This is a genomic window from Streptomyces sp. SID14436, assembly GCF_010548465.1.
Classification (GTDB): Bacteria; Actinomycetota; Actinomycetes; order Streptomycetales; family Streptomycetaceae; genus Streptomyces.
Window position 1 is genome coordinate 1 of the sequence record NZ_JAAGMD010000791.1, and the last position, 57671, is coordinate 57671.

A 57671-nucleotide genomic window follows, 5' to 3' on the forward strand; every position below is an offset into this window, starting at 1 on the left:
GGCGGGCAGCGACGGGATGTGGCCCAGCCCCGCGCCTCCGTCGGCCGGCAGTGTCTCCCCGACCAGGTACGAGCATCCCTCGGAGACCAGGAAGGCCACGCCGGCGGCCACGTCGGCGGCCGTGGTGGTCCGGCGCTGCACGAGATAGCGCAGCAGGCCGGCCTCGGCGGCGGGGGAGAGGCGGTGGCCCAGGCCGGGGGAGTAGCCGGTGACCACGGTGTTGCCGACGACGCCGCGCCCGGCGACCTCGGTGACCAGGTGCTGCCACCAGGCCCGGTCGGCGGCCAGCCGGGCGTGCCGGCCGGGGTCGGTCCCGGCGTGCGGCTCGCCCGTCGCGTCGGTCACCAGGACCAGGCGGCCCCGGCCTGCCGACGCCATCGCCAGGGCGGCCGACCGGATGCGTGCCCGGTCCAGTCCCGGCGAGTGCTCCGCGCCGTACGCCTCCTCGCCGAGCAGCAACGCGCAGTAGGCGGCCGGAGCGGGTTCCGCGGTGCGGGTCCGGCCGGTGCCGGGGGCATCGGGGGCTTCGGGGGAGAGCCCCAGCGCGCCGAGCGCGTCGGTGAGCGCGTCGACCGGAGTGCCCGGCGCCCCGGTGGCGTCGACGACCAGACGGGCGTCGACCGGCGCCCGCAGCGGGTCCCCCGCCACGGCCGTCCCGGGCCGCGCCGCCGTGCTGTGTACGTGGGTCATGGCAAGTCGCCGCCTTCGTATTCGATGAGCATGCTGGTGGCGTCACCGCCCGCCCCGGAGGCGAGCACCAGCGCGCTGTCGCCCCCGGTCGCCAGGCCGCCCGCGAGCACCGGATCGCCCGGCAGCGCCGCGTACGGCGTCAGGGTGTTGGCGCTGGGCGCGATCCGGCCGTGACGCAGCATCAGGAGGCTGCCGAGGAGTTTGACCAGGCCGCCGGTCCCGGCGACGTGTCCGAAGACCGCCTCCTGGTTGGTCAGCCGCAGCCCGCCCTCGTACCCCGTCGCCTTCCGTATGCCGGCCAGCGCCTGGCACAGGTGGTCCTCGACGAACCGGTTGCCGTCCGCGTAGTCGTTGACGAACGCCAGATCACCCGGCCCGCGCGCGGCCGACGCGAGCGTGGCCAGCACGTCGCCCACCACGTTGTCGGGCGGGCCGGTGGCGACGGTGGAGGGGCCGTTGGAGCGCGAGGTGCGCAGATGCGCGCGGTACCGCAGCCCCGGCCGGTCCCCGGTCGCCGCCGGGTCCTCCAGGACGACGGCGAGGGCGCCCTCCCCGGTGGCGTTGCCGGTCTGGATCTCGTCGTGCGGCCGGACGTCGGAGGGGTCGTCGGACAGCGAGGAGGCGCGGTAGCCGCTGCGCCCGGTGTGGCTGGTGCCGGCCACGAACACCGGGTCCACGGTGGTGTCCACACCGACGACGACGGCCCGGTCGATGTCCCCGCAGCGGAACATCTGCTGGACCAGGTGGAGCGTACGCAGCGCCACGTTGCAGGAGCCCGCCACGCTGAGCGTCTGGCAGGGGAGCCGCAGTCCGGAGGCGACGGTGCCGATCACGCTGGGCGGGGTCCCGTTGAGCCAGTACTCCATGCCGAGGGCGGCGACGCCCTTCTCCCGGGCCAGCTCGTAGTAGCGCTCGGTCTCGGGGAAGGCGAACTGGAGCGAGCAGGCGACCAGCGCGGTGCGCTCGGCGTCGAGGTCCGCGGCGGTCAGCCCGGCCTGCTCCAGGGCCCGGGCGACCGCGCCCGTGGCCATCAGCCCGGCACGCGACGAACGGCGTATCTGCCGCTGGGAAAGCGGTAGTTCCTTCTCCGGGTCCCACTGGCCGACCGTTCCGGCGATCCGGAGGGGGAGGCCGGGACGGTCGTACGGGGAGAGGCAGCTCGTCCCGTCGCGCACCACCCGCCAGAAGGTGTCCAGGTCGGTGCAGGCACCGCCGTCCGGCCCCGGCAGCACGAACCCGGCGCCGGAGAGCCGCAGCAGGGGTGTCTCAGCAGGCATCGCCACCTCCCAGCAGCAGCGCGCTGTTGACCCCGCCCACCTGGTAGTTGAAGCTCAGCGCCCGGTCGAACCGCAGGGCACGCGTCGTGGTTCCCGGCACCGGGTCGAACGAGCAGACCGGTGACGGGTCCGTGCAGTTGGCGGTGGGGCAGACCGCCCCCTCCCTCATCATCATCAGCGTCAGCGCCGTGCCCAGCACGCCGAGCGGTGCACCGCTGTGCCCGAAGCACGCCTCCTGTGAGCTCACCAGCACCTGTGAGGACCTGTCACCCCACAGGGACCGGACGGCGTTGGACTCGATCCGGGTGAACAGCGCGTCGCCCTCGCCGCCCCCGTTGACGTACGGGATCCGCGCCAGCGAGGTGTGGTCGCCCAGGGCGCGGCGGGCCGCCTCGGCCAGCGCGGTGCCGCCGGTGTCGATGGCCACCGCGCTGTTGAGCCCGGAGCGTGTCGTGGCCTGGCCGAGGACCGCCCCGTGCGCGCGGGCGCCGCGTGCGGCGGCGTGTTCCCGGCTCTCCAGGATCAGGGTGACCGAGCCGTCGCCGTAGTTCATGCAGTCGCCCGCCGCGTCGTAGGGGCGCATCGGCCGGTCGTGGCGCGGCGCGGCCGGCGGATCGTCGTTGTGCCGCACGGTGACGGCCTCGCGCTCGACGACCTCCCGCAACCGGTGTCCGTGCAGCACCCGTTCGGTGTCGAAGCGGTCCACCCCGGTGACGACGACGAGGTCGCTCTGCCCGGCGGCGATCATCGTGCGGGCGATGCCGAGCAGCACCGAGGAGGAGGCGCAGCCGCAGCTCACCGTGTAGTTGGCGCCGGTGGAACCGAGCAACGCGGCCTGGACCGGACCGACGTCGCTGGAGGTGCCCGCCACCAGGAGCCGTACGAAAAGGGACTTGGCCTCCCTCGGGCCGACCGTCGCCGGATCGGCGTCGTGCCAGGCGCGGTAGCTGTCGTAGTTGCTGTCCACCCCCGCCCGCGCGGTCAGCACGTCCGCACCGCGCAGCTCGCCCGCCGTGTGGTCGAGGCCGGCGTCCCGGCAGGCTTCGACCAACGAGACCATCCCGTAGAGGTGGACGTCGGCGTAGCTGCGCAGATAGCGGGAGGGGACGTCCGGCAGCAGTTCCTCGAACGCCTCCCGGGCCCCGCGTACGGTGCCGTGGTGGAAGCCGTCGCGCTCGACATGACTGGCCCCGGTGGCGGCCGTCGCCCAGACCTGCCCGGCCGTGCGCACCGGCTCGTCCGCCGCGCCGGGCAGACAGAAGCCCATGCCGGTGACCAGCGCGTCCCGGGGGCCGGGGACCCAGGGGCGCGCCGCCGGGGCGAACGGGTCCTCGGGCGGTGCCGGTTCGCCCCGCGCCCGGCCGTACTCCTCGCTCACAGAGCCCCCGCGTCCACGTTGACGGCCTGCCCGGTCATCCCGCCGGACAGGTCGGAGAGCAGGAACAGCACCTGCGCCGCGATCTCCTCCGGGCGCACCAGACGGCGCAGGATGGTGCTGTTGACCGCCCGCTTCAGATACCGCTCCCAGGTCAGGTCCGCCGGACCGTGGTGCTTGGCGATGGCTGCCATGAACGGGTCGCCGTACCGTTCGCCGTCCGTGGCGGCCGGGCTGTCGGTGAGCCCGGGGCAGACCGCGTTGACCCGCACGCCGAAGGCGCCCAGCTCGGCGGCGAGCGCCTGCGTCAGGCCGTTCAGTCCGAACTTCGACGCGCAGTACGAGGTGTTGGCGGGCAGCCCGCGCTTCCCGGCGATGGAGGAGACCATCACGATGTTGCCCTCGCGCCGCTCCATCATCCCCGGCACGATCGCACGGGCGACCCGGAAGGCCCCCAGCAGATTGATGTCGAGGGTGGCCATCCACTGGTCCTCGTCCTGGTCGCACAGGAACGCCTGGTTGCGGGCCTCGCCCGCGCAGTGCACCAGCCGGTCGACCGGGCCGAGCCGCTCCTCGGCCTCGCGGACGCAGGCGCGCACGCTGTCGGGGTCGGTGAGGTCGCCGGGGACCGCCACCGCCCGTCCGCCGTCCGCCTCGATCCGCTCGGCCAGCAGCCGCAGCTCCTTCTCGCTGCGTGCCATGAGCGCCACCCGGGAGCCGTGGGCGGCGAGCATCGTCGCCAGGACGGCGCCGATGCCGCTGCTGGCGCCGGTCAGGAAGGTGGTCCTGCCCTGGAGCAGGGTGGGTGCGAAGCCGCTGGTCATGCTGTGTTCTCCGCTTTCTCGGGGAGGTCCGCCGTCGCGGCTGCCGTGCTGGTTACGGGGATCCGGTCGGCCGGGGGCAGGACGCGGGCCGGCAGCCCGCCCGCGTCGACCTCCAGCACCGTGCCGGTCACCGAGGGGTTGTCGGCGGCGAAGACGACCGCCTCCGCCACGTCCTTCTCGTCGCACCAGCGGCGCAGCGGCACATGGCGCCGCAGATCGGCCATGTAGGCCGCGTGCCGCTCGTTCGCCGCCGACCGGCGGCGCAGTGCCTCACCGTCGACGACTCCGGGCGCCACCGCGCTGACCCGGATGCCGTACTCGCCCAGCTCGGTCGCCCAGGTGCGGGTCAGCGCCTCCACCCCGGACTTGGCGGCGCAGTACGCCGACTGCCCGTACGCGCCCCTGCGCACGGTGGAGGAGATGTTGACGATGGCTCCGGGCGTGCCGGCGGCCAGCATCGTCTGCGCCGCGTGCCGGCCGACCAGGAAGGTGCCGGTGAGCAGGGAGGTCACCACCCGTTCGAAGTCCTCCAGCGGGTGCGGGGAGAGCAGGGGAGGCCCGTCGGGCCGTTCCCTGACGCTCACCAGGCGGCGGGAGAAGTTGCTGCCCGCGTTGTTGACGCAGAGCCCGAGCGGCGGGGCGTCCTCGGCCAGCCGCTCGAACAGGTCGGCCACGGAGCGCTCGTCGGTGACGTCCGCCCGCACGGCGTGCAGGGCGAGCCCGTCGTCGGCCGCCGCCTTCACGGCCGCGTCCAGGCTCTCGGGGTCGCGCCCGCAGATCACGGTGTGCCGGCCCGCCGCGGCCAGACGCCGGGCGATGGCCGCGCCCAGGCCCCGGCTGCCGCCGGTGACCAGGGCGGTCCCGCGGACGGCGTCGTGCCGCCCGGAAAGTGATGGCTGATCAGACACGGAAGAGCAGCCCCCCGTAGTACCAGCCGGAGCCCACCGTGGGCGTGTAGCAGAGGTCACCGGGTGTCAGCCGGCCGTCGCGCGCCATCTCGGACAGCACGATCGGCACCGAGGCGCTGCCGGTGTTCGCCCGGATCTCGTAGTTGGTGACGAAGCGCTCCTGCGGGATGGAGAGCCGCTCGCGCACCGCGGCGTGCAGCTGACCCGTGCCGGGATGCGGTACGACCCAGTCGATCTCGTCCATTTTGACGCCCGAGCGGGCCAGCATCCGGGCGGCCAGGTCGGCGTGCGAGGCGGCGGCGATGGAGACCAGCTCGCGGCTGCTCTTGATCCACCCGTTGGGCGGGTGGGCGGTGACCGTCTCCCGGCCGGAGCCGTCGCTGATCAGCAGCGAGTCCCACAGCCCCGCGTCCGGCTCCGCGCCGCGCGAGAGCACGGCCGCGCCGGCCGCGTCGCCCACGATCAGCTCGCCCTTGCTGCCGGGGCGCACCCGGCGCGAGAACCGCTCGCTGGAGACGACCAGCGCGTGCCGCCAGGCGCTGTGCGTGCCGAAGTACGCCGCCGCCGTCTGCACGCCGTGCACGAACCCCGTGCAGGCACCGCACACGTCGAAGGCCAGCGCCCGGCCGGCGCCCAGCAGATGGGCGGTGTGCGGGGCCCACTCGGGGACGAACTGGCGGTCCGTCCAGTTGCTGACGATCACCAGGTCCAGCTCGTCGGGCGTGACGCCGGCCTGCTCCAGCGCCGAGTGGGCGGCGCGCACCGCCATGTACGCGGGGGTCTCGTCCTCGTCCGCCACATGGCGGCTGCGGACGTCGAGCCGGCCGATGACGGCCTCGTCCACCGCGTTGCCCGCGGGGTCCTCGGCGCTGCCGTTCTCGAGAAGGAGGCGTGGGTAGTAGTGCCCGAACCCGGACAGGCGCAGTCCGCTCTCGCGCCACAGGGAGGTCTCGTCGTCCATCTCTCGTCTTCCCGTACTGTGCGGTGGTGCCGGCCACGGCCCGGCGGAGGGGGATGAGGCCGGGCTCACGGGATGCGCAGGAGCATCGCGCCCCAGCTGAAGCCGCGGCCGATGCCGATGGCCGCGACGAGATCGCCGGAGCGGATCCTCCCGGCGCTCAGGTTCTCCGAGAGGCAGCTCGGGATGGAGACGCTGGAGGTGTTGCCCCGCTCCTGGATGTTCGTCAGGAGCTTGTCTCCCGGGATCTCCAGCGCCCGGCTCACCTGGTTGATCATGTTGAGGTTGCCCTGGTGCGGCACGAACCAGTCGATGTCGTCCACCGCCAGGCCGTTGCGCTCCAGGATCTCCCGGCCCACGTGGGTGAGCAGCTTCGGGCCGACCGCGCCGACCTCACGGCCGCGCATCAGCATCTTGTCGTTCTCGTCGATGTCGAAGGCGTCGAAGTACGAGCCGTCCGCGTGCAGCGCCACGTCCAGCAGTCCGCGTTCCGCGGTGTCCGCCGACCAGACCGCGGCGGCGGCGCCCGCCCCGAACAGCGCCGAGTAGCGGTAGTCGAAGTTCAGGATCGGGCGGGGGTTCTCCGCGCAGACGACCAGCGCGTTGCGCATGCCGAGCGCCGGGAGCATCGCGGCGGCGGTCGCGGTGCCGTACATGAAGCCGGCGCAGGCCACCGAGGTGACGTCGAAGCAGGTGGCGTGCCGCAGCCCGGCCTGCTTCTGCAGCGGCAGCGAGATGTCCATGTAGTTGTTGGTGGCGCTGGAGGGGTTGGTGCGCGGGCGGGTCGTCGAGGTCGTGCCGATGACGAGGTCGATGTCGTCGGGTCCCAGACCGGCGGCGCTCAGCGCGTCGTCCACCGCCCTGGCCGCCATCTCCACCGCGCGCTCCTTGTCGTCGGCCGGCCAGTGCCGGCTGACGATCCCGGTGTTCTCGCGGATCCAGGCGTCGTCGATGCCCAGCGCGTCGAGCTGCTCGAAGTGGGCGTTGGTGATCGGCTCGCCGGGGAAGTAGTGGCCGATCCCGGCGAGCCGCACGGGGGCGATCGCGGTGGGCGGCAGGGGGCGCAGATGGGCTGTCGCCGGGTCGGGGACGGTCTCGGCGGTGGTGGTCATCGGTAGCAGCCTTCCGGGTCCATGGTGCGCAGGAGCGCGAGTTCTTCGGTGGTGACGGCCTTCTCGTCGTGCAGGAACGCGCTGACTCCCGTGGATCCGTCGGGGAAGTCCCACCCGGTCAGGTCGCGGACCGCCGCCTCGGGACCGTCGGGCAGGTCCGCCTCGGTGCGGCCCCGGCCGGGCACCGGCGCCAGCCAGCTCGTCAGCTCGAACGCGTCGCCGGCTCCGGTGCGGGTGAAGCGCCCGAACTGGCTGACCACGTCCCGGACCCGCCGGCCCGGACTGGTGAGGTGGGCCAGCCGCGGCACGTAGCGGCGGGCCGAGGCGGCCGCGACCACCACGCAGTCCACGGTCGAGGCGATGTCGTTGGCCCCGCCGGAGCCGGTGATCCAGCGGCCGTTCGGCAGCAGCGTCGTGTTGATGTTGGCGTCCGGGTCGATCTCCGCCGCCGACAGCACGCCCAGGCAGCGGGGGTTGGCGGCGACCGCGCCGCCGAGCGTCTCCGCGACGCCTGCGAGCATCTGCGAACGCTCGGCGTGACGCTGGCTGAAGAGGAAGACGTCGCCGGGCTCGGGGTCCATCGACTGCAGGCCCAGTTCGGCGGCGACCCGCACCTGGATGCCGTCGTCCGCCAGCAGCCGGGCCGCCAGCCACGCCGCCATGTGCGAGGTGCCGATCCCGGCGAGCAGCGTGTCGTAGCCGCGCTCCCGGACCAGGTCGGCGACGGCGCGGGCACCGAGCACGATGAGCTGCTCCTGCTCGGTGGGCGCGGCGGACGCGTCCACCGGCGGGGCGGCCTGCTCCGCGACGGCGCTGCCGCCCGGGGGAGCCGGGAAGAGCAGTCCGGAGCGGCGCCGCTCGCCCAGCTTCTCCAGGTACTCGGCGTGGCCCGACACCCCGCCGACCCACTCCTCGTACCAGGCGGCGGCGGTCTCCGGGGTCGTGCAGGCGCCGACGATGCCGGTGAGGAAGTCGTAGTCGTCCAGGTAGCCGTCGACCCCGGCGAGACGGCCGGTACGCAGCGACTGCGGGTGGGCGCCGAGCGGAGCCTCGCACAGGCCGAGGACACGGGCGGCGGGGATCACCACCCGGTCCGGCATCGCCGCGACGACCTCGTCGTCGACGATCGCCTCCACGGAGGCGAGGACGCCGTCGGTGGCGGCGTACGCGGCCCAGGGGCCCTCACCCAGCGGGGGGCAGGCCACGATGTTGCCCCGGCTGTCCGCGACGACGCCGTGGAACAGGGCGAAGCGGGGGCGCAGCGGGCTGAGCAGGGCGACGGTGCGCTCCGGGTCCTCCGGGTGCGGCACCAGGTGGAGGCTGCCCTCCTTGCCGTGCCGGAGGTCGGTCTCGGCGAGCCTCGAGCCGGTGGTGGCGAACGGCTGGCCGAGTGCCGCGGCGATCAGCCGCTGGGTGTAGGTCAGCAGCGACCACATCTCGATCTCGAACGGCCGGCCCTCGGCCAGTTCGCGGTAGAGGCGGTTGGGGCGCGGCGAGGGGTAGGTGTCCCCGACGAAGCCGGTGATCACCTTGCGCACGGCGCCGGAGAGGGCGAGCGCGTGGGCGCTGGAGTGCACGGCGGTGGTGCTCACGGTCAGGCTGCGGCTGCCGGCGAAGGTCCGGCAGACCGCGTTGAGCAGGGCGTTGGGCCGCGACATCGTCGCCGCCGCGTGCAGGTGGTCGCCCTCGCGGACGAAGCGGCGTATCAGGTCGTCGGGGTCGGCGGCCAGGTAGGGGCCGGTCCGGTGGCCCGTGGCGGCAGGGTGTTCGGGCGTTGTGGTCATGCGTGCTCCAGGGCCATGACGGAGGTCTGCGAGCCGAAGGCGAAGGACAGCGAGACCGCCAGGTCGAACTCGGTGTCGCGGGGCCCCTCGGCGACGTGGTCGTGGTCGCACTCGGGGTCCGGCGTGCGGTGGTTGGCGGTCGGGGCCAGCCGCTGGTGGTGGAGCATCAGCGAGGTGGCGGCGACGTTGATGATTCCGGCCATGCCGAAGGTGTGGCCGTAGATGGGCTTGTTGGAGCCGTGCGGCGGCAGGTCGGCGTCGTCGCGGTGCGGCAGCAGCCGGCGCAGGGCCCGGCTCTCGGCGAGGTCGTTGTACCGGGTGGCGGTGCCGTGGCCGCAGACGTACCCCACCTCCTCGGGCTTGCGCCCGGCGTCGTCGAGCACGGCCGCGACGACCGAGGCGGTGACGTCTCCGGTCAGATCCATGCTGGTGGCGTGGTCGGCCTCGTTGAGCGCGCGGTGGCCCAGGATCCGCGCGTAGATCCGGGCGCCGCGCTCGCGGGCGGAGGACTCGCGCTCCAGGCAGAGCGTCATCGCGCCCTCGCCCAGGGCGAATCCGCGCCGGTCGCGGTCGTAGGGGCGGACGGCGGAGGCGGGGTCCTCCTTCTCCGGGGAGAGCACCCCGTCCCCGAGGCCCAGGTAGCAGCGGGCGACCTCCGGGGTGATCGGGAACTCGTGGCCCCCGGCCAGCACCATGTCGGCGCTGCCCGAGCGCAGCTCGCGCAGCGCGAGGCCGATCGCGTGGTGGCCGCCGACGCAGGCGCTGCTGACCGTGGTGACCAGGCCCTTGGCCCCGACGGCGATGGCGGCCAGCGTGGCCGGGCAGCCGGCGAGACCGCGGAACATGGCCGTCGCCTTGCCGGCGTACGGGTCCTGGTCGGGGCCCGCCGTCATGGTCTCGGCCCACCAGGACAGCGGGCCGCGGGAGGAGGACTGGACGATGCCCATCCGCTCCGGGGCGACCTGGCCCCGGGCGATCCCGGCGTCCGCGAGCGCGTCGCCGACGGCCGCCATGGTGGCCAGGATGTCGCGGTTGTACTTGGCGGCGTGCGCCGGATCGAGGTCCGGCAGCCGGACCGCGGTGTCGAACGCACCCAGCTGCGCGGCCGCGTGGACCGGCAGCCCGGCAGCGGCGAATGCCGGCTTCTCCAGCCGGCTCACCTGGGGGGTTCCGGTGGAGACATGCCTCCAGAAGGCGTGGACATCGGGGGTGCCGGGCAGCACGCACCCGATGCCGGTCAGCACGACGGGATCGGAGAGGTCCGGGGAGAGGGCTCGGCTGCTGTCCATGGAGCGAAGCTAACCGCTCCTACACGAGCCTCGATATGGCCGTCAAGTACTCATACTCGGCCGGTTCGATGACTCCCGGTACTCGATTTTCCGCCGGATCCGTCAACCCCGTGCGGTAGACGCGCCTACGCACGAAAGCGGCCCGGGCACCTCCGCGAGGGGAGGGACCGGGCCGCTTCGGGCGCGGAAGGGCGCGTTGTTCAGGCGTTCTTGACGTCCCGTCGGCCGACCGCGTGTGTACCGGCGGCGACGACCAGGACCGAGAGGACCAGCAGCAGCGCGACCCCGCCCCACGGAACGCCGTTGACCAGCGGGTCGTTGCCCAGCGCCCACTCCCACGGAGAGATGTTCGACAGCGGCTCCAGAGCGTCGGACATCGGCGCGATGGCGTGCAGCAGATAGCCGACGACGAGCACACCGGCCGCCACGCCCAGCGCGGGACCGCGTCCGAAACCGAATCCGACGACGGCGTAGGCGACCCCGGCGTGCAGGACGGCCAGCAGGCCGACCGTCAGCGTCACGGCGGCGACCCCGCCCCCGGAGACGTCCATGTCGAAGGCGACGACCGAGCCGTAGACCGACAGCCAGACCAGGAGACTGGTGACGGCCAGACCGAAGGCCACGCAGAGGAAGCGCACCAGGAAGACCGTGCGGCGGGCCACCGGCAGCGCCAGCAGCAGTTCGAGCCGCCCGGCCTCCTCGTCGCCGCCGGTCAGGGCGGCGGTCGCGGTCACGGCCATCAGGCCGAGGAGCAGCGGCAGCAGGACCGCGTACAGGTTGCCCTTGAGGTAGCCGCTGGCGCTGCTGATCTGGTCGATCCCGAAGGCCGTGGCCACCTCCGGCGAGACGCCGGAGGCGAAGTCCTCCAGCGCGCCGGACTTCTCCATCGAGGGCCAGGCCCCGGCGACGGAGAGCGCGAGCAGGACCAGCGCGGCCGACCAGGCGATCAGGGTGCGTTTCTGGATCTGTACTCCGCGCCGGAAGATCTCCGAGCTGGGCGACGACATGTGTTTCCCTTCCGGCCGGCCCGGGGGAGCGGCCTTGGTGACTGAAGACCCGTGGCGGTGACTGCGGCGGTCACCGCACGGGGGCGGAGCCCGGGGACGGCTCGTCGGCCGTGGTGCCCCGGCTGCCCGGGACGTCGCTCTGGTAGTACTCCAGGAACGCCTCCTCCAGGTCCGGTTCGGGCGCCGTGAGCGTGGTGATCCGGTGCCCGGACAGGAGCTTCAGGAGCGGGTCGGGCGATCCGGTCCAGGCCAGGCTGACCTCCTGGCCCCCGGGCCTGCGCCGTTCCACGTCCGACGCCCCGTCCAGGGAGGTCAGCGCGGCGAGCGGGATGTCCTCGTCGTCCGCGAAGGTGATGTGGAAGCGCTGCGCGGCCCGGCGGCGCAGCTCGTGCGTCGGGCCGGAGGCGGCGAGTCTGCCGCCCTGGAGCACCGCGACCTGGTCCGCGACCCGCTCGACCTCGGAGAGGATGTGCGAGGAGAGCAGCACGCTCTGCCCGTTGTCCCGGGCCTCCTCGACCGTGCCGAGGAACACCTGCTGCATCAACGGGTCGAGCCCGTTGGTCGGTTCGTCCAGGACCAGCAGTTCCGGCTTGGCCATGAAGGCGCCGACCAGGCCCACCTTGCGGCGATTGCCCGTGGACAGTCCCCGGACCTTGCGTGACGGGTCGATGCCGAACCGCTGGACCAGCTCGTCCCGGTAGGCGGTGTCGGTCATCCCCCGAAGCCGTCCCCAGGACGCCAGGGTCTGCCCGATGGTCAGCCGCTCGTCCAGCCGCAGTTCGCCGGGCAGGTAGCCGATACGCCCCCGCACCTCGGGCCGGTCCGGGTCCTGGCCGAGGACCCGGACCACGCCGGACGTGGGCCGGGACAGGCCCATGAGCATGCGGATCGTGGTGCTCTTGCCCGCTCCGTTGGGGCCCAGGTATCCGTAGACCACGCCCTGGGGGACCGTCAGGTTCAGCCGGCTCAGCGCGGTGAAGTCACCGAACTTCTTGGTGACGTCCGTACATTCGATGAGAGGGGTCACGTCTCTTCTGCTCTCCTCTTGCGCCCACGGCTCGTGCGTCCACGGCCGGCCGGTGTGGCGGGCGACGGGGGTGGAGGGTGGGGGGTCGGTGTCCGCCGTACGGCACGGCACGTACAGCACATTCAGTGTTTACTGAATCTGATCAACAGGCTATCGGGGTGGCTCACAGGCCGCAACGAAACGCCTGGCCCCGTGGCGCGAAACGTTCAGGCCGCGGCGGCGTCAGGAGCGGCGGTCCGAGGGCGGGGAGGGCTCCCGGTTCGCGGCGGAGGCCGCCTGCCACCAGTAGCCGTTCTCCACCCCGAGCGCCGCCGTGCGGTCCAGGTGCCCGGAGTCCCGCAACAACCGGACTCCCGCAGCCAGGAGGGCCGGATCACCGGCGGCCACCGACGCCGCCAGCGCCTGCGCCTCGGCGAGCGCGTCGCCGTCGGGAACGGTGCGCTCCACCGCGCCCAGCCGGGCGAGTTCGTCCGCCCGCAGGCGCTCACCGGGGATCAGCAGCATCCGGGCGGCCACTCCGCGTCCGGCCCGGCGCAGCAGCGAGTGGACCGCGCCGCCGCCGGGCACCGCGCCCACCCCCAGCTCCGGCAGGCCGAACAGCGCACCCTCGCCGGCCACCACCAGGTCGCAGGCCAGGGCGAGTTCGAGGCCGCCCCCGAGGGCGTACCCCTCGACGGCGGCGACAAGGGGGAAGGGCGCCTCGTGCAACGCCGCGAACACCGTGCGGAAGTGGGCCCGCCGCACCGCGCGGCGCGACAGGTCGTGCCAGTCGGGTTCACCGGTGTCGGCGCCGCTGGAGAAGGTCCCGCCGGCCCCCGTGAGCACCAGTGCACCGGGCGCCGCCGTACCTTGTCGGCCTGTCAAATCGCTCAATCGCTTCGCCAGTTGCTCCAGCATCGCGGTGGACATCGCATTGCGGCGGTGCGGCCGATGGAGCGTCAGCGTGACCACCCGCCCGCTCCGCTCGACGAGCAGGGGGCCCTGCTCCGCTGCGGGTGCCGTCTCGGAGGGGTTCATCCGCAGGGCCTCAGCATCCTGAACAGCTCCTTGCGCCCGGACACGCCCACCTTGTGGAAGACCCGGCTCGCGTAGTTCTTGACGGTCTGCTGCGTGAGGCACAGCTCCTGGGCGATCTCCTCGTTGGAGCGGCGGCGCAGTAAGAGGCCGAGGATCTCCTCCTCGCGTCCGCTCAGCTTCCACGTGCCGCACACGCCGATGTCCCGGGCCGGCTGCGGGGGCTCGTCGGTGCCCAGATGCCAGAAGCTGCGCCCGCTCAGCACGTCGTGCAGTCCCTTGACGATGGACTCGGGCGGGCACGACTCGTGCACGAACCCCGCGGCCCCGCCCCTGATGCACTCCACCACGCTGCGGGGCGCGTTGTCCCTGCTGTAGAGGATGACCCGGGTTCCGCTCCAGTAGGACCGGTTGCCACGGACCTCCGGCCACTGCTCGTACTCCACGAGCGCCACGTCGGGCCGGCCGCCGGGGAGGGTGTCGACAGCGGTCGGGTGGGGACAGCCGCCCAGAACGGTGACGTTCGGATCGCCCCGGAACAGGTCGAGGATCGCTTTGCGTATCAAAGGTGACGAGTGCAGGACGATCAGCCCGCGTCCGCCCGTCTCGGCCATACCAGAACCCCTCGTACTCCAACGGCGCCGGTCGGGCGCCCTGTCGTTCGGCATATTGCGAATGTGTTGAACCGTACTGGCGAGATACTGCCCACCCCGCCGATGGCAAGACCGCACCGGTGCGGTGTCGGAGCGGCGTGGAAGTGGAGCCGCTGAGGCTCGCGGGCGCGCGACGTCTTGTTTCGGGGGATACTGCCCGGGTGATCAGGCGGGAAGAAATTCCGGCCCGGCAGTTATTGCTGGCGCGTAGACAGTCTGCGTACGAATAAAAATCCCTATGGGAGACGCTTCCGTGCCGTGCTCGGTTCCACTTTCAAGGACTTTCGATTCCAGTTTTCGGTGGGGACGTTAAGGCTCTGTGACATCCTCGGGAACAGTGGACCGGCGTGTGTGCGTGGCGGTGCGGCAGGCGCAACCTGCCCGGATGGCGGTGGTCCGGCGTGACGACCCGCCTCGTCACGCGGATAAAGCCTGACCGCGAAGGGTCATGTGGCTGAAGCACGACTTCCCCCTGATGGCGCATTGCGACCCGGTGGTCGCTGAAGGCCGCACGGGGCGAACCGCTGCGAGAGTTCGGGCCCCGAATCCGGCTCGATAGTAACCTCCGGATCCTCCACTGTCACGCAGCGGACTATTGCCCGGCAGTCAAGAATGCCCGCCGGGAATTGACGTATCCTTTGATCGACTTCGCACTTTCCGCATGTTTTCGGTTGCCGAGAGATATTTCTGGCATGTCCGCTTTTGCTGGTGAGGCGTGGTCGGCCGTCCGTGGCCCTCGGCGGTCGAGGCTTGCCCGAGGCCCTGTGATTCGGCCAGCCCGAGCAGGCGCCTGCGGGCCGCACCGGCCGCGGGGCCGGCCGTTGTCCGTGGTCGTGCCGGGCCGAAGGGAAGCCGAGCAGCACCTGGGCAACGGCCAGGCACAGCAGTTCGGCGTCCGTGAGTTTCGGGGGTCGCCCGATCCGGCGACGAGGGGCCACATGGTCGTCGATGAACACGTACAGTGCCGCCAGAAGGGCGTCCAGGCTGGTAGTCACACACGAGCCAACGGGCGCCCTTCGCCATGGCTGCGACCAGCACAAACTTCGGACTCACTCATCTAGTCGTAGGGGCGGTGCTCGATGCTGAGGTCGACGTAGTGGAAGCGCTCGGGTTCCGGCACCCGGCCCTTGGCCTCGATCTCCCACGGGTAGCGCAGGTCGATCACAGTGCAGATGCCGAGCCCCAGGAACCTCTCCCAGTCGGCGCCCTGGAGCTTGCCGAGCGAGTCGGAGCGGTAGAGGGCCTGCCACGGCACGGTGCGACTGTCGGAAGCGCGGTAGCCGCCCAGGTCGCGGAAGTTGTGCAGACGTTGGAACTCGACATGCCGCTTCATCGGCTCTCTCCCTCATGCCTCGGCATCGTTCGTGACAGGCCGCCAGTTCCCGGTTGCTCCGTGCGGTGCTCCCGGTGATCTCCTCGCCGAACCAGTCCGGTGGTACGAATTCCCGGGCCGTCCCGATGTCGGCGAACTCCACTTCGACCACGACGACTTCTTCGCCCTCGGCGGTCATTCGCTGCTGGCCACACGCCTGGTCAGCCGGGTGCGTACGGTGATGGGCGCGGAACTGCCGATCCGTACCGTCTTCACCTCGCCCACGCCGGCCGCACTCGCGGGCTGGCTCGCCGACCAGGGCGACCGGCGGCCGAAGGCCAGGCCCGCGCTGCGGCGCATGCGCAGGCCCGACGGCGTGTGAGCCGCCGTACGGCCGCCCGGTGACGGCCGGGCCCCCGCGGACGAGCGGAGGCCCGGCCCACCGAAATCGCCCATGACGGTCTCTCCGCGGGAGCCCTGGGCACCGGAGAAGTGAGGAGGTGCAGGGCGCTCGGTGGGGTGCCTCGCACGGGCCGCAGCGGACGGCTGGTCAGGCGACGTGCGGCAGGAACGGGCTCGGAACTCCGCTCCACGTGACGCTCAGGGCTTCGCGAGCGCGGGTGCAGGCGACGAAGAGTAGGCAACGCTCCCGCAGCAGGTCGGCTTCGTGCTGCAGAGCATCCGCCTCGCGCTGCGTGATCTCCCGGGCGAACGGGACGGCGCCCTCGCCGACGCCGAGGACGGACACCGCCCGGAACTCCAGCCCTTTCATCGCGTGCATGGTCGCCAGCCGCACCCCCTCGGTGCCCTGCGCGGTCTGCCCCTTGACGCGGAGCACCGGTATGCCGGCGGCCTTCAGCTTCTCCTCCGCGGCGTCCAGGGAGAGGTTGAAGCGTGCGCACACGCCGATCTCGTGCGGGGCCAGACCCTCGTCCAGCAGGCCCCGAACCCGGTCCACCAGGGCCTCGGTCTCCTCCTGACGGGTGGCGTAGCCCTGCGCCTGGGGGCGGCGCCCGTGCAGCAGCGAACGGTACCCGGCGAGTGAGTCCGTGCCGTCGCCCTCGAGCGCGTCGACCGTGACGGGCGCCAGGAGCCGCGCCGACCAGGCGAGGATCTCCTCGGTCGACCGGTAGTTGACGCGCAGGCGGAAGCTGCGGCCGGCCGTGGCGATGCCCAGCGACCCGAGGGACACCCGGGAATCGTAGATCCGCTGGTGGGGGTCGCCGGTGATGAACAGGTCATCGGGCCCCGGGGACACGGCGGCACGCAGCACTCGCCACTGCGCGGGGTGCAGATCCTGTGCCTCGTCGATCACGACATGGGCGTAGGGGGCGGGTCCCCCGGCGAGGAGATCAGCGGCGCGTGCGCAGATCCCCAGGTGCGTGGTCTCACCGCGGTCCCGCAGCAGCCGTTCGAAACGCTCGACGCCGCTCCACACCTCCCTGCGGCGCGCAGGCCCGAGACCTGTGCCGCGTCCCCGGCGGCTCGCGCCGAGGTAGGCGCCGAGGTCGCGGAGGTCCTGGCCGAGGACGACGTGACGGTACTCCTGCGCCAGGAAACGGGCGGTGAACGGCAGGTCGAGCTGCTTGACGACCTTCTCCCACAGCTGCCGCTGCTCCCGGTCCCCGATCGGTTTCGGCGTGGTCGCCGCCGCCCCTCGCAGCACGCCGTGGGCGAAGGCGTCCACGGTGGTCACGTCGACCCGCGCCAGCAGTTCCTCGTCCTCGTCGAGCAGCAGGCCGAGCATGTCGCGCAGGCCGGCGGCGAGCGCGTTCGTGTACGTGGTGAGCAGCACACGGCTGTCGTCGGAGCGGCCCAGCAGGTGCTTGACGCGGTGCAGGGCGGCCACCGTCTTGCCCGTTCCGGGACCGCCGGTGACCTGGACAGGGCCCCCGAAGGAGGTCCGGTAGGCGACCCGTCGCTGCGAAGGGTGGAGGAAGACCCGCCAGGCGGCGAACGGCTTGACCAGGGCCTCCTCCAGTTCCTGCGGGCCCGTCACCAGACGGATGCGCGCAGGGGTGTTGGCGATCACCGTGGCCAGGTCCTCGACCGGCTCGGCGGGCGCGTCGGCGGGCCGGCGGACGGCCACGACGTCCCGGTACACCTCCTCCGGGCTGAAGCCTTCGGCGAGGTACTGCAGCACCTCCAGCTGATCCTCCGGGAGGAGCGTGGAGAACGCCTCCAGCTGGGCCTTGCTCGCCAGGGAGCGCGCGGCGCGCAGCACCTGGTCGTCGATGCCGAGCTCACGCAGCGTGCCGTCCGAGACGTGCTCGAAGAGCAGCCGGGAAGCGGAGCGGGACGCGGTCTCGTACACCGGGGTCAGCTCGTCGAGGGCGACCGCGTTGCGCACCTCCAGGGCCCGGGTCGCGGAGTTCGCGCTGTAGAGGCGCTTCGCGGCCCAGGTGTAGGCGTCGTCGTGCGGCAGCACGTTCACGAGGAGGAAGACGTCGCTGCCGTCGTCGGGCGCCAGGACGACACCGCGCCAGAAGTCCGTGATGCGGATGGTGCGCATGCGTTTGTCACGGGCGTTCTCGACGGACTCCAGATGGAGTCCCTTGTCGGCGTTGAGTTCGGCGGTGCTCATGGTCTGGAACTTCGCCATGGCCTTGCGCACTCCGGCCCGGACCGGTTTCTCGAGGGTGTCGTAGCCGTCCCAGAAACTCTGGGCGAAGGCGAGCCGGGGCATACGGTGGCTTCCTTTCCGTCCAAGTGATGGTCACGGTCACGCGCGGGAGAGGGCACAGGCCAGCTGTTCGGCGAGGTCACGCAGGGCCGACATGAGCTGCCGCGGTTCACAGGAGAGGTCGATGCTGTGCTGGTACAACCGCACTCCGCGCCCGTCCGGCCCCACTGCGGTCCTGCGCACCTCGTGGAAGCGCGTGGGCAGCTGTCCGGCCGCGTACACCAGGTGGGCCTCGGGCAGACCGAGCACGGTGGCGTATGCGAGAGCCTGGTAGAGGTCGGCGTTGAGGCGGCCGTCGCCCTTTTCCACCTTGTACTTGGCGTCGACGACGGCAACGGGTGTCCGGCCGTCCCCGGTGCGCACCACGAGGTCGGGGCGGATCCGTACGAGGCCGGCGGTGTCCAGGTGGTGGCGGTCCTGGAGACGAGGGACCAGCCCCTGCTCCTTCAACGCTGTGCTCAGCGCGACGGTGACGAAGTCCTCGAACAACTGGTTCATGTCGAACAGGAAACCGTCCACGGTGAGCGGATCCGCCCCCGGCGTTCGGTGCTCCGGCGAGGAGCCGCGCAGAACGGCTTCGCAGAGCCGCAGGGCCGGCTGGTAGCGCACGTTGAGGCGGGAGGGCTGCCAGCGCGGCAGCTCCTGTCCCCGGACCAGTGGGAGCGCGTCGGCGAGACGGACCCGCTGGTGCGCCAGTCGCCGCCGCACGGGGCCGGGAACGCCCGGGAGCCGCAGCAGTCGCTCGACGGCGGCCCGCAGGATGCGGTTCTCGGCGGTGTCCGCGGTGTAGGTGTCGTACGCGATCTCCACGGGAGGCGTGCGGCCGAAGTGCCGTCGGATCTGCTCGGCCTCACGGATCCGACCGCGCACCACCAGCGACGTCTCCTCCACCTCCCGGTAGCCCTGGAGAACCCCCCGGCGCAGCGCCGCGTCGATCCGCCGCTCCACAGCATGGGCGAGAGCGGGCACCACGTCGTCGTACGCACCGGTGTCGACGACGCCCTCCCGTTCGTCGCGCCACGCCCGTTCCGGTTCGAGACTGAACCCGAGCAGGAAGAAGATCCGGCTCACCGGGGTCTTCGGCATGATCCGTAGGACCGGACCGTCGCGCATACGGAGCGCGCCGACCCGGTTCCCCGCCCGCAGCAGCCAGTGACCGTCCCGGGCCGGGTCCGGCGTGGCGCTCTGGAGTATCCCGGAGGAGGCGAGGGCCCGGCCGGCCTCGGCGCCGAGCGGCACGGAGACGGCGGGCCCGTACTCGTGCAGCACCACGTCCGGCACGGGTGCCGTCATGCCGGCCGCTCGCGCAGCGAGTCGAGCCCGTAACGGGCGGCGACGTCGATGCCTTCGCCGTAATGATGCTCTTCGAGAAGCGGCAGGATCTTCGTGCGCCAGGTCCGCTCGAGGCCACCGTCGCGGTACACGCCCGGCTTCATCAGGTACGAGGGACCGATGGCGAAGTCCGCTTCGTCGATACGGGAGTTGAGAGCGTCGAGGAGACGGGCCGGCTCCCCATCGCGGCCTTGTCGTTCGAGCCAGCGTCCGAGCAGCCCGGAGGTCGGCTCGGTGCGCGGGGACAGCTCGACGAACGCGAATCGGCGCCGCATGGCCGCGTCGACCAGCGCGATCGACCGGTCGGCGGTGTTCATCGTGCCGATCACGAAGAGGTTGGGCGGCAGCGGGAAGTCGTCCCCGGAGTAGGTGAGCCGCACCGACCGGTCCCGGTACTCCAGCAGGAAGTACAACTCCCCGAACACCTTGGCCAGGTTGGCGCGGTTGATCTCGTCGATGATCAGGAAATGCGGGACATGCCGGTTGCCCTCGCGTGAGGCGAGGTCGGCGAGCTCCCGCAGCGGGCCGGCGGTCAGCCGGAACGCCACCTCCCGTGTCTCGGGGTCCTCCACCGGCCGGAACCCCTCGAAGAAGTCCTCGTAGGCGTACGACGGATGGAACTGCACGATCTTGACCTGCTCCGGGCCGCCGCCGAAGTGCTCGGCCAGCTTCATCGCCAGGTACGTCTTGCCGGTGCCCGGCGGACCGTAGAAGACCAGCTGCTTCTCGTCGAGCAGGAGCTCGCGCAGCTCCTCCAGCCACGCCCGGTCGTGGACCAGGAGATCGTCGGCGAGCGTGTCGCTGATCTCGGGCAGGGTCAGTTCCTTCGGCACCGGCCGCTCAAGGGTCTGCACGACCTCGGGCTCGTCCGTACCGCCCGCCTCACCGGCCAGCCCGTCCAGAGCGTCCAGGACGCCGGTCAGATCGACCACGTCGTGCTGAACGGACAACTTCTGCCGCAGTTCACCGGGCAGTTCGTCGTACGCGTGACTGTCCGCCTGCCAGGTGACCGGCCGTCGCAGGTTGGACAGCCCGCCCGGCGACGAGGCCTGCACGGCGTCCCCGGTGATCCGGCCGAGGTACAGCCGGTCGTCGTCATAGGTGGCCACGGTGTCCCCGACCCGCATCTGTGTCAGGAACGCGTGCAACTCGTCCACCAGGCCCTGCTTCTGGTGGTACGAGGCCGCCCCCTCGTAGCCCTCCTCGACGAAGCGGCGCAGCGCGCTCTTGGTCGGGTCGGACTCCTCCAGCGGCGGCAGGTGCGCGCCGGACAGCGACACGAACCCTTCCTTCAGCCACTGCTGCCGCACCAGATTGTGACCCGAGACGTTCGAGCCGCGCACCAGCCACGCCTTGTGCGGGGGGCGCCAGCCGGTGGACTGGTAGTCGGAGAGCGGGTGGCCCTCGTCGGTGCGCCAGGACTCCGGGCCGGAGGCGTCGTAGCCGTACACCAGCGCGGCGGCGGCCGACGAGGAGTTGCACTCGATGTCCCGCGTCACCACCCAGCGCGCGGGCGCGTCCGGTGGTCGACCCGGGGCGGCCGGGGCGTCCACGAGTGCGCCGTCCGCGCGGAGTTCCGCCCGGAACCGGCGCGCGTGGCGGCCGAGCCCCGGCCACTCCTCTGCGGTCACGAGAGATCCCTCGCGCAGCAGGAACTTGTTCGTCCCGTTGCCGCCGAACCGCGTCAGCAGGTACCCGCGCGCCTCGGCACCGTCCTGCGGCAGCTTGATGCGGAAGTCGGGCGTGCCGGGGAGGCGGTCGGGCTGCGGCATGGTGACCTTCCGAAAGGGCGAGGCCTGTGTCGGACACCGCAGAGACTACACGTTGACGCCGTCAACGTGCATGAGTGAGATGTTTCAGGCTTCCTCGGACCTGTGCCGCTGGGTGGCCGATGTGGATCGAGTGACACACGGTGCGGTGATTCGGCTATACCGTTCTGCCGGGACGTCAGACGCGGGCTGACGTGGGATGAGTTGGGGGGGCGATGATCGACTACCGCAAGGTGCCGAATGTTCCGGTCTGGACGCTGGCGACACGCGATGTCCAGGTGCCGGCCGTCATCGGGGACGGGCCGATGACGCCCGAGCGGCTGACCGAACTGCGCGGGGTGCTGGCCGCGTTGGCCGACCAGCCGATCGCCACGCTGGAGGCGCACCCGCTGCCCGAGAAGCTCGACCGCAGCCGTGGCATCCCCCTCGATGCCGCCAGCCCGCTGGCGCAGCATCTGTCGCAGCTCATCACCGACTCGGCGAAGGTGTCCGCCACGGCCGCCAAGGCGACGGCCTCCGGCGGGATCCTGTGCCGCGTGGTGGTCCCGGCGAAGGTTGCCGAGGAGTTCGGGCAGGGGCTGGTCCGCTGGATGGTGCCGAAGGGGTCGAAGGGCGGGTTCTACGGCGACCTCGTGAATTCGGCGACGGGGCAGATCGTCGCGAAGCCGACGTTCGTGCCGGTCAGTGGAGCGGCAGCGGCCGGCACGGTCGGCGGCGCGGGCGCGACCGCCGGCGCCGCGGCTGCGGGGGGAACGGTGCTCACGGTGGCCGCTCCGCTCGTGCTCATGGCGGTGGCCGTGGGGGTGAGCGCCCACGCCGACCGCAAGCGGCAGCAGGCCATCGAGCACATCACGGACCTTCTGGAGCAGCTTCAGGCCGACAAGCTCGACGACGAGCACAGCGCACTCAACGGCTGCCGCCCCGCCATCGACAAGGCCACGGCCATCCTGCTCGACCAGGGCAGGCTCGGTGTCTCGCTGGGCCTCGACTCGGCGGTGCACGCCATCGACACGGCACTGAGCAAGGCCGATATCCGTCTCGCCCGTTGGCGGAGCACGCTCGACAAGCTGCCCGCCGGCGAGCCCGTCGAGATGGGCACGCTGACCGAGGCGTTTCCCGGCGTCGACGAACAGGGCGGAGCGTTCCGCGCCCACCTCGAACTGGCCTCGCTGGCCATCGCGTTGAAGCGGCGCGTCAACGTCCTCCAGGCGGTCGAGCGGGCCCAGAGCGAGCCCGACAACCTGTTCGAGAGCTTCGCCCGCGCCCTCAAGGACGACGAGCGGCGTCTCGACGAGCTGGAGAGGGGCATCGCCGCCGTGCTGCTGCGTCTGTCGACGCTGCAGCTGGCCCGCCCGAGCAGCAAGCGCCCCGTCTTCACGACCGGTGAGGTCGACCGGCTCCTGCGTTCGGCGTACCAGCTCCGCAGCCTGGGCGACGGCGTCGCACTCAACGGCCGCCCGGCGGACGTGGCGATCGAGATCGCCCGCGACCGGGACGGCTCGGTGGTGGTGTTCCCCGCGCTGCCCGCGGAGGCATAGCGCTGCGGAGGGGAGGGCGAGGGCGCGCGGCTCCGGCGCGATGGTGTGGCTGGGCGGGGAAGCCTGCCCGACGCGCGCCGCATTACGCCAGCGGAAGGCCCAGAACACCGTCCAGCGACTTGGACCTCCTGTACTGATCCCGAGGGTGGTCGGCTTGGTGTGATCGATGGCCGTGCTGCCGAGGCCGGTGGGAAACCCGGCGCGGTCGGCGGGCGAAGTGATCAGGGGCCGGGGTCGAGCAGGTCCGCCCGGACGGTCTTGCCGCTGGGTGGGTAGGGGACGCAGTCCCAGTGGTCGGCGAGGGCGGTGACGAGGGTCAGGCCGCGTCCGATGGTGCCGAGCGGGTCGGTGTCCGCGAGGCGGGGGAGTGGACGGAGGTCTCCGCGGGCGTCGCTGACCTCGATACGGAGGCGGCCGGCTACCGGGTCGAGGGCGAGCGTGAGCCGGAAGCAGCGGCCCGGCACGCGCCCGTGCAGTACGGCGTTGGCGGTCAGCTCCGCGACGACGAGTTCGGCACGCTCCGCGAGGTCCTGCGAGACGCCCCAGGAACGCAGTTCGGTCACTGCGAGGAGCCGCGCGAGACGGGCGCCGCGCCGTGTGGAGGACAGGAGCTGGGTGAAGGCGCCGACGGGGGCACCGATGTGGGGTGTTGCCTGGTTCATGGTGTCAGCGTGGCGGGAGGGAACAGGCGGAGGCGAGTACCGAGCCCCGTACGCTGAGTGAGCGTACGGAGCCGGAGCGTCCGGTCTATTCGAGCGCACGCACAGGGCCGTTGAGGAAGCGCGCGGTCGGGGAGCGCATCGCCCCGGCGAGGGTGTACGCGGGGCGTACGAGGGAGCAGCCGTACGAGATGTCGGCGCCCAACGCGCAGGCGTTCGGCGGGGGCGTCCATCAGCCGGCCCCGGTACGCGGAGTGACGGCAGACGTCCGTGCGCTTCCGGAAGAGGTGTTCACGAGGCGGTGGCGATCGGCCCCCGAGCGGGCCGCACCCCGGAGTGGGGCGCGGCCGGGAGCGCGCCCATGGTGTCAGTTGGCCGTGCGCCTCGGGCTCCTCAGCTCCTGGTGGGGCTTGCGGTGTGCTCCGAGCTCTGGGCGGGAGCGGGGACGCGGTCGGTGGTGGAGGGGGCGGCGAAGACCTCGTCGAGGGTGGTGGCGTCGATGGCGCGGTCGAACCAGAGATCCAGGAGCGGCGCGTCCGCGCAGGTGGTGACACGCTGTCGCGTCTCTTCCGTCAGTGAGAGGCCGCGGCGATCCATCAGGTGCAGCAGTCGCTCGGCCTTCTCTTTCACGCGTCCTTCCTCCCGTCCTTCCTCGCGTCCTGCGAGGCGAGCGTCGCCCACGATGGTGCCTCGCCTGGGGGTGAAGAGGGTCTCCATCACGTTCCTCCAAAATTTCCGGGCGTGTTCACTGCCCAAGCCGTCCTCGATCAGTCCCGCCAGGTCGTCCCGTGCTTCGCGGTCCGAGTCCTGGGCCAGGGCCTCGCCCATGACCGTCAGTATGCCCTCGATGTCCGGGTCGTTGCTGTGGATCCACAGACAGAACGCGGCGAAGGCGAGGTCCGTCAGGGCGTCTTCGATCCGGCTCACCCGCAGGACGTTGGCCGGCCCCAGTACGTGTGGCACGGTCACCTGGGTGGGGTGTCCCAAGCCGGTGCGCAGAGGTGTGGCCGCCCACGCCGCTGTCGCCGTGTCCACGCACAGGACCAGCAGGACGACCTCGAGTTTGTACCGGTCACGCAAGTACGCGACGTAGTACGGCTGGAACTTGCTGGGGTCACACCGAGGAGCGCGACCAGAAGGGCGGGTGTCGGGTCTGCTCTACGCGCAGGGGCAGGTCAGTGCGGGGGCCGCGCGGTTGGGGGAGCAGGTGACCACGGCGAGGGCGAGGTACGACGGGCGCTCGAGGTAGCGGCCGTACGACACGTCGCCGCCCGCGTGCAGCCGTTCGGCGGCGGCGTCCACCAGCCGGGCCAGGCGCGCGGTGTCCCGGTCGTGCTCCGCGGCGAACCGCGGGGCGTACTCGGCCAGGCGCTCACCCAGCCAGGCCGCCGCCTCCTTCGCCTCCTCCCAGGTCCCCCGCACCAGCGAGCGGGGCTTGACGAGCCAGTAGGCCGTCTCCAGGGGCGGGAGGTCCGACGTGCGGAACTCCGCGGCGACTTGGCGGTAGCGCTCGATGAGTTCCGGCCTGCTCCCGGCCGGGGGCGGATCGGGGTGCGGGGGCCGTCGTAGGGCCTCGTCGTCGAAGCGCGTCTTGGGGCCGGTCCAGAGGTAGGCGTGGTGGTGCACGTGTTGCTCCCGGAGGGCGGAGCGCCGGCCGGACGCGGGGTGGGACCCGGTCCGGCCGGCGACAGGGGAGGAGAGGGAGGAGGGTCAGGCGCCGAGGCCGAAGCGGACCGGGTCGATACCGGCGGCGTCCAGTTCCTCCGTGGTGAACCGCAGGGGCGCTGCGTCCGGCCGCTTGCTGTCGCCCAGCGCCCAGGCGTCCTCGCCGATACGGGCGAGGGTCACGCACCCTTCGGTGCAGGGACCGCCGCACGCCTTGGTGAACGAGGCCGCGCTGATGTCGAGGGCGTAGAGGTTGGTTCCGTTCTGCATGACTGCACCTTCCAGCTCGTCCGACGCGGCCGGGTCCGGCCGCCGCCGCCCATGGCGGGCGGGATTGCGCGGAGGGGGCGGGCCGCCTGGTGTTTCCGCAGGTGAGCGGCGGATACGGACGGCTCGTCCCGGATCTCCGTGACCTCAGAGTGGCGGTCGGACGGGGGCGGGGACGAGTGTGGCACCCCGTACGCTGAGTCAGCGTACGGACACGAAGAGTGGACGGTACGTCTGATGATCCGCCAGTCTTGGGGTGGACGCGGGCGGCGGAAGAGACGGCCGTCGCGGTGCGGTGCGGAGGCAAGGAAAGGGGCGGCGGATGGACGTGGTCGGGGTCGAGGGGGAGGCGGCGGCCGGGAGCGCCGGCGGTGTGCGGGCGGTTCCGGCGGGGCCGGTGGGGGAGTGCGAGCGGGAGCCGCATCCGTCGGACAGCCTGCGGACGTTCGGGGCCGTCGTCCAGGCGCTGCGCGAGCACGCGGGGCTGAGCCGGGCCGACCTGGGCGTGAGGGTCCAGTACTCGAAACACACGGTCGAGTCGGTGGAGTTGGGACGCCGGATGCCGGACGAGGCGTTCGTGGAGCGCGCGGAGGAGGCGCTGGGCAACACGGGTGCGCTGCGGAAGGCCGCGCGGCATCTGACGCGGGGGGAGGCGGGGCTGGCGGCGTGGTTCCGGCGGTGGGCTCGGCTGGAGCGGGAGGCGGTGAGTCTGTGCACGTATGAGTGCCGGTTGGTGCCGGGGTTGTTGCAGTCGGAGGGGTATGCGCGGGCGGTGTTCGACAACAGCATCCCGTTGCTGCCCGACGAGCAGACGGAGGCGCAGGTCACGGCCCGAATGGAACGACAGGCGATGATGAGGGAGCGGCCGACCGTGCCGTTCGGCTTCATCGTGGAGGAGTCGGTGTTCCGGCGCGGGCTGGGTGGGGCGGAGGCGCAGGTGAGCATGCTGGAACATGTGCTTGAGCTGACTGCGCCGCGCAACGTGACGCTGCAAGTGGTGCCGGTGGAGCTGGAGTTCCACGGATGCCTGGACGGGCCCATGCGGATCCTGGAAACCCCGGAGGGGCGGCGGCTCGGGTACTCCGAAGGACAGCAGAACGGACGGCTGATCTCCGACGCGAAAGAGATGAGTCTGCTCTGCCGACGCTATGACACACTGCGCTCGCAGGCCCTCAACCCTAAAGATTCCCGGGACCTGCTGGAGCGACTTCGAGGAGAGCTATGAGCAGCGGTACGTCGGAACTCGCCTGGTTCAAGTCCAGCTACAGCGGCACCCAGGGCGACGACTGCGTGGAGGTCGCGGTCGCCGAACAGGCCGTGCACGTACGGGACTCCAAGGACGTGACCCGCTCGGCCTTCGCCGTCGGCCGTGAAGGCTGGGGGCGGTTCGTACGGTTCGCGTCGGAGCGATGAACGACTTGGGGCGTGCCGTCCGCTGGAGTAGCGGGCGGCACGCCCTCACCGCGTCTCGTTCGTGGGGCCGTACCCGAGGGCCGCGCGGTTGATGAAACGGTCACCGAGGTCGCGCACGGGCGCGGGCTTCGGTTGCTTGGCAGCGCTCTTCGCCGTGGGCTTCTTCGGGGCTGGCTTCTTGCCGCCCGCACGCTTGGTCGCTGTTGCCTTTGCCTGCTTGGCTTTCTTCGCGGCCGGCGTGTTGCGCGCGGCGAACCTCTTGCGGGCCGCTGAGAGCCTCTCGCGTTCTGCAACGGCTACGTTGGTGGGAAGAGCCTCGGCGAGAACGCGGGCCCGGCTGAGCGCGTAGCGCGCCGCACTCCAGTTCTTTCTGTTGATGGCCATGTTCGCCAGGCTGATGGCCTGCTGCAAGGCTCTGATCTTCGCGGGCTGCTTCCGAGGTATCTCGGACTCGGCACCGCTGCTGCGCTTCTGCCCGGCGGCTCGGGTACGCCAATCCGTACCTGAGCTCAGAACGACGACCGACCGAGGGTTGCTGCTCTGGTTCACGCGTACCACGTGCGTTGTTCCTTGGGTGAGCGGTGGGGCAGGCCCTGGGGTGGCCACCAGGCGGGGCCACCCCAGGGGCAGGTCAGTCGTGACGAGGACCCTGACCGGGAGGCGGGGTGAGGGTGGAACGGTAGGTACCGGACTCGCCCTCGGTAAGCGGGTTCTCCAGGGTCAGGCCGGCGGCGGCCATGCGGTCGTACTCGGCGAGGATCAGGTTCTTGGTGCGGTACTCGCCGTGGGCCTTCATGTCGTTGTCACGGACGACGTTGAAGGTGTCCAGAATGTAGGCGGTGTCGTCGCGGTCGATGCCGTAGAGGTGGAAGAAGAGAGCGTCCAGTTCGGCGCGGATCACGGCACGGCGGTCCTCGTCCCAGCGGAAGGGGGCGCCCGTGTCGCCAAGGTCGCGTGCGAAGGGTGCCATGTCGTGGGCGGTGTAGATCAATTCGAGGAGGCGAGGAGTGATTGCGTGCGAGTGCGGAGTCAGCTGCTCAGGGTGCAGGAATGGGAGCTGTTCGAATTGGAAGAAGTTGAGGTTGGTTCCACCGAGCTTCTGCCGAAGCACGTAGTCCAGAGCGAGTGCAGTGCTGTTGCCGTAGAAGAGCCAAGGTTGCTCGGTCCTGCTAGGCATTAGAATATTACCGGAGTCGCCAAGTCCGCGCTTCGGAAACGCGAAGGTGATGGCGGTCCGTTCATTTGTACCGTGACAGATTTTACGGAATCCCATCAGCCAGTCGTGGTGCCAATCCTTGGCAGCCAGGAGACTGTCTACACCTGGAATTTTAACTTCTTCGCCGTTCTTGTCGAACTTACCTGTCGCTGTGTCATCCGCTGGGACCCAATACCGAGGCATCGGGGCGGCTGAGGGGTCTTGATGTTGTTCGACAGTGAAGCGAGGCAGAGTGCCCAAAGCGAGCTGCTTCTCCGTCGCGCCTTCGTAGGTGGAGAAGCGGTGATCGTAATAATGGAGCATCTTCGCCTCGTAAAGCGGTAGGAGGCGCGCCTCTCCCCGCACCAGGACGTTGCCCTCCAGGTGCCAGCCGTCTCTGAGAAGGTCGTCGAAGGTTTCGCCTTGCTCGGCGGAAGGGCGAAATAGGTGAGAGTCGCTGGTCATGTTGAATAGACCTTGGATGAAGCTGATGCCCCACGGATTCCCGGCGCTCTTTTTAGTCTCGTCTACAAGGACGGGGATGCGGCGGTAGATGTCAAGGGTGACTTCTGCATCTCGGCGGGAGCGGAAAATAGGGCATGTGCCGGTATTAGGGTTCAGGAGTTGAATTTCGCGACCGGTCAAGGTGTAGGAGCGTTCAGCGATCTGAGAGACTTGACGGACGCGAAAAGCGATTGTGATCGGAGTTTCAGGAGATCCGGACCCAATCATGCAGAATAGGGCGAAGTTCACAGCATGGTGAACGCCAGGGAAAAGCTTCTCCTCGTTTTCGAAGCCGTAAAGTGCTGCCAACTGGCCCTTCGTTACCAGATCCTTGAAGAAAAACTGAGTTGTTGCATCCGTCGCGATCCCGGTCGGAACGATGACTCCGACGCGGCCACGTGGCGAACCGAGGCGACGGTCTTGTTCTGTGAAGATGGTGTCAGTTTTGATGCGCCCTCGACCGCACAGAGGGTAGAGCCCGGACGCGCTAGCGAAGTGCCGGGTGCCATCGATCTCTCGCTTGGCTTCCTGGTACATGCTGTAGAGGTCCGGGTCGTTGGCTACGAGTCGTTGGATAAGGCTCTTGCGCCGGGCACCCGCAGATTTGGCGATCTCCGGAGACCGAGCGGCGAAGAACTCTTGCTCCTTCAGTTCTAGATGTTCCCACGGCGGATTCCCCACCACCGCGTCGAACCCTCCAGTCCACCCCGTCCCCGGCTGGACGCCCGCCCCCGACTCCGGAACCGCGAACACCTCCGGAAATTCCAGGTGCCAGTGGAAGAACCGATACTGATCCCGCAGGTTCATGATCTCGGCATGCGTGGCGTCCGGCACGGCCGACTGGTCGCGCCCCCGCAGCGCGCGGAATACCTGGTCTGTCGGCGCCTCCGGAGCCCCGTCCCACTTGGGCCACACGAACGCGGCGCACCACGCATCCGCAGCATGCAGATCCTGGACGTACGTCGTGGACTCGACGTAGGCCCGATACGCCGACTCCTGCGCCCGCACCTGCTCCAGAGAGTCTGCCGGTGCCGTAGTGATCCGGGCCAACTCGGCAGCGTACTGGTCGTTGCCGGGCAAGACGTCCGTGTCGAAGGTCAGCTCGTCCTGGCCTGCGCGCTGGGTCCTGTTCCGCTTGACCAGCCAAGCCGCGTATTTCTTGCCGTCCCCCTCGATCGGCTTGAACGCGTCGTCCGGAACACCTTCCGCCAGCAGCTTCGGCGTAGCCCCGATCAGCCCGTTGCCGTGCTTGACGTGGGCGTCGAGGAATCCAAGCGGCTTACCCGGCTCCAGCGCCTCCAGCCACAGCGAGACCTTCGCCAGCTCCACGGCCATAGGGTTGAGGTCCACGCCGTAGATGCAGCGCGCGACGACCTCGTGCAGCGCATGCCGCACCGCGTCGACCGTCGGCTCCGGGTTGCGCTCCCGCACCGACGCAACCCGCTTGGCGATACGCCGAGCTGAAGCGACGAGGAAGTGCCCAGACCCACAAGCCGGGTCGCAGACCGTCAGGGACAGCAGCTCGTCGACGATGTCGTCGGCCGGGTCAGGACGGCCGGCCTCCGCGGCCCGCTGCTCGCCCCGCTTCACGGCGTCGTCTATGACCGGATCCAGCGTCGTGTCCAACAGGCACTCGATCAGCGACGACGGCGTGTAGTAACTGCCCGTCGTCTTCCGGCTGTTGCCCGCGACCTCGATCAACTCGAAGGACCGGTCCGTAGCCGAGTGCTTCGGCTCGAGCTCCAGCAGCGACTCGTAGACCGAGCCCAACTCCTCCGCGTCCAAATGCCGGTAGTCCACCGAACGCCACCGCCGCGCACCCGAGTCCCGCACCTGCGCCAGATGCCGCACGGCAGCCAGCAGCGACTCGTTGGACAGCTTCAGCCCGTCCAGCGGCGCGTCGGCCTCCGTGTGCGTGAACAGACCGCCGAGACCGGGCAGCCCCAGCTCCGGACGGCCCCCTTCCTTCCCCAGCGCGTCAAGAACGATCCGCAGCGCCTCGTACTGGTCACCGTGCGCCGTTCCCTGCCGCCGCCGGGCCCGCTCCCGCAGCCGCGCCGACGAGAAGTACCGCTCGTACGCCTCCCGTTGCCGCTCACTGGCGTTCGGGTCGAGCAGGGCGTCCCGGTCCTCGGCCACAAACACGAACAGCAGCCGGTACACCAGCCGCAGCAACGCATCCCGCAGCGCCTTCGGGTCCACGTCCTCCCGCAACCGCACGTTCTCCGGATGCCGCAGGAACCCGGTCCCGAGCACGGTCAGCGCGTTCTGCACGCCCAGCCGCAGCTGGTCCAGGGCACGCGCCCCCGACGTGACGGCCTCCGTACGCCACTTCTCCAGCCAGCACCCGGCCGGCGCCGCCCCCTCCTGCACCGCGAACCGCGAAGCATGCAGCACGCAGTACAGCAGCACGAACTCGCTGAACAGCTCCCCGTCGAAGATCGCCTCAAGGTCGAACTCGACGTAGGCCGCCGTCGCGAAGGACGACGAGTCGCGCAGCAGCCGCAGCCGGCGCCCGTTCGTGAGCACCGCCCACAGGTGGGCCTCGGTGCGGTTCAGGCAGTCCTGGAGCATCGACTGCGCCGGGACCTGACCGGCCGCCGGACGCTTGTCCAACTCCTGGTTCCACGGCACCAGATGCACCAGCGCCGGACCATGCCGGTGCGACACCGGGAACCGCTTCTCGGCATCCGAGTCGGCCGGGATGCCCCCCGCCCCGACCTCCGTCAGCGCACCGAAGTCCAGCTTGCGGAACAACTGGGCGAGCCAGTCGGAGCCCGCCCGGCCCGTCGGGTCGGCGGACGGCGCGCCCGTGACCGGGTCCGAGGGCAGCGCGGCGCGCAGCTCGCGCCACAGCGGCTTGAGGTATTCCCAGGCGCGCTCGGCCTCGTCCCGGACGGGGACGGAGGCGGGCAGGCCGTAGTCGGCGGGCTTGGTGCCCGGCAGGTTCCGCGCCTCGGCGATGCGCAGCAGCATGTCGGCGGGGAGCAGACCGCCGACCGTGGTGACGGCGGTGAAGGCCAGGGCGGTGCGGGTGGCGGCGGACATCAGGCTTCGGCTCCGGACACGGTAGAGGCGGCGGGGGCGGCGGGCGGCACGTAGACGTACACGCCGAGGACGTCGGCGGGCTCCTGCGGGATCACCTTCAGGCCGCGGACGATCTCTTCGTTGGCCTTGCGCACCCGGCGGTGCGAGGCGTCGAGTTCGGCGGCCAGGCGGGTGCCGTACTCGGTGAGGTGGTCGGCGAGGCCGGGCAGGCCCTCCAGCGCGCGGGTGATGGACCTGCGGGCGGCCAGCTCGTGGGTGTTGGCGGTGGCGCGCGCGCCGAGCAGCGCGGCGGCCGCGTCGTCGTCCAGCCAGCGGGCGCGCTGCGGCAGACCCTCGTAGGCCAGCAGCCGCGCGTCCTCGGCGACCACCTGCCGCTCACCCGAACGGGACGGCAGGGTGAGGTGGAAGCGGTAGCGGACCAGCAGCAGCGTCGTGCGGACGCTCACCGCGTCCGTCGTCACCACACCGCAGCGGCGGGCCGGACGCGGACCCAGCGCCTTCGCGTCCAGCGCCGAGTCCAGGACGTACGAGGCGACGGCCCCGATCGCCGGGTCGGTGCGGACGAGGGCGGCCTCGCCGCGGCCGATCGCCGGCGTGGTGCGGAACGGGATCTCGCGGTCCTCCTCGACCAGCCGGTTGCCCAGCGTGGCCGCGAGCGCGTCCCGCAGCCCGGCCGGGGTGCCGCCGACCTGCGCGGTGAAGTCACCGCTGCCGTCCCGCGGATCGCGCACGAGCGCGTCCAGGTCGCGCAGCGCCTCCAGCGTGAACTCGCGCACCTCCTCCGCGCCGCCGAGCGCGGCCCGTACGGCGGCGACCTCGCGGGCCACCTCCTCCGGGTGGATGGCCCGCTGCGCGTACTTGGAACGGGAGGTCTTCTCCCGGTCGGCCGCCGACGTCCACTCCCGCTCGATGCGGTCGAAGGACTCCTGGTGGGCGTCCATCTCGAACAGGCTCTCCTGGCTGCCCTGCCGCCCGTGCAGCAGCAGCCACTCCACCACGGCGTCCGTGACGCCGCTCGCGGTTTCGTCCGGGACGGAGACGGAGATGCCGAGGTCCTTCTTGATCTGGCGGTGCTTCTTGAACAGCACCTCCAGGACCTTGCCGTCGATGCCGTTGTCCTCGCCGTACATCGTGATGACGCGGACCTGGTCGCGCTTCTGCCCGTACCGGTCGACGCGGCCCTCGCGCTGGTCGTGACGGGTCGGGTTCCACGCCAGGTCGTAGTGGACGACGGCGTCGAAGTGGTGCTGGAGGTTGACGCCCTCGGAGAGGCAGTCGGTGGCGATCAGCACGCGCCGCACGGACGGGTCGCCGCCCTCCTCGGCGGCGAGCTGCTCGATCCGCTCCAGGCGCTGCTGCGGGGAGAGCGTGCCGGTCACGGCGGCGATCCTCGTCCTCTTGCCGAGCTTGCCGTCCAGCTGCTGGGCGAGGTAGTCGGCCGTGGGGATGTAGCGGCAGAAGACGATCGGGTTGTAGCCCTGCCCGATCAGGTCCTTCAGGTGCTTGGTCAGCGCCTTCAGCTTGGCGTCCCCCGCCGGGCCCATCAACTCCTCGGCGCGTCCGGCGAGTTCGAGAAGGCGGGCGCCCGCGTCCTCCGACTCGGCGGCGCCGGGCGCGACGTCCATGCCCTCGTGCCGGTCGTTCTCGGCGGAGTCGGCGGCCACCGGGGCGCCCAGCACGTCCGCCTCGTGCGCGGTGCGGGCGGTGGCCGACTCGGAGCGGGTCTTCAGGGTCTGGGCGGCGGCGGCCGGGGACGACACCATGGAACGCAACAGGGCGATCACCGACCACCAGGCGATGCGGGCCTCCCGCTTGCCCTGCTCGCCGGCCGCCGAGACGCGGTCCGCGGCGTAGGCGATCGCGTCGTCGAGGAGCGCCCGGTAGGCGGGCGTCAGCTTGTACGGCTCGTCCTTCGTCCAGCGGTCGGACGGGAACGCGGTCCGCTCCGCCAGGGAGTCGTCGGCGAGGCCGTCCTCCTTGGTGAGGTAGTCGCGGACGTCGGCGCGCTTGCGGGCCACGAAGTGCTCGGCGAGCTTCGCCCGTCCCGCCGGCGTCTCCAGGTCCAGCGTCGCCAGCTCGGGCCGCACCAGGCCGAGCAGGTTGCGGAACGCGGACTCCTTGCCGGAGTGCGGGGTCGCCGTCAGCAGCAGCAGATGGCGGTCGGCGTCGGCGGACACCTTCCGCAGCAGCTCGTGGCGGAGCTGGTTCGTCGCGGAGGACGCGCCGCCCTGCGCGGGGTCGTCGGCGGCCACACAGGTGTGCGCCTCGTCGACGATCACCAGGTCGGGGCAGTGCTTGACGAAGTCCTCACGGTGACGGGTCGACTTGATGAAGTCCGTCGAGATGATCGTGAACGGATGCCGGTCGAACAGCGACTGGCCCAGCTCCAGGTTCCGCTCCAGACGCGACACCGTGGACGCCAGCACCAGCTCCGCGTCGATGCCGAACTTCTCCCGCAGCTCGCCCTGCCACTGCTCGGCCAGCGCGGGGGAGCACAGCACCGCCAGCCGGGTCGCCTCGCCCTGCGCCAGCAGCTCCTTGGCGATCAGCCCCGCCTCGACGGTCTTGCCGATACCGACGTCGTCCGAGATCAGCAGCCGTACCGTGCGCTGCCGCAGCGCCATCAGCAGCGGCACCAGCTGGTAGGCGCGGGGCTCGACGGCGATCGACGCCAGCGAGCGGAACGGGCCCGCGCCCGACCGGAAGCCGATGCGCAGCGCCGTGCGCAGCAGACCGGCGGCACGCTGGTCGCCCAGGTCGTCCGGGCTCGGCGCGGCGAACTCGGCGGGGCGCACCTCCTCGAACGAGGGGAAGACGGCCGCGATGTCGTCCTCGCTCCCGCCCAGCGGGCGCAGCACCAGCATGTCGGGGGCGCTCTCGGGCAGCACCACCCATTCCCGGCCACGGGCCGCGACCAGCGAGCCGGCTGTGTACGTGAGGCTCATGGGATGTCTCAGTTCCTCGGGTCGATACGTCGGGAGGTCGTCAGGGGCGCGGGACGGTCAGCGCAGATGGAAGTAGGCGGCATGGTGCTCGACGACGGCGTCCCAGTCCGCGTCCGCAGGGAAGCGCAGCACGTCCCAGCCCGCCTCCTCCAGGCGGTAACCGGCCTCCACGTCACGGGAGGAGTCGGCCGGCCGGTCCGGAGTGTCGACGAACACGGCGAGATGGACGTCGTCCAGGTAGAACACCAGGTCGGGCCGGGCCGCCGCTCCGTCGACGAACACGTCGGCCGCGTCCGGCAGCCGGTAGCCCTTCGCCTTCAGCCAGCCGACCAGATCGCCCTGCGCGACGAGCGCCGCCAGGTCCGTCTCCAGCGGCGTCGGCACGGACACGGGGGAGGCCCCGGCAGTGGCGGGAGCGTCCGCGTCCGCCGCCGTGCTGCCGCCCGTGCCGGCAGCCGCCGCCGGCACGAGCCTGCGGAACACCTCGCTGCGCGACTCGCCCCGGTCCTCCCGCTCGGTGCGGGCGCCCGCCAGGCGCAGCAGCAGCGGACGGGCGGTGTGCCGGCTCAACTGCCGGTGGTGGCCCTGGTTGGCGTACGTCAGTAGGCAGGTGTAGCAGCCGCGCGCGCACTTCTCGTGCTCGGAAGGACCGCCCAGGTCCTCGCCCGTGTCCGGGTCGAAGTGGCAGATCTCCAGTGCCGTCCGGGCGGCCTGCGCGAGCGCGTCCTTCTCGTGCTGGATACGGCGCAGCACGCCCGCGCCGCCCTCCGCGGCCTCCGTGAACAGCATGCGGCGGCGCGGCCCGTCGTCCGGCGGCAGCAGCTCCGCCGTCAGCTCGGAGTCCTCCAGCTCGAACGCCGCCTCGATGCCCCGCTCCAGCGCGTACAGGAACGACAGCGCCACCGGCTCCGGCTGCGGCTCGTCCAGCGTCACCACCAGGATGTTCCGGCGGTCCTGCACGTACGGCAGCACCCGCTTCTTGCGGCGCTTCTCGTTGCCGTCCTCGTCGACCACCGGCATGCCGGTGCCCTCGATGGCGTCCGCGGCGGCCCGGTCGTTCAGCCAGCGGCCGTCGCCCAGGTCCAGCCAGTAGCCGTCCGGCTCGCCCTCCTTGTCGCGGACCCGGCCCAGGTTGGTGATGCGGACGGTCGCCGAGTCGCCGTAGTCCAGATCGAGGACCGGCGAGCCGTCCCCGTCGCTCACGTGCGAGGAGAGACGGCCCTTGCGGGCGCCGTGGTCCTGGAACGCGTACGACGTCTCCAGACGGAAACCGGCCCTGCGCCGCTCCTCCTCGTCCGAGGAGATCCGCTCGCGCGGGGTGGTGTACACGGTGTGCAGCTGGAGCAGGCCCGTGCGCTTGCCGCGCAGCGGCTCCCCGCACATCGCGCACAGGTCGGAACCGGCCCTGACATCGTGGTGGTAGCCGCAGCCGTCACAGCGGCGGGCTTCTGCCGTCGCCAGGTCGCCCGAGGCGTCCGGCGGCAGCTGCACCCGGGTCACCTGGTAGCGGGCGCCCTCGTGGTAGATGAGCGCGCCGGGGCCGAACTCGCGGATCGCGAGGAAGCGGGGCCGCTGCAGGTAGTCGCCGTCGGCGTTGCGGCGGTTGCCGGACCGCGGGATGTACGCGGCCAGCGGCAGCCTCGGGAAGCTGTAGCCGGGCAGGAACCCCTCGGACGCCAGGTAACGGTACGGGTTGAAGTCGCTCATCACCGACTTGCTGTCGGTGGAGCGGTTCAGCAGCAGGTTCGTCTGCGTCTCCGCCTCCCGGCGGCGGGTGCGCGCCCGGCTCTGCTCACCGGGGGAGAGGGTGTGGTCGACGACCCGCTTGTTCTGCTCGTACTGGTCGATGACGGCCGCCCGGAACAGGTCCCGCCACCGGTCGAACGCCGCGTCGAACTTCGCCGGGGCGCGCTCGATCCGGTCCTCGATCCACTCGTCGTACCACCAGGTCGTCGCCTCGAAGTCGGCGATCAGCGGGGCGAGGACCGTACGGGCCGCGACGACCGCACGGCGGCGGGCGCCCTCGTCCAGGGACAGGTCGCGGATCCTGTCGACCAGCGGCAGCGGCATCTGCGGGTCGGGGCGGTCGTCGCCGTCCGGGTCGTAGGCGACGTCGATGACGTGCGGGATCGCGGCGCCCAGCTCCATCCCCGTCTCCGCCAGCCAGATGCCCTGGAGGTGCGAGCGGACCAGGTCCTCGTTGGCGAGATCCAGGCGCGGCGGGGCCACCTGCCCCGACACCATGTCCCGGGAAAAGCGGAAGTAGTACTGGTCGTGGCTGTTGCCCGTCGCGCAGTACGTGGTCACCAGCGCGGGCTGGCCGGAGCGGCCCGCGCGTCCCGAGCGCTGCGCGTAGTTCGCCGGAGTCGGCGGCACGTTGCGCATCATCACCGCGTTGAGCGAGGCGATGTCCACGCCCAGCTCCATCGTCGGCGAGCAGTACAGCAACGGCAGTTCGGCGTCACGGAACTGCCGCTCGCGCTCCAGCCGGTCCTCCGGCGTGACCTGCGCGGTGTGCTCCCGCGCGAACAGGCCGGCCAGCTCGGACGCCGCCGTGCGGTACAGGTCGCGGAAGAACGGGTTGACGCGCGGTCCCTCGCCGCTGCTGTAGGTGCGCGCCAACGGGTCGACGGCGCCCCGCTCACCGTCACCGGCCCGCCAGATCAGCGCGGCGGCCGCCACCCGGTAGCCGAGGCGCTTCTCCGACGCGCGGCGGCGGAAGGCCGGCCCCGAACGCTCGGGAACCGCCTCCACCTCACGCACGAGCTCGGCGTCCCGCAGCACCTTCAACAGGTCCTCGATGACGCACTGCACGTCCTCCAGCGAGGCGGACGCCTCACGGAGCGCGGGCAGGTTCCGCCGCAGGTACTTGCCGAACTTGCCGCGCGCCGACAGGAACAGCGCCGACCGCTCCATGCCGGGCCGCGAACCGTACGGGTAGGCGGTGCCGACGGTCGGCTGGTCCGAGTCGCTCAACACCCACGGGCCGGTCAGGCGTTCCTCGCTCGCCCGCTGCAAGGTGTCGAAGTCGTCGCGGAAGTACTGCACGTCGATGGCGAGTTCACGCCGCATGTAGTCGAGCAGCGTGCGGCCGATCTCCTCGCGCAGCGCCGGGTCCGCGTCGCGCAGCACCGCGTGCGCGGACTGCCATCGGTCCGGCTGGGCGGCCACCCACTCCAGGTCCTCGTAGTCGATCCGCAGCAGACCCGTCTGCTCCAGGTTCGGCATCGTGATGCGCCAGCCGCGCTCCAGGTCGCGGTAGAGGCGATACCCGACGACGTCCCGGAACACCTTCGCCGCCCGCTTCTCCATGGACGGAGGCAGGTTGGTGCCCGACGCGTAGTCGCGAGGCGTCAGGCCCATCACCTCGGTGACGGCCTCGGCGAGGTCGTCGTGGCGCAGCCCGTCCTCACCCGCCCGCACAGCCGCCTGGTACAGCGCGCCGCGCAACTGCGTCACCTGGGCGAAGTCGTTGAAGTGCCCTGCCTGCAGGGACGCGTCCTGCCGGTTGTCGACGAAGGTGAGGAGCTTGCGCGCCTCCTTGCCCAGGCTGTCCTCGGGCACCGCCCGCAGGGACTTCACGATGGACGCGGAGATCAGCGAGGTCGCGGACGAACGCCCCTCCTGGTCCAGGGTGGCCAGCTTGGCGAAGTCCCGGCCGCGCGTCTGCTCGTAACTGACCTGGCAGTGCACGCAGAAGAGGAACGGCGCCGGCACGAACGCCGCCACCAGGCCCTCACCGGACTCGTTGCCGTGGGCGTCCACGACAACCCGCTTCGGCAGACGGGGGCGGTAGGACTTCTTGACGGTCATCCCGCCGTTCGCGTCCGGCTCCAGCCACGACTCCGGCAGCCGGCGGTCGTCCACGGCCTTCTGCGGATCGGCCGGCCACTCGTAGTCCTGCCCCGGCATGCCCAGATACAGGTAGCCCTCGCCCTCGCGGCCCCCGGAGGCGGAGGTGTCCCGGCGCGGCTCGTACCGGAAGGCGCCGCCGTCCTCGCTGCGCCAGACCGTCAGGTACTCCTGACCGCACTCACGGCAGAAAGCCAGCGGGAACAGCGGCTTGCCGCCGCTGTCCGGCTGCTCCAGCTGATAGGTGCGGGTCAGCGGCCGGGTGAGCGGATCCTCCAGCGTCGTGTAGACGGTGTCGCCCTTGGACAGGAACTGGTGCAGCCGGAACGCGAACAGCGGCCGTTCCGTCACCGGGTGCTTGGCCTGCGCGCCCGCCTCCAGCGTCGTCCGGATCGCCTCGCGCACCGTCTCCTCGGCGACACCGGACACCGAGGACAGCTCCGCCGCCGCCTCCTCGACGGTGGCCGGGGGGCGGCGGCGCAGCCGGCCGGTGCCCTCCTCCCGCTCCAGACCGAACCGCGACTCCACCCAGCGCGCCAGAGGGTCCTTCGTCAGCGCCTCGTACGACCGGGGCGCCGAAGGCACCCGCAGCCGCTCGGCGGGCACGGACTCCGGCGCCTCGTCGGTCGCCCGCACCAGGGTCTCGCCGATGACCCGCTCCGGCAGCACCGTCGTGCCGAACAGCCGCCTGGCGACCTTGGCGACCTCGCGCCGCTGGTCGTCCCAGGTGCCCTCGGTCGACATGGTCGCCGAGGTGCCGATGCACTGGAGGGACTCCGACGCCCGGCAGGCCTCACGGACCCGGCGGATCAGGAACGCCACGTCGGCGCCCTGCCGGCCCCGGTAGGTGTGCAGCTCGTCGAAGACGAGGAACTGAAGTCCCTCCGCCATGCGGATCAGGCTGTCCCGGTCGTCCGGCCGGGTCAGCATCAGCTCCAGCATCACGTAGTTGGTCAGCAGGATGTCCGGCGGGTTCTTGCGCAGCTCACGGCGCTCCTCGCTGGACTCCTGGCCGGTGTAACGGGCGAAGGTGACCGGCTCGCGGCCCTTCCCGAAACCGTGGCGCAGGTACTTCTCCAGCTCCCCGAGCTGCGAGTTGGCCAGCGCGTTCATCGGATAGACGACGATCGCCCGCACCCGGCGCTCGGCGCTGGGTCCCGCAGCCTCACGCTCCTTCAGGACGCGGTCGACGATCGGCACGATGTACGACAGCGACTTGCCGGAGCCGGTGCCGGTGGTCAGCACGTAGGAGTCGCCCGCCTGCGCGGCCTCGATCGCCTGGCGCTGGTGGAGGTGGAAGGTCAGCGGCCGTCCGTCCGGACGCGACGAGGTCTCCCTCTTGCCCGCCTGGAAGATCTCCGCGCACCTCGGGTGCAGGACGCCGTCCCGCACCAGGTCGGTGACCTGGCCGCCGTCGGCGAAGAACGGGTTCAGCGACAGCCACGGGTCGGGCCACTGCGACTTCGCCCGCAGATCGTCGGCGACGAAGCCCTCGATGCGCGCGTCCCGGATCACCGTGCCGCTCTTGGTGAAGCTCTCGTACTCGGTGATCAGGTCGGCGTGGATGCCGAAGACGTCCATCGCCTCCGGCAGACGCGGCTGCCTGCGCGGCGCGGGCGCGGGTACGGCGGGGACCCGCTCGGGAAGCAGGGCGCGCAGCCGCGCCACCGGGTCGGACTCCTGCCAGTGCGGAGCGAGCAGGGCAGCCGTCGGGTCCTGGGAGAGCGCGAGCGGGACCAGCACCTCGCGGACCGACGCGCCGTTCTCCGGCCGGTGTTCGGCGTCCTTCTCCAGCAGACGCTCCACCAGCCGGACCAGACCGGCGGGCAGATCCGGACGCACCAGCGTCAGCTGGGGCGGCAGCTCCCGCAGATGCTGCTCGGAGATCTCGTAGTGGGTCCGGCCGGAGAACGGCGGACGGCCGATGAGCAGTTCGTACAGGATGCAGCCGAGTGCGTAGAGGTCGGCGGAGGCGGAGACCTGCTCGGCGCGGAACTGCTCGGGCGCCATGTAGCGGGCCGTGCCGAGGCTGACGCCCGTGCTGGTCAGGCGCGTCTGGTCGGGGTCGTCGACGATCGAGCCCATCCCGAAGTCGAGGACCTTGACGGTGCCGTCACCGGTCAGCATCACGTTGGCCGGCTTCAGGTCGCGGTGGACGACCCCGGCGGTGTGCGCGGCGGTGAGCCCGGACGCGATCTGCGCGCCGATGGCGGCGACCCAGGAGACCGGCAGCTGGGGTTCCTCGTCGATGAGGTCGGCGAGCGGACTGCCGTCGAGCAGCTCCATCGCCAGGTACGGCAGTCCGCCGCCGTCCGCGGTGTCGTCCACGCCGCCGTCGATCAGGAGCGTGAGGTTCGGGTGCCCCTGCGAGAGCATGCGCATGATGCGCACCTCGCGGCGGAAGCGCGCGGTCTCCTTGCCGGACCCCGAGGCGTCGATCGCGCCCCCGGTCCGGCTGCGCAGCAGGGTCTTGACGGCGACCTGCCGGTGCGGGGAGTCCGGGGCGGCCTTCAGGTCCTCGGCCCGGTGCACCTCGCCCATGTTCCCGCGCCCGACGACGCCTGTGATGCGGAAACGTCCGCCGACTGTCCCCAACCCCACTTACCCCTCCCCATTCACCCGTTTTGTACGCGGTGGATGCGTCCCGCAAGGGAGCGTATACCGTCCCGGTTGAAGAGGATTATGCAATCTGTTTACGTTGTCAACGCGCCGACTGTGTTGTTAGTGCGATCGACGTATGTGTCTGCAGGCTGACATCCGGGCGCCTCGCAACGTGGTAGAGCTCGCGGCCGGCCAGTCGACCAGCCGACCGGCTGGGCGGGTGCTTCCTGAGCGGCGGCGCGTCGGAGCTCGATGAGGACGACGACGGCGAGCAGGAGTGGCAGGCCGAACACCGAGCGGGGGCCGCCACACTCCCCGGCCGGCGCTCGGTTCAGGGCCCAAGGGGACAGGGCGGCGTCTTCAGTGCGGGAGTGGACCACGTCGCTCAGGGCGGCATCGGCCGAACCGTTCACGGGTGGGCTGCACCGGCGGCGGGACGGCGGGTGGCGGGAAGGTCTGGCACTTCGGCAGTGCGGGCCGAAGCGGGATCCAGCGACACGTCGATCACATCGACGAGTCTGCGCAGCTTGTGCTGTGCGCGCGGCGCGTCGGACCGCGGCACGCGTACGACGGCCGTGGCCGAGTCCGGTGATGAGGTGGTGTACGCAAGGTCGAGCACGTGGTGGTTGTTGAGGGTGGCGGCAAGGCGTGCGAGCGTTCCGTGGCCGGGCCGGAGCGTGACGGTGAGCCGGGTGTGTTCCATGGGTGGTGGTCCTTGTCTATGGGGGCCGTGGTGGGGCCGGAAAACGAAAAAGACCCCTCGCGAGGTGCGAGAGGTCTGCGTGCGGGCGGTGAGCCGGGGAGGGTTACTCCTGCGGGCTCGGTGCCGGCACGCTGCCGCTGGTAATCAGCTGCTGCTGCATGCGGGCATGCTGGCAGAACCCGGCTGCCGCTCGGAAGGCCATCTCATAGTGCGGACGAGGGGGAGGGGGCCGGGGCGTGCCCCCTGGTGTGCTGGGGCACGTCCCCGGGCCTGGGGGCGTCGGAGGGTCAGCGGGCTGCTGCGGGCAGATGGAGGCGGCCGTCGTGGACTTCGGCGATCTGGTCGACGGCGGTGAGGCGGGTGCGGTCGTGGGTGACCAGGACGGTGGCGGTGGCCTGCTGGTGGGTGAGGCGGGTGATCAGGTCGATGATCGCGGCGCCGCGTTCGTGGTCGAGGGCGCTGGTGGGTTCGTCGACCAGGAGGACGGTGGGGTCGTTCATCAGGGCGCGGGCGATGTTGACGCGCTGGCGCTGGCCGCCGGAAAGCTGGTGCGGGCGGCGGCCCGCGAGGTCGGCCAGGCCGACCGCGTCGAGCAGGTCGAGGGCGCGGGTGCGGGCCTTGGCCGGTGAGCGGCCGTCGAGCTGGGCCATGACCTGGAGCTGTTCGGCGGCGGTGAGGGACGGCAGCAGGTTGGGCTGCTGGAAGACGATGCCGATCTTGTGGCGGCGCAGATCGGTGAGCTCGCCGCGGCTCATACCGGTGGTGAGAATGCCGTCGATGGTGACGGCGCCGGTGTCGGGGGTGATGAGGGTGGCGGCGACGGCAAGGAGGCTGGACTTGCCGGAGCCGGAGGGGCCGATCACGGCCGCGAGGCTGCCCTTGGGGACGTCGAGTGTGACGTTGTCGAGGGCGGTCAGTCGGCTGTCGCCGTCGGGATAGGTGAGAGTGATGTCGGTCAGGTCAAGGCTCATCGGGCGCTCCCCAGGGCGGTCAGCGGGTCGACGGAGGTGATGCGGCGGATGGCCAGGCCCGCGCCGAGGAGGCCGAGGAGGATCACCACGGCGGCCGGGAGCAGGACGGTTGTGGGGGTGAGGAGGAAAGGCACGGCGCTGCCGGAGACGAGCGCCCCGAGACCTGCGGCGAGGCCGGTGCCGAGCAGGGTGCCGCCGACGAGCAGGACGACGGCCTGGCCCAGTGCGTCCTTGAGGAGGTTGGCCGTGGAGGCGCCCAGCGCCTTGAGGACGGCTACGTCGCCGCTGCGCTGGATGGTCCACACGGTGAAGAAGGCGCCGATGACCAGGGCGGAGATGGCGAACAGGAAGCCGCGCATCAGCTGCAAGGAGCCGTTCTCGGAGGTGTAGGAGCCGATCGCGGAGAGCGAGTCGTCCTTGGAGAGCGTCTTGGTGCCGGCGGCCTGGTCGGTGGCCGCCAGATCGGCGTTGGAGGTGGTGGTCAGGGCGATCACGGTCGCAGCCGGGCCGTCACCGCCGGTGGTGGGGGGCGCGGTCTCCTGCCAGACATCGAGGCTGGTCCAGATCACTGGGGTGTGGCTGAACGAGGCATCGCCCTTGACGGCGGCTACGGTCAGCCGGTCACCGGCCAGGGTGAAGGCGTCCCCCGCCTTGAGTCCGAGGTCGTCGGCAGCCGTGGTGGACAGCACCACCGACTTACCGTTGATCTTGTCGCTGTCCGGGGCGAGGCGGGAGCCGGGCTGGATGCCGAAGGCGGATACCCCGGTGCTCCTGTCGCCGGCGGTGGCCTTGGTGGTGCTGATGCCCAGCGGTTCGGCACTTTCCACGCCGGGCGTCTTGGACCACTGCTGCCACTGCTTGGCGATGACGGTGGAGTTGGAGTAGGACACGTCCTGGCCGCCGCTGGGCGCCTGGAAGGCGATCCTGTCGGCCGGCAGGCCGGTGATGGCGGAGACGTTCTGCCGGCCCAGCCCGGCAGTCAGTCCGGACAGCAGGCCGACCAGCAGGGTGATGAGCACGATGACGGTCCCCATCAGGGCGAACCGCCCCTTGGCGAACTTCAGGTCTCTCCAGGCGACGAACACGGCTTTGGCCTGCCTTTTTCTGGCTGCGGATGAGGTATGCCTCCACCATTGCCGTCAGCCCCCCGCGCACACATCTGGCTCAGGACAGCACTTGGCGGATCGAAGGACGGCGCGCGAGTTGTAACTTTCGATGGAGGCCGCGTTGGGGTGTGCGTCCTTAGGCTGGAGGGACTGTGAACACCACCGCTCCCTCCCTGACCCCGACCACCCGTGCACTGGCCTGGTGCCTGCACCTGCTGATCGTCGCGCTCCTGGTCCTGGCGGCGGGCCGGGCCGTGGCCGATAGCGAGCCGCACGCAGCGATGACCGTCGTCGTGGCCGCGGCGTGCGCCGTGGCGTACTCGGCCGGGCCGGCCCTGCCGCGCATCCGCCGCTCCCCGCGGGCCGCCGCAGTGTGGCTGGCCGCCGTGGGTGCCTGCTGGCTGGCGCTGCTGGCGCTGTCCGCCGACGCCGTCTGGGTCGCCTTCCCGCTGTTCTTCCTCCAGCTCCACCTGCTGCCGCGCCGCGCCGGTCTGGCCGCCGTGGCCACGACCACCCTCGCGGCGATCACCGGCTTCGCAGCCCATCAGGGCTCTTTCAGCCTCGCCATGGCGATCGGCCCAGCTCTGGGAGCCGCGGTCGCCGTCGCGGTGGTGTGGGGATACCAGGCACTGTTCCGTGAGAGCGAACAGCGCCGTCGCCTGATCGTGGAACTCACCGCCACCCGCGTCGACCTGGCCCGTGCCCAGCACACCGCCGGTGTACTGGCCGAACGCGAACGCCTGGCCCGCGAGATCCACGACACCCTCGCCCAGGGGCTGTCCAGCATCCAACTGCTCCTGCGCGCCGCCGAACGCGCCCTGCCCGGCACTGAGGAAAGCCCCGCTGCCCGCTACGTGGACCAGGCACGCCAGGCCGCCGTGGACAACCTCGCCGAAGCCCGCCGCTTCGTCGCCGCCCTCACCCCGCCCGCCCTGGAGGACTCCACCCTGGCGGGCGCCCTGGAGCGCTTGTGCGCCACCACTTCCGCCCGGCACCCCGTCACCGCACGCTTCCACCTCACGGGTGGCCCCCTGCCGCTGCCCACCGCACACGAGGTCGCCCTGCTGCGCGTCGCCCAATCCGCCCTCGCCAACACCGTCCGCCACGCCGGCGCCACCCGTGTCGAGGTCACCCTCAGCCACCTCGGCGATCATGTCGCCCTCGACGTCGTCGACGACGGCACCGGATTCGACCCCGGCCGGGTACCGGCCGCCGACCCCGGCAGCGGCGGCTTCGGCCTGGCCGCCATGAGCGCCCGCATGCACGCTCTCGGTGGCAGCCTCACCGTCGAATCCGCCCCCGGACGCGGCACCGCCCTGGCCGCTCAGCTCCCCCTACCCGCCCCCGCCGACACAGAGATCGAGGACCACCGGTGACCGACCACGCCATCCGCCTGCTCCTGGCCGACGACCACCCGGTGGTACGCGCCGGGCTGCGCGCTGTTCTGGAGACGGAACCCGGTCTCACCGTCGTCGCCGAGGCCGCCACCGCCGAGGACGCGGTCGCCCGCGCCGCCCAGGGCGACATCGACGTCGTTCTGATGGATCTCCAGTTCGGCAAGGGAATGGGCGGCGCCGAGGCCACCGCACAGATCACCGCCCGTCCGGGAGCCCCCCGCGTGCTGATCGTCACGACCTACGACTCCGACGCCGACACCCTGCCCGCCATCGAGGCCGGCGCCACCGGCTACCTCCTCAAAGACGTCCCACCCGAAGACCTGGCCTTTGCGGTCCGCACCGCCTTCACCGGCCGGACCACCCTCGCCCCCGCCGTCGCCGACCGGCTCATGAACCGGCTCCGCGCCCCCGCCACCAACCTGACCCGACGTGAGACCGAAGTCCTCTCATTGGTCGCCGAGGGCTTGTCCAACCAGACGATCGGCCAGCGGCTCCATCTCACCGAAGGCACCGTCAAATCCCACCTGGCCCGCATCTACGCCAAACTCGGAACCGACTCACGCACCGCCGCTGTGGCCACCGCGACCGACCTGGGGCTCATCCGCCGCTGAACAGTATGTGGTGGGCGGAGTTCCCATTCTCCAGGACCTCAGCAGCGTCCGGAGTTGTGGTACCGGCTGGGCTTGGTGCCCGCTGCTTTGGACCCATGTGAACCCCCACGGCCAGTTCGAGCCGGACACGAACCCCACCCCGACCTGGCCTTTGCCGCGGTCCAGAATGCCCGGCCCCTGCATGTGGTCTGCCTACCCGTACAGGCAAGGGCGGTCACCGCTGCCGAGGTGCGGCCAGGAGGCACCGGTCTGCGTCATCCCGCGCGGCTCGGCCGCGCGAGCTGTTCCGGCACCCGCGGGGCCAGAAATGTCAGACCTGTGTGACCGCTTCGAAGACCGTGACGCGGTTGTCGTCGGCGAGCGAGGGGGTGGGGTCGGCGTGCGCGGCGCGGAACGCCTCCGACAAGGTGTAGGCGGTGAACGCGGTGTCGTCCTCGAAGTCGGGGACGGCCAGGTAGCCGTGTGCGCCCTTGCGGGGACGCAGCAGCCGTGTGTTGCGCAGCCCCGGCACGTCGGTAAGGGTGGCGCGCATGCTGGCGGTGAAGTTGTCCTCGAACGCGCCCTGGGCGGGCGCGGCGACGGTGAACTCGGTGACGGCGGTGAACATTCCTGTCTTCTTTCGGTTGTTGGCGTGATGTCGGTGGTTGTCCCGCCCGGCCGGGGCCCGCACGGCGATGGCGGTGATGTGCACCGCGTGTCCGATCGAGTCCCTCTGCGGGGTGCGGTTACCGGGCTGGAGTTGGGCTCGGGGTCGCGGCCGGCTGAGGGAGCTTGCCTGTGCGGCGGGCCCAGATTTCGAACGCGACAGTCATGAACGGGGGTACGGCGGCCAGCAGGGCGAAGATCGTGGTCCGGCCCAGCCGCCACTTCAGCCGGATCGCGACCAGGATGGTCAGGGACACGTAGACGATGAAGGCGGCACCGTGGAGGGTGCCGAAGATCCGTACGCCGAGTTCGGTGGTTTCGGGAATGTACTTGAAGTACATTCCGGCCAGCAGGCCCGCCCATGTGCACGCTTCGATGACCGCGATCCAGGTGAACGCGCGCAGCAGACGCCCGGAGCCGGTTTCGGCAGCCCGTGTGGCCGGCACGTCGGCGGAAGGCGGTTCGGAAGTGGGCGTGGAAGGCGTCTGCGGGGTGCCTGGGCGTGCAGGCCACAGGGCGCGGTCGCCGAGCAGGCGGACGATGGCGGGGACCAGGAGCGGGCGGATGAGGAAGGTGTCCAGCAGGATGCCGAAGGCCATGGCGAAGCCGAACTGGAACAGTTCGCGGATCGGCTGGGTCATCAGGACGGCGAAGGTCGCCGCGAGGATGAGGCCCGCGGAGGAGATGACGCCGCCGGTGCGTGTCAGGGCGGCGGTGATCGCCTTCGCTGGGGGCTGGGTGCGCAGTTCCTGCTTGAACCGGCTCATGATGAAGATGTTGTAGTCGACGCCGAGCGCGACGAGGAAGACGAAGATGTACGCGGTGACGCGGTTGCCGATGCCGTCGTCACCGAGGACGGTCACGGTGAAGAAGGTGGTGGCGCCCAGGGTGGCCAGGAACGACAGGATCAGGGTCGCGACCAGGTAGAGCGGAGCAAGGAGCGAGCGGAGCAGCAGGACGAGGACCGCGGTGACGAGGGCCAGGACCAGGAGCTCGATAAGGGTCGTGTCGCGGTCGAGGGCGGAGCGGATGTCGGCGTTCTGCGCGGTCTCACCGCCGATGAGCACCGTGGCGTCCTGCACTCCGGCGGCCTGGGCCGCGGACTGTGTGGCCTGCTTGAGGGGACCGATCGCATCGAGTGCCTTGGAGCTGTAGGGGTCGAGGTCGAGGACGACCTCGTAGAAGACGGTCTTGCCGTCCTTGCCCATGCGGGGGTCTGCGACACGGCTGACGTGATCGGCATCGGTGAGCGCGGTGGCGATGTCGGCGGGTGCGGGGCTGGAGCGCAGGTTGTCCTGGGAATGGACGACGACGGTACTGGGGGCGATCTCGCCGGGCCCGAATTCCTCCTGGATGAGGTGCTGCCCGTGCTCCGACTCGGTTGCGGCGCGGAAACCGCTGAGGGTGTTGAAGCTCTCCTGGTAGCCGAGCAGTCCCGCGCTCAGCACCACGAGGAGTGCGATCACGGCCGAGGCCACCTTGACGGGGGCCCGGGCGACCAGGGCGGCGATGCGGTGCCAGATGCCTGCGCCGCGACTGCGTTCGGCGGCCTTGTCCACGCCTCCGGGCCAGAAGACGCCCCTACCCAGCAGGAGGACCAGGGCGGGGATGAAGGTGAACGCCACCAGCGCCATGACGGCCACGCCCAGGGCGAGGTACGGTCCGAAGCCATGAAGTGCCGGGGAGACGGCCACGAGCAGGGCGAACATGGCGAGCACGATGGTTGAGGCGCTGGCGAGGACGGACTCGGCGGTGCGGCGCACGGCGGTCTGCATCGCGCGGGCGCGGTCTGGCTCGTCGAGCAGGGTCTCGCGGTAGCGGGCGGTGATGATCAGCGCGTAGTCCGTGCCCACCCCGAACACCAGCACGGTCATGATCGAGGCGGTCTGGGAGCTGACCATGATGACTCCGGCGTCCGCGAGAATCGCGCCGAGCGTCTCCGCCACGCGCATAGCCACGCCCACGGCAAGAAGCGGCACGAGCGCCATCAGGGGCGAGCGGTAGATCGCCAGCAGGATGATCAGGACCAGCACGATGGTGGCCAGCAGCAGGACTTTGTCACCGCCGCTGAAGACCTTCACGGTGTCGGTGGCGATCCCGGCGGGGCCGGTCACCGCGACGTCGGCGGGCTCGGCCCGGTCGGACGCGAGGGCACGCACCTCGTCGACCGCGTTCTGGAAGGACTCGTCCGAGGGGCTTCCCTTCATGGGCACGATGACCAGCTGAGCACCGCGGTCCTGCGAGACCAACTCGGTCACGGCGTCGGGAGCGGTCACCGTGGAGACCACGCTCACGACATGGTCGGGTCGGCTGGTTCCGGAAAGGGCCGAGGTGATGGCGGCGACCGCCTGCGTGGCGCTCGCCGCGGCGTCGGTGCCCTTGCCGCGGACCACGATGATCGCCGGCGTCGCGTCCTGGCCCGGAAGCTGGGCTCGGACGAGATCACGAGCCTTCATCGAGTCCGAGGCGGCGGGCGGCAGGTTGGCGGACGCGTTGTCCTCGACGGATTCCAGGACCGGGGCGACCCCGGCGAGGAGGCCCGCGATCAGGACCCAGAAGGCCACCACCACGGCGGCGCGCTTCTTCGATCCCAGGAGACATCGGAGCAGAGCGGGGGAGTTCATCGGTTGCATCGGGCAGCCTTCGGCAGGAAGCACGGACAGGCCTTAGCGACAGGGTGTCTCTAAGTTGCGTCAAACTAACACAGGCCCCCTCGGCGCCTCGGACGCGGGGATAGATTGGCGTGGGACGGCGCAGCACCCGAGGCGGAGCGGAGAGAATGCCCAAGATCGAAGCCGGCAGCGTCCAGGAGCACCGGGCCCAGCGGCTCGCGCAGCTGATCGACGCGGCCGAGGCAATCCTGAACGAGAGCGGTGTGGAGGCCCTCACCGCGGGCGCGGTCGCCGCACGGGCCGGCATCGCCCGCAACAGCATCTACCGTTACTTCGACTCCATCGACGACCTGCTCGAACTCGTCGTCACCCGGGAGTTCCCCGACTGGATCGACGCTGTGGAGCGGGCCATCGCGGCCGAGACCTCACCCGAGGAGCAGATGGCCGCCTACGTCAGGGCCAATCTCGAACAGGCCGCTCGCGGCACCCACGGCTGGCGGGCCGCGCTCTCGCGCGGCTCCCTCTCGCCGTCGGCGCGGGAGCGGGTGAGGAGCCTGCACATCTCGCTGCACGAGGCGCTCGCCCGGGTCGTGCGCGAACTGGGGCAGCCGCAGCCCGAGCTGACCGTGGCGGTGGTCCAGGCAGTTGTCGATGCATGCATCCGCAGAGTCGACCAGGGCGACGATCTGACGACCGTGTCCGACTTCGCGGCGGGAGCGACGCGTCGACTGCTCGCGGACGACGACTTGCCGCATCACCCGTGACGCACCCCGCCCGGGCGGCTCACAGGCCCGTCGATAGCGAAGCCCCGGCAGAACGAGCCCGATCCTGAGCCGCCCCGGACCGTGACGCAGACCGCTGGTGGCTCACATACGGGCTAAAGCCCAAGGCCGTGAAGTTTACGATCCGCGATCTGACGTCAAGATGCCGATGCTGATGGTGGCCTTGTAGGTGTGGCGGTCGACCCTGAGGCTCTTGTAGGCGTATCGGGACAGGGGCCGTTTGACCGCGCGGGGGCCGAGGCGGGTTCGCCGTGCGGGCATGAGAGTGCCCAGGACCGCGTGCCCGATCGTGCCGACAAGGTCGATGACGGTGTCGGCGATCACGCCTTGGGCCTGGACGACCTGGTCGCGGGCGGTGTTCAGGGCGATGGGGAAGCTGCAGCGGTCGGGAGCGGTGCCGGACGCCTGGGCCGCGTCGGCCATGGCGATCCGGATCACCTGATAGGCGGTCAGGAGCGCGTAGATCTCCTGGGCGATGCCGGGCCAGGTCCTCGAGCGCAGGACGCGTCGGCCGAGCATCGATTTCTTGATCTCGAGGTAGGCCGGTTCCACTTCCCAGCGCTCGTGGCACAGCCTGACCAGGTCGAACGCCGGGTGGGTGCGGTGGGTAAGGAGCGTGGCGCCCAGCCGGTAGGCGCCGGTGCGGGGCCGGCCTCTCCCTGGCCGTGGCCATGGGAACGGTGGCTCTGCCCGCCGTCACCACCGCCCGGGCCGCCGCGGACCGCGGCACGACGGCCGCGGCCGCCGACCCGAAGCCCGTCGACCGGGCCGTCGCCGCCGCGGACAAGGTCACCTCCAGCGGATTCGACGCCCTCGCCAAGGGACCCGACGAGCGTCCCCTCGGACGCGCCGGGAGGAAGCGGAGGTCTGAACTGGACACTTCCGGGCCGGCCGGGTAGACAGGCACGCGAAGCCTCTGGTGGGCACGGTGCTACTGGCCGAGAGCGTGCCCACCAGGGGCTTCGCCCTGTCTTTCACGCAGTGCGGCTACCCGGCTCACCAGGACAGGCGGGCGGGAGATCGGCGGATGTGAGTCGGGGCGGCACACCGGAGGTGGCGTGATGGATCGCCTTGGACGGCGGCGGCACCCGGCGCAGATCGTGGTGGCGGGGTTCGCCGCGACGATCGCGGTCGGGACCGTCCTGCTGATGCTGCCGTTCGCTCGTCAGGGGCCTGGTGCGGCCGGCATGCCGGACGCCCTGTTCACCGCCGCATCCGCGGTCTGCCTGACCGGTCTGACCGTCGTCGACACGCCGGCCTACTGGACGGGATTCGGACACGCCGTGATCCTCGGGCTGATCCAGGTGGGCGGGTTCGGGATCATGACGTTCGCGTCGCTGCTGATGGTCCTGGTCTCCCACCGGCTCGGGCTGCGCGCGCGCATGACGGCCGCGGCGGAGACGAAAACCCTCAGCCTGGGGGACGTGCGCAGAGTGATCGCCGGCGTGGTCGCCACCAGCCTGTCGCTCGAAGCGCTCACGGCTCTCGTTCTGACCGTACGCTTCGCGGTCGGCTACGACGAACCCTGGCTGCGGGCACTGTGGCTGGGGGTCTTCCATTCCGTGTCGGCCTTCAACAACGCCGGGTTCGTGCTGTATCCCAACAGCCTGATGCTCTTCACGACTGATGCCTGGATCTGTCTGCCCATCGCCTTCGCGGCCATCGCGGGCGGGCTGGGTTTCCCGGTTCTCCTGGAGCTGCGCCGCCGTCTGCACCGGCCGCGCACCTGGTCTCTGCACACGAAGATCGTGCTCTTCTTCAGCGCCGCCTTTCTGATCGGAGGCAGCGTTTTCGTCACGGCGATCGAGTGGTCGAATCCGGCCACGCTCGGCCCGCTCGACGTGAGTGACAAAATACTCGCCGGCTTCTTCCAAGGGGGCGCGATGCCCCGGAGCGCCGGATTCAACAGTCTCGACATCAGCGGAATGAACTCCGCGACCTGGCTGGGTGTGGACGTCCTGATGTTCGTCGGCGGCGCCAGTGCGGGCACGGCCGGCGGCATCAAGATCACCACCTTTGCCGTTCTCTTCTTCGTCGTCTACGCCGAAGTGCGCGGCGAGAGCACGGTCAATATCTTCAGCCGTCGCCTGCACGGCGACGTGCAGCGGCAGGCTCTGACCATCGTCCTGCTGTCCATGGCCGCCGTGGTACTCTCCACGATCGCCGTCATGGTTTCCACCGTCATCAGCCTGGACCAGGTCCTGTTCGAGGTGATCTCCGCGTTCGCCACCGTGGGGCTGACCACCGGCATCACCTCCAGTCTGCCGACCGCGCATCAGCTACTGCTGGTCGTGCTGATGTTCATCGGCCGCCTCGGACCGATCATGGTGGCGTCGGCTCTGGCCCTGCGTTCACGTGTCCGTATGTACGACCTGCCCGAGGAGCGACCCGTCATTGGCTAGCCTTTTCTTCTCCCGGAAGACGCCATCGGTCCGGAGAAGCAGAGCAGGGAGCCGACGCCGAGACACTCGGGCGAGTTCCGTCGCCGTGATCGGCCTGGGCCGGTTCGGCCGGGCTCTCGCCCTGGAGTTGATCGACGAGGACACCGAAGTCCTGGGTATCGACGAAGACCCCGACACGGTCCAGGCCCTGTCCGGCTCCCTCACTCATGTGGTGCGCGCCGATTCAACCAAGGAAGAGGTGCTGCGGCAGCTCGGTGTTCACGAGTTCGACCGTGCCGTCGTCGGCATCGGCACCAATCTGGAAGCCAGCATTCTGACGGCTTCCCTGCTCATTTCCTTCGGCGTCGACGACGTGTGGGCCAAGGCCACCAGTGAGGCGCACGGCCGTATCCTCACCCAGATCGGCGCCCACCATGTCATCTACCCCGAGCACGACATGGGGCAGCGCGTCGCCCATCTGGTGCGCGGCCGCATGCTGGACTACATCGAGTTCGAAGACGACTTCGCCATGGTCAAGACGAGCGCGCCGGCCGACATCGTGGGACTGCCCCTGGGCAGCAGCAACGTACGCACCCGGCACGGCGTCACAGTGGTGGCGATCAAGCGGGCGGGCGAGGGCTTCACCTACGCCACCGCCGCCACTGTCGTGAAGGAGGGTGACACGATCATCGTCGCCGGGCGCACCCGCCAGACCGAACGCTTCAGTGAACTGACGTAGTGGAGCTCATGACGGAATGACTCCTCGGGGTCGGTTGCCCGACGTCAGGTGCTGTCGGGGTGACAAGACCCGATCGTCCACGGTCTGCGCGATGCAGAAAGTTACCGAAGACGGATATTGCTTGGAGGGTTCCGGGGTAGCTGCGCTGGGCAATGCTTGGCGCTTCGGAAGTGAGGCGGGTTCGTGGATACTGCTGCCCGAAATGAGGGCCGGGAGCCGCTTGTCGATCGGCCGATCGCGGCGTCCGCCGCCTTCCAGGGCAGCGCGGAGATCGCCGAGGCCCGTGACATGGCCCGCGACTTCCTCATATCGGTGCGGGCGCAGCACAGACTGCCGGTGTCGGTGCGGGCGATCGGCATGGTGGAGCTGGTCGTGAGCGAGCTGGTCACCAACGCCCGTAAATACGCGCCCGGCCCGTGCCTGCTGGACCTGGAGATCATCGAGGATGCCGTCCAGATCACCGTGTGGGACAGCGACACCACCCTGCCGGAGGTCCATGCAGCCGACGCGGAAAGGGTCGGCCAGCACGGACTGGAGATCGTCATGGCGGTGTCCCGGACCTTCTGCGTTCACCAGGAAGCGGTCGGCAAACGGATCACCGCGTCCGTGGTACTCACCGACGACGCACGGTAGAGACACCGCCAGGCCGCCTTGCCTTCCCCCTGGACTGTCGAACGAGAACGTTCCACAGTCCCGGTCGCGTGGGTAGGGGATGCTCTGTGGTTCGTGGACGGCACGGTCGGGGCCGGTCCGGACGCGGGGTTCGAACGGCCGCCCGTCCCGCAGGGCGGCGCCCTCCAGGACGGGCGAGCTCGCGGACGCGGTGCCGGGGTGCCCACGGGCACCGGCTGGTAGTGGTTCACCCGTGACCGGTACGGCGGGCGCGGTGAACGGCGACGGCGAGGAGCTCGGCGGGGGGTCCGGCGAGATGTCGGCCGGCAGGCCACACCGCGCGCAGCGAGCGGCGCAGGTCGACGCCCTCCACCTCGACCGGAACCAGACGTCCCTGGGCCAGGTCGCCTCGCACCGCGAGCTCGCTGAGGACGGCCGGGCCGGCCCCCGCGACGACCGAGCCCCGCACGGCTGCCGCCGAGCCCAGTTCCAGCAGCGGACGGGCCTCGACATGTGACATATTACATGGTGTTCGTGAGGCGCTTCGCGGCGGCATCGTCATCGGTCCGACGTGTGTCGGTAGGGCCCCTCCTGCACCCGCTGCGGAACCGATGTCGGCCCGAAGAGGCGGCCCCTGTGACCGTCCGGAGGCCCACTGCGTCATGACTTCATCCCGGAAGGCCCCCTGTGAACATCCACCCCGCCCCGACGGCCGACAGCGTGGTCATCTCCCGTAACCCCGCCGACCCCGGCGACGTGCTCGTCGAGCTGTACGGCTGCACCCCCGACACCGCCGCTCGAGCCGTGCAGCGGGCCGCCCGCGCCCAAGCCACATGGCTCGCCGCCGGTGCGGCCGAGCGGTCTGCGGTCCTGCGCCGGGCCGGAGACGCCCTGGAGAGCGCGTACGAAGAACTGACCGGGCTCCTGGTCCGCGAAGTCGGCAAGCCGCTCACCGAGGCCCGCGAGGAACTCACCCGCGCCGTGGCGATCTGGCGCTATTACGCCCAGCTGCCACAGGACGTTCCCGGAGCGGTGCACGAGCCGACGTCCGGACCAGGGCTCCTGCTCACTCGCCGGCGTCCACACGGCGTCGCCGGATTGATCACCCCCTGGCAGTTCCCGCTGGCCGCGCCGTCCTGGAATGCGGCTCCGGCCCTCGCGGCCGGCAACACCGTGGTCCTCAAACCCGCACCGGAGGCCACCGCGTGCGCCCTGCGCCTGACGGAGATCCTCGGGCGGGCTCTCCCCGCGGACGTCCTGCAGGTCGCCCCCGGAGGCGTCGAAGTCGGGGCCACCGTGGCCCGCCTGGCCGATGTGGTCTCCTTCACCGGGTCCCGCGCCGTCGGTACTGCGATGGTGCGCGCCGCAGCGTCCCGGGGCGTGCCCGTTCAGGCGGATATGAGTGGTTACAACACGGCCGTGGTCCTCCCGGATGCCGACGTGGTACGCGCCGCCGCCGACATAGCCGTCGCGGTCGCCGGCTGTGCGGGCCAGAAGCGCACGGCCACCAAGAGGGTGATCGCCGTGGACAGTGTCCTGCCGAAGCTGCGCGAGGCGTTGAGACAGGCTCTGCAAGCTCTGCCCGCCCGTGATCCGAACGCGACCGACTCGGTGTGCGGCCCCGTCATCTCCGAGATGGCCCGTGACCGTGTCGTCCACGTCACGGACAGCGCTCTCGCCTCGGGGGCGGACCTCCTGGCGGGGGATGCCCGGGGTGGCCGGAGAGAGGCGCCGGGCTGGTATGTCGACCCCGTGCTGCTCGAGAATGTGCCCGGACACCATGACCTGAACCGCCGTGAGATCCATGGCCCCGTCGCGGTGTTGTCAGGGGCGTCGGACTTCGACGAGGCGATCCGGGTCGCGGGCAGGTGCCGCCGCGGCGTGGTGTCCTCACTGCATACGAGCAATCTGGAAAAGGCGCTTGCGATGGCGGACCGCCTGAACACGGCGATGGTGCGGGTGAACGCACCGACCACCGGTACCGAGTTCCTGCCCCCCTTCGAGCGGGAGAAGGATGCCCGCAGAGTGCGCGAGAAGGAGCGCGCCACGATGGATTTCTACACCTCCACTCGAACGGTGTCCCTTCTGCCCACCGCGTCGGCCTGAGCTCGTCACAGCGAGGGAGCCCAGGGCCCCGCCGGTCGCACGGACGGGGCGCGTGGAGAGCAACGTGACATTGTATAGTGGGGCAACAAATCCACGGAGGGAACCCATGAGCGAGCTGAAGCCCCGCACACTCATCTCGGTGCACAAGCACCTGCGTGACCAGGTCGCCAACGCCCTCCGCGCGGCACTGATCGCGGGCGACCTGAAGCCCGGGATCATCTACTCGGCACCCACCCTCGCCGCCGAGTACGGCGTCTCCGCGACGCCCGTACGCGAGGCCATGCTGGACCTGGCGCGCGAAGGTCTGGTCGAGGCCGTACGCAACAAGGGCTTCCGCGTCACCGAACTGTCCGAGCGCGACCTGGACGAGTACACCGAGATCCGTTCCCTCATCGAGATCCCGACCGTCGGCAGGGTCACCCGGTCGGCCTCGCGGGAAGATCTCGAGGCCCTGCGCCCCGTGGCCGAAGAGATCGTGGCCGCCGCACGCGCCGGCGACCTCATCGGCTACCTGGAGTCGGACCGCCGCTTCCACCTCGGCCTACTCGGCCTCGCCGGCAACTCCCGCCTCGTCGAGACCGTGGCCGACCTGCGTAAACGCTCCCGGCTCTACGGCCTGACCGAACTCGCGGAAGCCGGGGCGCTGGTGGCCTCCGCGCAGGAACACACCGCACTGCTCGACCTCATGCTGGCCGGGGACTCCGCGGCGGCCGAGGAACACATGCGTCATCACCTTGCGCACGTCCGGACCCTGTGGGCGGCGCGGAACCAGGAGAAGGCAGGGGAGCGCACCTCCTCGGTGCGGAAGCTGGGCACCCGCTGATCCCATCGCCACCGGCCGGCCACGGCTGACGGGGGACGGAGTGATCGGTCGGAGCATCCGTCAGGCCCTCGACCGCCCGACGCACGACACGTCCTTCTCCTTTCCCCGCTCGACGATCGACCAGGGCGTCGCCCTCGTGATGTCCTCCCCGAACGCCGAGACGGTGCCGGCCCGGGGCCTCACGAGGCCGGAGATCGCCGAGACGGTCGTGGACTTCCCCGCGCCGTTGTTGCCCAGGAGGGCGACGATCTCGTTCTCGCGGACGGTGAGGTCGAGCCCCCTGAGGGCTTCCACCTTGCCGTAGGCGACTTCCAGTCCCTTGATGTCGAGGACGGTGTTCACTGTCGCACCTCCGTCGTGTCGCCCGGACCAGAGTGTCAAGAGCGATCATGAGTACGACCGCGATCGCCGTCATCGCGAGCTGCGCCTGGGTGATCTGCGCGCCGGCGATGTTCAGCGTGCCGCCCCGGACCTCGATCTGGTACACCTCCGGGGTCGGGCCGAACGCGACCGCGATGCCGTACTCGAGCGCGAAACTCGCGCCGACGGCGGTGATGAGAACGGACAGTCTCGACGCGCTCCGCAACGGCCGGTAGGCCACCCGTTCCATGACCATGCCGAGGGTACCGGTCGCGATCATCGCGACGATCATGATGGCGACGAGCGCGACGAGTCCGCCGCCGAGTGCACCGGCACTGACACTGAGCATGGCGAAGCCGGCGAATGCCCCGAGCATGTACAGATCGCCGTGGGCGAAGTTGAGCAGCTGTGTGACGTCTGGCCTTCTCGTATGCCGTGCGGGCGGCATACGAGAACGCTCAGAGGCTGAAGCCCGCCGGGTAGGGGTCCGACGGGTCGAGCAGGTACTGCGCGGTGCCGGTGATCCAGGCGCGGCCGGTGACGGACGGCAGGACGCCCGGGCGGTCCCCGACCGTCGTCCCACCGAGGATGCGGCCGGTGAACCGGGAGCCGATGAACGACTCGTTGACGAAGTCCCGGCCGACCGGCAACTGGCCACGGGCGTGCAACTGTGCCATCCGGGCACTGGTGCCCGTGCCGCAGGGCGACCTGTCGAACCAGCCCGGATGGATCGCCATGGCGTGCCGTGAGTGCTCCGCCGTCGATCCGGGCGCCTCGAGATAGACGTGGTGGCACACGTCGATCTCCGGGTTCTCGGGGTGGGAGACCGGGTTCTGCTTGTTGATCGCGTCCATGACGGCCAGTCCGGCGTCGAGCAGCCGCTGCTTCTCCGCCCGGTCGAAGGGGATACCGAGATCCTCGGTCCGCACGAACGCGTAGAAGTTGCCGCCGTAGGCGATGTCGTAGCGCACCGCCCCGTATCCCGGGACGTCGACGACCTGGTCGAGTGCGTGGCAGTACGATGCCACGTTCTCCAGGGTCACCGATTCGGCGTGGCCGTCGCGCACCCGCACCCGGGCCGTGACCAGTCCCGCCGGTGTGTCGAGCCGGACCAGCGTCTCC

Annotated in this window: 46 protein-coding genes and 3 pseudogenes (1 of these 49 running past the window's edge); 13 read left to right on the top strand and 36 right to left on the bottom strand. The window is 70.8% G+C overall.

Annotation, left to right across the window (positions count from 1 at the left end; all coding sequences use genetic code 11):
• The 15 genes and pseudogenes from G3I53_RS28410 to G3I53_RS28475 all read right to left on the bottom strand — a co-directional run.
• Positions 1-690: pseudogene (locus tag G3I53_RS28410) on the bottom strand (short-chain dehydrogenase); the annotation flags it as partial.
• On the bottom strand, positions 687-1967 hold the full coding sequence (locus G3I53_RS28415; RefSeq protein WP_164333306.1) for a beta-ketoacyl synthase: 1281 nt from the start codon (positions 1965-1967) through the stop codon (positions 687-689). The pseudogene G3I53_RS28410 and the gene G3I53_RS28415, both read right to left, overlap by 4 nt.
• Positions 1957-3345 carry a beta-ketoacyl synthase N-terminal-like domain-containing protein gene (locus G3I53_RS28420; protein WP_164333307.1) on the bottom strand — a complete coding sequence of 463 codons (1389 nt, stop codon included), beginning with the start codon at positions 3343-3345 and terminating at the stop codon, positions 1957-1959. Before G3I53_RS28420 ends, G3I53_RS28415 begins: the two co-directional genes overlap by 11 nt.
• The gene (locus G3I53_RS28425; RefSeq protein ID WP_164333308.1) at positions 3342-4166 is read right to left on the bottom strand and encodes an SDR family NAD(P)-dependent oxidoreductase; all 825 of its coding nucleotides are present in this window, start codon (positions 4164-4166) and stop codon (positions 3342-3344) included. The genes G3I53_RS28420 and G3I53_RS28425 overlap by 4 nt, the downstream gene beginning before the upstream one ends.
• On the bottom strand, positions 4163-5074 hold the full coding sequence (locus tag G3I53_RS28430) for an SDR family oxidoreductase (RefSeq protein ID WP_164333309.1): 912 nt from the start codon (positions 5072-5074) through the stop codon (positions 4163-4165). The genes G3I53_RS28425 and G3I53_RS28430 overlap by 4 nt, the downstream gene beginning before the upstream one ends.
• The gene (locus G3I53_RS28435) at positions 5067-6035 is read right to left on the bottom strand and encodes a ketoacyl-ACP synthase III (RefSeq protein ID WP_164333310.1); all 969 of its coding nucleotides are present in this window, start codon (positions 6033-6035) and stop codon (positions 5067-5069) included. Before G3I53_RS28435 ends, G3I53_RS28430 begins: the two co-directional genes overlap by 8 nt.
• Before the next feature lie 65 nt (positions 6036-6100).
• Positions 6101-7144 carry a ketoacyl-ACP synthase III gene (locus G3I53_RS28440; protein WP_164333311.1) on the bottom strand — a complete coding sequence of 348 codons (1044 nt, stop codon included), beginning with the start codon at positions 7142-7144 and terminating at the stop codon, positions 6101-6103.
• Positions 7141-8928, bottom strand: coding sequence for a CoA-transferase (locus tag G3I53_RS28445; protein ID WP_164333312.1), 1788 nt, complete (start codon positions 8926-8928; stop codon positions 7141-7143). The genes G3I53_RS28440 and G3I53_RS28445 overlap by 4 nt, the downstream gene beginning before the upstream one ends.
• A complete protein-coding gene (locus G3I53_RS28450; RefSeq protein ID WP_164333313.1) occupies positions 8925-10217 on the bottom strand; it encodes a beta-ketoacyl-[acyl-carrier-protein] synthase family protein in 1293 nt (430 codons plus the stop codon). Before G3I53_RS28450 ends, G3I53_RS28445 begins: the two co-directional genes overlap by 4 nt.
• Positions 10218-10417: 200 nt before the next feature.
• Complete coding sequence (locus G3I53_RS28455) at positions 10418-11224, bottom strand: ABC transporter permease subunit (RefSeq protein WP_164333314.1); 807 nt, start codon at positions 11222-11224, stop codon at positions 10418-10420.
• A gap of 70 nt (positions 11225-11294) precedes the next feature.
• Complete coding sequence (locus G3I53_RS28460; RefSeq protein ID WP_164333315.1) at positions 11295-12251, bottom strand: ABC transporter ATP-binding protein; 957 nt, start codon at positions 12249-12251, stop codon at positions 11295-11297.
• A 222-nt stretch (positions 12252-12473) separates the two neighbouring features.
• Positions 12474-13268, bottom strand: a complete 795-nt coding sequence (locus G3I53_RS28465) for an enoyl-CoA hydratase/isomerase family protein (protein ID WP_164333316.1) — start codon at positions 13266-13268, stop codon at positions 12474-12476.
• Entirely contained in the window at positions 13265-13879 is a 615-nt protein-coding gene (locus G3I53_RS28470; protein ID WP_164333317.1) for a response regulator transcription factor, read from the bottom strand. Before G3I53_RS28470 ends, G3I53_RS28465 begins: the two co-directional genes overlap by 4 nt.
• An 881-nt stretch (positions 13880-14760) precedes the next feature.
• Positions 14761-14913: pseudogene (locus G3I53_RS34605) on the bottom strand (IS982 family transposase); the annotation flags it as partial.
• A gap of 62 nt (positions 14914-14975) precedes the next feature.
• Positions 14976-15251 carry a tyrosine-protein phosphatase gene (locus G3I53_RS28475; protein ID WP_164333318.1) on the bottom strand — a complete coding sequence of 92 codons (276 nt, stop codon included), beginning with the start codon at positions 15249-15251 and terminating at the stop codon, positions 14976-14978.
• 31 nt (positions 15252-15282) lie between these two features.
• On the opposite strand from G3I53_RS28475, the gene G3I53_RS28480 reads away from it, so the two are divergent.
• On the top strand, positions 15283-15612 hold the full coding sequence (locus G3I53_RS28480; protein WP_164333319.1) for a phosphopantetheine-binding protein: 330 nt from the start codon (positions 15283-15285) through the stop codon (positions 15610-15612).
• Between the two features lie 168 nt (positions 15613-15780).
• On the opposite strand, the gene G3I53_RS28485 is transcribed toward G3I53_RS28480, so the two are convergent.
• From G3I53_RS28485 to G3I53_RS28495, 3 genes are read right to left on the bottom strand one after another with little or no spacing between them, the layout of a single operon-like run.
• On the bottom strand, positions 15781-17916 hold the full coding sequence (locus G3I53_RS28485; protein WP_164333320.1) for a UvrD-helicase domain-containing protein: 2136 nt from the start codon (positions 17914-17916) through the stop codon (positions 15781-15783).
• 36 nt (positions 17917-17952) lie between these two features.
• Positions 17953-19206: a restriction endonuclease gene (locus G3I53_RS28490; RefSeq protein WP_164333321.1), complete on the bottom strand. Its 1254-nt coding sequence runs from the start codon at positions 19204-19206 to the stop codon at positions 17953-17955.
• A complete protein-coding gene (locus G3I53_RS28495) occupies positions 19203-21017 on the bottom strand; it encodes a DUF4357 domain-containing protein (protein ID WP_164333322.1) in 1815 nt (604 codons plus the stop codon). Before G3I53_RS28495 ends, G3I53_RS28490 begins: the two co-directional genes overlap by 4 nt.
• Before the next feature lie 212 nt (positions 21018-21229).
• Here G3I53_RS28495 and G3I53_RS28500 point away from each other — a divergent pair, with 212 nt between their 5' ends.
• Entirely contained in the window at positions 21230-22552 is a 1323-nt protein-coding gene (locus tag G3I53_RS28500; protein WP_164333323.1) for a hypothetical protein, read from the top strand.
• 221 nt (positions 22553-22773) lie between these two features.
• On the opposite strand, the gene G3I53_RS28505 is transcribed toward G3I53_RS28500, so the two are convergent.
• The 4 genes from G3I53_RS28505 to G3I53_RS28520 all read right to left on the bottom strand — a co-directional run bounded on the left by G3I53_RS28505 (position 22774) and on the right by G3I53_RS28520 (position 25146).
• Positions 22774-23214 carry an ATP-binding protein gene (locus G3I53_RS28505; RefSeq protein ID WP_164333324.1) on the bottom strand — a complete coding sequence of 147 codons (441 nt, stop codon included), beginning with the start codon at positions 23212-23214 and terminating at the stop codon, positions 22774-22776.
• Between the two features lie 390 nt (positions 23215-23604).
• Positions 23605-24291 carry a hypothetical protein gene (locus G3I53_RS28510; protein ID WP_164333325.1) on the bottom strand — a complete coding sequence of 229 codons (687 nt, stop codon included), beginning with the start codon at positions 24289-24291 and terminating at the stop codon, positions 23605-23607.
• 78 nt (positions 24292-24369) lie between these two features.
• Positions 24370-24837 carry a hypothetical protein gene (locus tag G3I53_RS28515; protein WP_164333326.1) on the bottom strand — a complete coding sequence of 156 codons (468 nt, stop codon included), beginning with the start codon at positions 24835-24837 and terminating at the stop codon, positions 24370-24372.
• A gap of 84 nt (positions 24838-24921) precedes the next feature.
• Positions 24922-25146 carry a DUF397 domain-containing protein gene (locus G3I53_RS28520; RefSeq protein WP_164333327.1) on the bottom strand — a complete coding sequence of 75 codons (225 nt, stop codon included), beginning with the start codon at positions 25144-25146 and terminating at the stop codon, positions 24922-24924.
• 319 nt (positions 25147-25465) lie between these two features.
• Between G3I53_RS28520 and G3I53_RS28525 the strand changes: the two genes are divergently transcribed.
• Together G3I53_RS28525 and G3I53_RS28530 are read left to right on the top strand one after the other, a co-directional pair.
• Positions 25466-26368, top strand: coding sequence for a helix-turn-helix transcriptional regulator (locus tag G3I53_RS28525; RefSeq protein ID WP_164333328.1), 903 nt, complete (start codon positions 25466-25468; stop codon positions 26366-26368).
• Positions 26365-26556, top strand: a complete 192-nt coding sequence (locus G3I53_RS28530) for a DUF397 domain-containing protein (protein WP_164333329.1) — start codon at positions 26365-26367, stop codon at positions 26554-26556. Before G3I53_RS28525 ends, G3I53_RS28530 begins: the two co-directional genes overlap by 4 nt.
• 45 nt (positions 26557-26601) lie before the next feature.
• On the opposite strand, the gene G3I53_RS34205 is transcribed toward G3I53_RS28530, so the two are convergent.
• The 7 genes from G3I53_RS34205 to G3I53_RS28565 all read right to left on the bottom strand — a co-directional run bounded on the left by G3I53_RS34205 (position 26602) and on the right by G3I53_RS28565 (position 43460).
• Positions 26602-26967, bottom strand: a complete 366-nt coding sequence (locus G3I53_RS34205; protein WP_239064164.1) for a hypothetical protein — start codon at positions 26965-26967, stop codon at positions 26602-26604.
• Between the two features lie 220 nt (positions 26968-27187).
• Positions 27188-31303 carry a DNA methyltransferase gene (locus tag G3I53_RS28540; RefSeq protein WP_164333331.1) on the bottom strand — a complete coding sequence of 1372 codons (4116 nt, stop codon included), beginning with the start codon at positions 31301-31303 and terminating at the stop codon, positions 27188-27190.
• The gene (locus tag G3I53_RS28545; protein WP_164333332.1) at positions 31303-34248 is read right to left on the bottom strand and encodes a DEAD/DEAH box helicase; all 2946 of its coding nucleotides are present in this window, start codon (positions 34246-34248) and stop codon (positions 31303-31305) included. The genes G3I53_RS28540 and G3I53_RS28545 overlap by 1 nt, the downstream gene beginning before the upstream one ends.
• A gap of 57 nt (positions 34249-34305) precedes the next feature.
• A complete protein-coding gene (locus tag G3I53_RS28550; RefSeq protein ID WP_164333333.1) occupies positions 34306-40701 on the bottom strand; it encodes a protein kinase in 6396 nt (2131 codons plus the stop codon).
• A gap of 409 nt (positions 40702-41110) precedes the next feature.
• The gene (locus G3I53_RS28555; protein ID WP_164333334.1) at positions 41111-41404 is read right to left on the bottom strand and encodes a hypothetical protein; all 294 of its coding nucleotides are present in this window, start codon (positions 41402-41404) and stop codon (positions 41111-41113) included.
• A gap of 287 nt (positions 41405-41691) precedes the next feature.
• Positions 41692-42375, bottom strand: coding sequence for an ABC transporter ATP-binding protein (locus G3I53_RS28560; RefSeq protein WP_164333335.1), 684 nt, complete (start codon positions 42373-42375; stop codon positions 41692-41694).
• A complete protein-coding gene (locus tag G3I53_RS28565) occupies positions 42372-43460 on the bottom strand; it encodes an ABC transporter permease (protein ID WP_164333336.1) in 1089 nt (362 codons plus the stop codon). Before G3I53_RS28565 ends, G3I53_RS28560 begins: the two co-directional genes overlap by 4 nt.
• Before the next feature lie 173 nt (positions 43461-43633).
• Between G3I53_RS28565 and G3I53_RS28570 the strand changes: the two genes are divergently transcribed.
• A complete protein-coding gene (locus tag G3I53_RS28570; RefSeq protein ID WP_164333337.1) occupies positions 43634-44857 on the top strand; it encodes a sensor histidine kinase in 1224 nt (407 codons plus the stop codon).
• On the top strand, positions 44854-45489 hold the full coding sequence (locus tag G3I53_RS28575; protein ID WP_164333338.1) for a response regulator transcription factor: 636 nt from the start codon (positions 44854-44856) through the stop codon (positions 45487-45489). The genes G3I53_RS28570 and G3I53_RS28575 overlap by 4 nt, the downstream gene beginning before the upstream one ends.
• A 310-nt stretch (positions 45490-45799) precedes the next feature.
• On the opposite strand, the gene G3I53_RS34210 is transcribed toward G3I53_RS28575, so the two are convergent.
• Both G3I53_RS34210 and G3I53_RS28585 read right to left on the bottom strand, forming a co-directional pair.
• Positions 45800-46096: an antibiotic biosynthesis monooxygenase family protein gene (locus G3I53_RS34210; protein WP_239064166.1), complete on the bottom strand. Its 297-nt coding sequence runs from the start codon at positions 46094-46096 to the stop codon at positions 45800-45802.
• 118 nt (positions 46097-46214) lie between these two features.
• Positions 46215-48758 (bottom strand): MMPL family transporter, encoded by a 2544-nt coding sequence (locus G3I53_RS28585; RefSeq protein WP_164333340.1) that lies wholly within the window; start codon positions 48756-48758, stop codon positions 46215-46217.
• 155 nt (positions 48759-48913) lie between these two features.
• Here G3I53_RS28585 and G3I53_RS28590 point away from each other — a divergent pair, with 155 nt between their 5' ends.
• Positions 48914-49510, top strand: coding sequence for a TetR/AcrR family transcriptional regulator (locus tag G3I53_RS28590; protein ID WP_164333341.1), 597 nt, complete (start codon positions 48914-48916; stop codon positions 49508-49510).
• A gap of 135 nt (positions 49511-49645) precedes the next feature.
• On the opposite strand, the gene G3I53_RS28595 is transcribed toward G3I53_RS28590, so the two are convergent.
• On the bottom strand, positions 49646-50080 hold the full coding sequence (locus tag G3I53_RS28595; RefSeq protein ID WP_164333342.1) for a hypothetical protein: 435 nt from the start codon (positions 50078-50080) through the stop codon (positions 49646-49648).
• A gap of 119 nt (positions 50081-50199) precedes the next feature.
• On the opposite strand from G3I53_RS28595, the gene G3I53_RS28600 reads away from it, so the two are divergent.
• The 4 genes from G3I53_RS28600 (at position 50200) to G3I53_RS28615 (ending at position 53281) form a co-directional block, all read left to right on the top strand.
• Positions 50200-50427 (top strand): hypothetical protein, encoded by a 228-nt coding sequence (locus G3I53_RS28600; protein WP_164438926.1) that lies wholly within the window; start codon positions 50200-50202, stop codon positions 50425-50427.
• Between the two features lie 162 nt (positions 50428-50589).
• A complete protein-coding gene (locus tag G3I53_RS28605; RefSeq protein ID WP_164333368.1) occupies positions 50590-51930 on the top strand; it encodes a potassium transporter TrkG in 1341 nt (446 codons plus the stop codon).
• Between the two features lie 85 nt (positions 51931-52015).
• Positions 52016-52648, top strand: coding sequence for a TrkA family potassium uptake protein (locus G3I53_RS28610; RefSeq protein WP_164333344.1), 633 nt, complete (start codon positions 52016-52018; stop codon positions 52646-52648).
• A 183-nt stretch (positions 52649-52831) separates the two neighbouring features.
• Positions 52832-53281, top strand: a complete 450-nt coding sequence (locus G3I53_RS28615; RefSeq protein ID WP_164333345.1) for an ATP-binding protein — start codon at positions 52832-52834, stop codon at positions 53279-53281.
• A 226-nt stretch (positions 53282-53507) separates the two neighbouring features.
• On the opposite strand, the gene G3I53_RS34495 is transcribed toward G3I53_RS28615, so the two are convergent.
• On the bottom strand, positions 53508-53924 hold the full coding sequence (locus G3I53_RS34495; protein WP_164333346.1) for a LysR substrate-binding domain-containing protein: 417 nt from the start codon (positions 53922-53924) through the stop codon (positions 53508-53510).
• Between the two features lie 56 nt (positions 53925-53980).
• On the opposite strand from G3I53_RS34495, the gene G3I53_RS28625 reads away from it, so the two are divergent.
• Complete coding sequence (locus G3I53_RS28625; RefSeq protein WP_343240705.1) at positions 53981-55366, top strand: aldehyde dehydrogenase family protein; 1386 nt, start codon at positions 53981-53983, stop codon at positions 55364-55366.
• 106 nt (positions 55367-55472) lie between these two features.
• Entirely contained in the window at positions 55473-56189 is a 717-nt protein-coding gene (locus tag G3I53_RS28630) for a GntR family transcriptional regulator (RefSeq protein WP_164333347.1), read from the top strand.
• Positions 56190-56249: 60 nt separating this feature from the next.
• Here the strand turns inward: G3I53_RS28630 and G3I53_RS28635 are convergent, their stop codons facing one another.
• The 3 genes and pseudogenes from G3I53_RS28635 to G3I53_RS28645 all read right to left on the bottom strand — a co-directional run.
• Positions 56250-56531, bottom strand: coding sequence for an ATP-binding cassette domain-containing protein (locus G3I53_RS28635; RefSeq protein ID WP_343240703.1), 282 nt, complete (start codon positions 56529-56531; stop codon positions 56250-56252).
• A 76-nt stretch (positions 56532-56607) separates the two neighbouring features.
• Positions 56608-56997 (bottom strand): annotated as a pseudogene (locus G3I53_RS28640) (branched-chain amino acid ABC transporter permease); the annotation flags it as partial.
• 10 nt (positions 56998-57007) lie between these two features.
• Positions 57008-57671 carry the 3' portion of a proline racemase family protein gene (locus G3I53_RS28645; RefSeq protein WP_164333348.1) on the bottom strand. 338 nt of this gene lie beyond the right edge of the window, so the window shows 664 of its 1002 coding nt (coding positions 339-1002); its start codon lies beyond the right edge, outside the window; the stop codon is at positions 57008-57010.

Bases quoted from the DNA above. Each gene is read 5' to 3' on its own strand.
- G3I53_RS28450 (WP_164333313.1), bottom strand. From the start codon at position 10,217: ATGGACAGCAGCCGAGCCCTCTCCCCGGACCTCTCCGATCCCGTCGTG.
- G3I53_RS28605 (WP_164333368.1), top strand. From the start codon at position 50,590: ATGGATCGCCTTGGACGGCGGCGGCACCCGGCGCAGATCGTGGTGGCG.
- G3I53_RS28630 (WP_164333347.1), top strand. From the start codon at position 55,473: ATGAGCGAGCTGAAGCCCCGCACACTCATCTCGGTGCACAAGCACCTG.
- G3I53_RS28600 (WP_164438926.1), top strand. From the start codon at position 50,200: ATGGGAACGGTGGCTCTGCCCGCCGTCACCACCGCCCGGGCCGCCGCG.
- G3I53_RS28415 (WP_164333306.1), bottom strand. From the start codon at position 1,967: ATGCCTGCTGAGACACCCCTGCTGCGGCTCTCCGGCGCCGGGTTCGTG.
- G3I53_RS28425 (WP_164333308.1), bottom strand. From the start codon at position 4,166: ATGACCAGCGGCTTCGCACCCACCCTGCTCCAGGGCAGGACCACCTTC.
- G3I53_RS28590 (WP_164333341.1), top strand. From the start codon at position 48,914: ATGCCCAAGATCGAAGCCGGCAGCGTCCAGGAGCACCGGGCCCAGCGG.
- G3I53_RS28465 (WP_164333316.1), bottom strand. From the start codon at position 13,268: ATGAACCCCTCCGAGACGGCACCCGCAGCGGAGCAGGGCCCCCTGCTC.
- G3I53_RS28470 (WP_164333317.1), bottom strand. From the start codon at position 13,879: ATGGCCGAGACGGGCGGACGCGGGCTGATCGTCCTGCACTCGTCACCT.
- G3I53_RS28495 (WP_164333322.1), bottom strand. From the start codon at position 21,017: ATGCCGCAGCCCGACCGCCTCCCCGGCACGCCCGACTTCCGCATCAAG.
- G3I53_RS28490 (WP_164333321.1), bottom strand. From the start codon at position 19,206: ATGACGGCACCCGTGCCGGACGTGGTGCTGCACGAGTACGGGCCCGCC.
- G3I53_RS28540 (WP_164333331.1), bottom strand. From the start codon at position 31,303: ATGTCCGCCGCCACCCGCACCGCCCTGGCCTTCACCGCCGTCACCACG.
- G3I53_RS28485 (WP_164333320.1), bottom strand. From the start codon at position 17,916: ATGCCCCGGCTCGCCTTCGCCCAGAGTTTCTGGGACGGCTACGACACC.
- G3I53_RS28545 (WP_164333332.1), bottom strand. From the start codon at position 34,248: ATGAGCCTCACGTACACAGCCGGCTCGCTGGTCGCGGCCCGTGGCCGG.
- G3I53_RS28585 (WP_164333340.1), bottom strand. From the start codon at position 48,758: ATGAACTCCCCCGCTCTGCTCCGATGTCTCCTGGGATCGAAGAAGCGC.
- G3I53_RS28475 (WP_164333318.1), bottom strand. From the start codon at position 15,251: ATGAAGCGGCATGTCGAGTTCCAACGTCTGCACAACTTCCGCGACCTG.
- G3I53_RS34495 (WP_164333346.1), bottom strand. From the start codon at position 53,924: ATGACGCAGTGGGCCTCCGGACGGTCACAGGGGCCGCCTCTTCGGGCC.
- G3I53_RS34210 (WP_239064166.1), bottom strand. From the start codon at position 46,096: ATGTTCACCGCCGTCACCGAGTTCACCGTCGCCGCGCCCGCCCAGGGC.
- G3I53_RS28445 (WP_164333312.1), bottom strand. From the start codon at position 8,928: ATGACCACAACGCCCGAACACCCTGCCGCCACGGGCCACCGGACCGGC.
- G3I53_RS28560 (WP_164333335.1), bottom strand. From the start codon at position 42,375: ATGAGCCTTGACCTGACCGACATCACTCTCACCTATCCCGACGGCGAC.
- G3I53_RS28455 (WP_164333314.1), bottom strand. From the start codon at position 11,224: ATGTCGTCGCCCAGCTCGGAGATCTTCCGGCGCGGAGTACAGATCCAG.
- G3I53_RS28520 (WP_164333327.1), bottom strand. From the start codon at position 25,146: ATGCAGAACGGAACCAACCTCTACGCCCTCGACATCAGCGCGGCCTCG.
- G3I53_RS28435 (WP_164333310.1), bottom strand. From the start codon at position 6,035: ATGGACGACGAGACCTCCCTGTGGCGCGAGAGCGGACTGCGCCTGTCC.
- G3I53_RS28500 (WP_164333323.1), top strand. From the start codon at position 21,230: ATGATCGACTACCGCAAGGTGCCGAATGTTCCGGTCTGGACGCTGGCG.
- G3I53_RS28525 (WP_164333328.1), top strand. From the start codon at position 25,466: ATGGACGTGGTCGGGGTCGAGGGGGAGGCGGCGGCCGGGAGCGCCGGC.
- G3I53_RS28555 (WP_164333334.1), bottom strand. From the start codon at position 41,404: ATGGAACACACCCGGCTCACCGTCACGCTCCGGCCCGGCCACGGAACG.
- G3I53_RS28440 (WP_164333311.1), bottom strand. From the start codon at position 7,144: ATGACCACCACCGCCGAGACCGTCCCCGACCCGGCGACAGCCCATCTG.
- G3I53_RS28505 (WP_164333324.1), bottom strand. From the start codon at position 23,214: ATGAACCAGGCAACACCCCACATCGGTGCCCCCGTCGGCGCCTTCACC.
- G3I53_RS28530 (WP_164333329.1), top strand. From the start codon at position 26,365: ATGAGCAGCGGTACGTCGGAACTCGCCTGGTTCAAGTCCAGCTACAGC.